Genomic DNA, 53,409 nt, shown 5'->3' on the forward strand with positions numbered 1-53,409 from the left:
AGCGAGGCGGAAATGCGCGGTCTGACCGGCGGCGATCTGGTCGGGTTTCTGGACCGGGAATGTTGCCTGCCGGTTCGCGGCGCTGCCCGTGACGGGGATGTCGGGGTGATCGCGATTGCCGGACACCGCGTCGCCGCGATCCGGCATGGCGGGAAATGGGCTTTTCGCAAGCCGCACGGCGTCGGGATCGTCCGCGCTAGAGCTTTGAGAATCTGGGGATAGAGGATGCCACAAGTCGGGGCGTGGCTCGCCGCTGTTTGGACAGCGGGCGGGGCGGGAGCGTTTGTGCTCAAAACGGCGGCGAGCATCGCTTTGAACGCCGCCATCGCCAAGGTTACGGCCCCCAAAGGGCCGAAGCCGCGCGATATCCAGACCGAAGCCCGCGAAAGCGCGGCACAGCGCGTCCGGCATCTGGGGCGGGTGCGTGCCTCCGGCACGGTGATGTTTTGGGATTGGACACGGGTCGGTGGCCAGCGCCGTCTCTTCAAGCTGCTTGCGGTCGGGCAGGGCGGCATCACGGGGGTCGAGAAAGTCTGGCTCAACGACACGCTGGTCAGCCGATCGGGCGAAGCGGTCACGACCAGCCCCTACAATGGCAGGGTCTCGGTCCGCTGGCGCAGCGGCTTTGGCGATGAGCTCTCCGGCGGTGCCTTTGCAACGCTGCAGGCAGGCTTCGGTGTCTGGACGGCGCAGCATCGTCTCGACGGTGTCGGTACCATTCTCGGCGAATTCGACGCGGTCAAAGGCGAGGATGTGGCCGAGGTCTATAGCGGCGGCGATCCCGATATCACGGCCCTGATCCGTGGCGATCGTTGCTATCGACCCGCTGACGGCACTTATGCCTGGTCCGATAACCTCGCGATCCAGTTGCGCGATGTCTTCACGCATCCGCTTTACGGCCCGCTCGCGCTTGACGATATCGACAATACCTCCTTCATCCAGGCGCAGCTTGATTGCGACGACGAATTGCCCAAGCGCGGTGGCGGGACGGTCAAACGCTATAGCGGCGGCGGCAGCTATTCGTTGTCCGAGCCCGTGGTCGATGTCGCGCGCCGGATCTCGGATGCCTCGGCCGGTCAGATCTACATTACGACCGAAGGCAAGATCGGGTTTCGGGTCGGTAAATGGCGCGCGCCGAACCACACCATCCGCGAGGAGCATATCGTGGCGCTCGATATCGGTCCGGGTTCCGGCGAGTTCGAGCGCGTCACGACCCTGATCCCGAAATACGTCGCGCCCGAGATCGACTGGCAGGAAACCACCGCCGATGCCTGGGAGGATGCTGCCGCGATCGCGCTCTATGGCGAGAGTGCCGAAAAGGAACTGGACGTGCCGTGGGTGCAGCACCACGGGCAAGGGCGCCGCTTGGCCAAGATCAAGCTGGCCAAGCTCAACCCGTCCTGGCGCGCTACTATCAAGCTCCGCTTCTGGGGCCTGCTCCTGCTCGAGGAGGAAACGGTCAGGCTGCATCTGCCGGAACTCGGCCTGAGCAACGCCCCCGCATGGGTCGACAGCTTCGCCTTCGACGCCGATGGTGATGAGGGCGTGGTGACGGTGAACCTCATCGCCGCCGACCCGGCCAGCTTCAACTGGACTGCCGCCGAGGAGGGGGATCCTCCAAGCACACCGCCGGCCATCAGCCATGAAGCCCCCCTTCTGGCCGCGCCGGTGATCTCTTCGCTCGTTGTCACGACCAATGACGGCCCGCCCTATATGGTGCTCGCGGTCGACGACACCACCGGTCCCTACTATCTCGGGGGCCAGTATTGGCGCGAGGGCAGCACGCAGCGCTTTGATCTGGAGGTGCAGCAGACCCCCAGTGACGGGAAGATCGTTGCGCGCTCGCTGCCGAATGCCGATCGTGGCCAGTACAATGTGCAGGTTGCCTGGTACACGACGCGCCTCACGGGGCCGGCAACGATCGGCTTGGGCAAGCGCGCATCGGAATATGCGACGGTGACCGGCATCGAGGTCTTTGCCAATACCACCCCGCCCGATGCGCCGGCCGTCATCAGCCAAAGCGGCACGGCCGGCGGCAGCTTCACCATTATCTTCGCCCCGGATCTCGGAGCGAACTATCACCGTACCGCCCTCTGGCGTGGCGTGCCCGGCTCCACCTTTGCCGACGCGACCTTACTGCGCTGGAACTACGACACCTCCTCCGAGGTGGCGATCACCGGCAGCGTGCCGGCAGACGGTGCGCGCTACTGGCTCCAGTCGGAGAACGGCAGCGGCAAGACATCGGCCGCGGTGCTGGTTGGACAATACATCCCTTAATTATCGAGGTCAGACATGGTCAATCCGACCAATCCCCCGGGTACGATTTACCCGACCGGCAGCCCCGTGGCCAAAGCCGATATCCGCCAGTGGATGAGCGAGATGATCGCGCAGGTAAATGCCGAGTTCGCTTTCTCCGGCAAGCAGTTCTCATCTCGCGCGCAGGCCGCCTCTGCCGGCCAGGCGGCACTGCCGACGGCGCTGGGGATGATCGTCACCATGGAAGGCGGGGTGATCACCTACCGCGTTCCCAACAACAACGTCGATGATCCGCTGTTTCCGGGCACGACTGCCCCCTATTGGGGCGTCTCGCACCGCGTCAACGTGGCTGATGTCCCTGTCACCGTGACCAATGTCCGCGGCGATGCCAATGCCATTCTGGCCGATCTCCCCTTCGGTCCGATCGCGAATGGCGCCACCGTGATCCTGACGCCGACCGCAACCAATACCGGCCCCGCCACCGCGACGATTGGCGGGGTAGTCTATGCCATCCATTCCGGAACCTCGTTTCTCGCCGGCGGCGAGCTGATCGCGGGAGCGCCGGTGATGCTGCGCCGAATCTCTGGTAGTGCCTTGCGGTTGATCGGGGCCAGCACCGGACAAGCCAATGCGCTGGCCGCCCGCGTTGCGGCCGTCGAACCGGTCCTGCGCACAGTTATTAATACCGACGGCACGCCCGCGCGGACCCTGACGCTTTACACGACGCCGGGCTTCGACATCACCCTGAACCCCAATGGCGAAGGCGGCATCATTTCCGGCGTTCCGCCCTCGGGTGGCAACGGTGCGCCGGTCAATACCCGCGTCACTACGCGTCGTCGCGGCGATACGGTGGTGATGACCTGGTACGATGCGACGGGGCGGATCTATGAACGGGTCTACGCCGGCGGCGCTTGGGGGGCGTGGGTCGAGCTGACACGCTGGAACAACGCCCAGTATCAGACCATCAACCTCTCTGGGCAGGGTCTCGCGGCCCGCGATCTTAATCTCTGCATCACGCCCGGCATCACCTGGACCGGCGACGGCTCGTCTCTGGTCTATAACTGCCCGCTAGAGATCGACGATCAGGGCGGGGCCGTCGACGGCACGGCGCTGTTCAATGGCACTCTACAAGCGGTCCCGATGGGGGCGAAGATCGCTCAGTACTATTGGGATGCGCGCAAAGGGCAGGATAGCCCCTTCATCCGCTGGTATGATGTCGCGGGCGGCACATTCACGCGCTGGCGCTACCTGCTCCGGCCGGCGGTCGTAGGACCGACGTTGGTCGATTTCGGCGACAGCATTCAGGCCGGCGTCGGCCCCGGAGCGGCCAACAGCGTGCCGGCGCAAGCGGCGGCATTGGTCGGCGGCACCCTTACCAATCTGGGCGTATCCGGCCGCATGATGTGTGGCACGACGGCGGGTGATTTCATCCCGCAGATCGATGCACCGGCAAATGCCGCCGCCATCGCGGCCGCCAAGATCATCACCATCGCATACGGCACCAACGACTGGAACAGCTCCGTCCCGATCGGGGCTGAGACCGATACCGCCAACGGCACCTTCTACGGAGCTATGGCGGAGGGCCTGTCCAAGATCCGCGCGCTCAATCCGACTGCCAAGATCGCTTTCGCCGTGCCGATCTATCGCGGCAAGGCATATTCCAATCCGAAGGACTGGACCGAGGCGGGTGCGCATAGCGGCTCCGGATTGCTGGTCGAGGACTACCGGCGCGCTATTCGTCGGTTCTCCGCGATCCATGGGCTTCCGGTTCTGGAGATGTCGCATAACTTCGCGATCAATGCCGTCAGCGCCCCAACCTATCTGCCCGATTGTTTGCATCCCGATATCGCTGGGGCAGCGCTGATGGCGGAATGGCGGGTTGCTCAATGGATCGCGTGGAAATGGGCGGTGCGTGTGTGATGCGGCTCCATCTGGGTCGGTGAAGAAGCCGCGGGAGGCGTCCTCAGCCGGACAAGCCTCCCGCGTAAGTTTGGATCGGGGGACGAGTGTGATCCAGCCGCACCAAGCAGAGACAGCGGCAGGCGGACCCTATCGCTGCAACAGAGTTAAGCAATCGCGACTTTATGCGCAGGAGGCGCAATGACAGATCCATCCTCTTTCCGCTCGCCCGAGTTCTGGGTAGCGGTCGCGATCGCGCTGATCGTGAAGATCAAAACCACCGCGCAGCTCGGGCCGGTCAAGGTGATCACCACGATCGTCGTCGCCGTTGGTGCGGCTTGGGTTGCGACCGATTACACGGCCGAGGTTCTGGGTGTGCCCGAGCCGGTCGCGGCCGCAATCGTCACGCTGACGGCAGAGGGCGCGATGCGCTGGCTGCTGATGGCAGTCGATAACCCGAAGAATGCGATCGATCTCTGGAAGCACTGGCGGCGCTGAAATCTCTGCCAGAGGTGACCGGCCCTGCCAGGCTAGGTCTGATAGCGTCAGCAGGGCCAGTCTGCTCGTCAAAACTGCCAGCATCGCAAGCAAAGTAAGCATATCACATCACGCCCCGCCGTCCAGCGGGGCTTTTTCATATCCGGAGACATCATGGACGGAATCATCCTGCACTGGACGGCGGGTGCCGACGGTGTGACGCCGCATGAGGCGGACAGCTACAACTTCCTGATCGGCCGCGACGGGACCATCACCCNCTGAACGCCAATGGTAACCGCATTGGCGTCGCCCTCGATGCCATGGGCGATGCCAACGAGCGCCCGTTCCGCGCCGGCCGTTTCCCGATCACCGAGCTGCAGCTCGATGTGCTGGTGACCTTTGTTGCCGATCTCTGCCTGAAATACCGCATCCCCGTGACGCGCCGCACGGTGCTGAGCCATGCCGAGGTCGAGCCGACGCTCGGGATCAAGCAGAACGGGAAATGGGACATCAGCTGGTTGCCCGGCATGGACGCCCCCGGCGATCCGGTTGCAGTGGGCGACCAGCTCCGCGCGCGGATCCTCGCGGCCATGGGGCAGCCCGCGATCGGGGCGGCCGCTTTCACGCCGGTGCTGCGGCGCGGGTCCAAGGGCGAAGCGGTCCGCCACCTGCAAGAACTGCTGACGGGGCAGGGGCATGTCCTCGGCAAGGTCGACGGTGATTTCGGCGAGCGCACCGATGCCGCGGTGCGGATCCTTCAAAAGCTCGAGCAGCTGAAGCCTGACGGAATCGTCGGGAAGCAGACTTGGGCAGCACTCAACAAGGGACAGTGATCATGGACATCATCAAAGCGGCGCTGATTCCGCATCTTCTGGAAATCATCGGGATCCTGCTCGCCTCGCTGATTGGCTGGGCCGCCAATACCGCGCGGCGCAAATGGGGCATCGACATCGAAGCCCGCCACCGTGAGGCGCTGCACTCGGCACTGCTCAACGGCGCGCGGCTGGCGCTCGAGCGCGGGCTCGGCGGGCAGGCGGCGGTGGCCGAGATCCTCAAGCATGTGCAGATCAGCGTGCCCGATGCGGTGATCGGGCTGGATGCGCGGGCGGAGGTGCTGGGCAATCTGGCGCAGGCGAAGCTGCGGGAGGTATGTGAAAGCGCTTAATAAGGAAAGATTCAGGCGCGGTTCAAGCAAGTTGTCTGATCTCTCCTAACGCTCCGCCACCTCTCAGGCGGTGATTAGTTCACCGCTAGATGCATAGTAATGGCTATTGCGGTGGCGAGGGATTATCTTCGCCGTCCATATTTGGGGCGGGAGCGGAGGAGAGCTGTTGACGGACGCAGTCCTCGATCATTCTGGCTACAGGATTCAGGTCGAGTTGACCAAGTTGCGCGCTAGCATCGGCATGTTTGAGGGACGAGTTGTAGTTCGGGTGATTTTTCATCAACGTGGTCATGTTTTCCGTTCCTGGGAGCCACCCACCAGTCTTCACGCATATTGTGAAGTAGGCAGCTGCCCGCGCAGTTCGGCCATTGCCGTTGATGAACGGATGGATGGCGCAAAGTCTCCATAGCACATAGGCCGCAAGAACAATGGGATCTGTCCCGCCCCACAGAGCGTTCGTGTGGTTGATGAAGTGATCCATCAACGCTGTCACGCGATAATGTTCCGGAGCAACATAGTTCTGCGACGGGTCGGGATACGCAACATGCACGGGACAAGGTCGGTACTCACCGGCATTGGTGTGTAAGCACGCAATCGCATGATAGTTCAGAGATTTCATGATTGCCTGCGACAGAAATCCCTGTTGGGTCTGGATCGCTGCGCTTACTACAGATTGCAGAAAGCTAAACTGACGATCTCCGTTGGAGATCGCCAGAGCTTGGTATGCAGGGTGAGCCTCGGAATTGCTCAGGTCATACAGGATCATATCGTATCAGTTAAGCCGGTTCCCCATGGAGCTTCTTCAGCTCGTTCTCGACCATCTGCGGAGTGATCTTGGTTTTTTCGTCGCTCACTGCAGAGACGATAAAGGAAACCTTCTGTGCATGAAGTTCGGCCGCTGTCACACCTCGGCGAGTTGCCTCGCTGAGACGACGCAGCAGGCCCACGTCTGTGTTATGGGTCGTATTCAGGAACATTTGATCTACACCTCTGCTTCAAAAGTTGGAGCTGGCTTGCCCAGCTTCCTTATTCTCTAAGGGCCAACAAGCATGCTGAAGGCTGATTTGGCTAGCTGTAAAAGGACAGGTTTCGTAGGGTTTGTGCAAATAAAGTTTTGCAAGTTGTCTGTTTTGTCAGCTTTGAGCATGGCTTCTTCAGCTTTAGGTATAACTCTTGTTGTGGGTGAGGGTTCCCACCGCGCGGCGCTGAGGTCGTTGCTCGTCTGCCATCTTGGGCGGTGTCGCCGCTGGAGCGAATCGCCTCGACGCGCTAGCGTCGGTGCATGTGCAACCTCTACCAGACCGCGAAATCGGCCGATCTCGTCGCGCAGCTCTTTCGCGAGCCGCTGCGTGATCTGACCGGCAATGAGCCTTGGCCGGAGGATGTTTATCCCGACCGCACCGCGCCGATCATCCGGCATGACGACGACGGGTTGGCGGTTGCGCGCGCCCGATGGGGCATGCCGACGCCGCCGATGTACCTCAAGACGGCCCGCGATCCGGGCGTGACCAATATCCGCAACACCAGTAGCCCGCATTGGCGGCGCTGGCTCGGGCCGGACCATCGTTGTCTCGTGCCGGTGGTCCGCTTCTCCGAACCTGGGGCCGATCACAAGCCCGTCTGGTTCGAGCCGGTTGATGACCGGCCGATGTTCTTCGTAGGCATCCAGACGCAGGGCTGGACCTCGGTGCGCAAGGTCAAGGACGGCGAGACGACCGACGACCTGTTCGGCTTCCTGACCTGCCCGCCGAATGCCGAGGTCGGCGCCGTTCACCCAAAGGCGATGCCGGTGATCCTGACCGAGCCGGACGAATGGGCGGCATGGCTCAATTTGCCATGGGTTCAGGCGAGGACATTGCAGCGGCCTCTGCGGGACGGGACGCTTCTGATCGTCTCGCAGGGTCGCGAAGATACGATAGCGGACACTGAGGCCAGCGGTTAGCGTTGCTATGTCAGCAAAATTCCTCACGCCTATGGCGCGCGGTCCGTGTAATATTGTTGAATAAGAAACAAAACAAAACGACGGGTGCATAGTGCTGAATTTGGGGAAAGATATCATTGATCGGGTAGTTCAGCTCGTAGAAACGCTTGATCATGAACTTCAGGCCGAAATTCTTAAGGATACATTGAATGCTCTAGTTGATGATGAGATTGTGACATTTGGAGAAAAGGTACGCATTCTATCCTTGGACATATCGCGGCAAATAGAAAGGGGTCACTCTGACATCCGCGCTTTAGTGCAAAATGAATGGAGTTCTTCACTCGACCTTCTCACGCTTCAATGGGCTATTTCTCAAGAACTAATCGAAGAGCACGCTGCGCCAGATAATGCGGATCAGCGCGACTTGTTTTTCACTTTGCGTGGACTAGTTGCCAAAGGACTGCTGATTTCAAGCGAGATTAAATGTCTCCTGGCGGGAGGATATCCGGACGGTGCTCTGGCAAGATGGAGGGCGCTCTACGAAGTGACTTTAGTTGCAGCCTTCGTCCGAAAGCATGGGCCGGGGGTGGCCGAGCGCTACAGGTTTAACCAAAGCTTTGTTCTGAAGCGCGAAGCGGATAATTACAATAAGTATCATGACAAGCTTGGCTTTGAACCGATAGGCCGAGAGGAAATGAAAGAGATTGAAGCGGACTACACGCTAGCTAAGGACAGGGTTGGCAGAGTCTTCAACGGCGACCTAGGATGGGCAGCGGAGGCTTTGGGGTTTGAAAATAAAGTAAAAGTCGGCCTCCAACACCTCGAGCAAGACCTGAAGATGGAACATTGGAGGCCGCTTTACAAATGGTCGTGCCAGCATAATCACGCAGGTTATCGCGGTTTTGGAAACATGCTTGCAGATATTGGAAGGCAAGGTGCTGGTTATAGCGTTGGACCAAGCCACTATGGTTTTAGTGATCCGCTTCAATTTTGCTCCATTACGCTCCTCCAACTAACCGGTACATACATAGGTTACCCGAGTTCGACTGACGGGGAGCTTGTTTCAATGCGGCTACTGTCCGAGATTTCGACCAGACTGAGGGATATTCTTGTGGATAAGTAATTAGCGTCGGCGAGATTGCGACTGGGGCTAGCAGCAGCTTTGTCCTCATCGCCGCCGCTGGAAAACTCGATGTGTTCTCTATAAGTTCCTTACCATGGCGGGCATAACGATTCGAGATTTGATAGCGGAAGGGGTGGCGTTGCAGATCCGCTGCACCGGCTGCGGCAAGACCTATGTCTATCAGGGCGATTTCCGGCTTCGGACGGTCGCGACGCCAAACATGCGCATCCGCGACCTGCAGTTTGCCTTGCGGTGTAAGGTCTGTCGCGCGCGAGGCGAGGTCGTGATGACCATCCCCTAAACTGTCATCGATGATTTTGCGCGCACGCCCAATCCGGTGATCCCGCTTTCGAAGGCTGGCCCGCGGTTGTGGCGCTGGTGGGCCGATCAGCTGCGGCCGCGAAGATCTTCCGTCGCTACCGGATCGAATGCGAGTGCGGCCATGTGGGATGCGCGCCGGTCGGTAGGCCGCTCATGCCGCGCGATCAGTTCTTGGCGCGCTGTCTTTGCGCTTGGTGCGGTAGGAAGGGCGCAAAGAGCTTGATCGTTGAGGTGGACGACACGACGCCCGGTTGGATCAAGGACTAGGGGCGTTCCCGGTCCGCCACCTGCCCATATGCGAAGTCGATATGCTCCTCGACCTTGTCCCAAGCGTCTTGAATCGCGGACGTGCCCTCGGTTGCTGTGGCATGGTCTGGAAACGTCAGTAGAAGCTTGACTCCTCTGGTTGCGTGGATAGCCTTGAGTGCGGTCGCATACAGGCATTCGGTTCTAAGTGCACAGTTCCTTGATTTTGATGGGTAGCCTCGGGCCGAAATTTCCTCACTAAAATGGAGAGTGCCTATGCCTACGAATGTGACGCTAGATGCTTGGCTGTTCGACCCTGCCTTTCAGTATAACTCCGATATTAAACCAGCCGACTGGACGGGGGTATCGCATGGAGGCCCAAACAATGATGAGAAATATGCAGAATCTGGATCGCCAATAGATCTTAGTTCAACGATCGTCAGTTTGACAATATCAGACGAAAATGAAGACGATTTTGTTACCGGAGGCGGCGCTTCTGATTATTTCTCGATCAATGGTGTGCGATACAATATCGATTACGTTTACAACGGTGACGAGATCATTTCTAGCGAAGGCCGCTTTGTTGTCGTAACTTTCTATGGGTCAACGCCCGACACGAATGAACAGGTTGCAGTTTCCTTGCCTCTAATCGATGGGCAACTAAGGCAAGCTTTTGCTACCTCTATTACAGGCACGGACTGGATTGTCTCACCGAATGACCTGGCACTCCCAATCTCCGAAATTCCTTGCTTCACGCGGGGAACGCTCATCACAACAGAATTCGGTGATGTAACAATCGAGAATCTGACTGCTGGCACTAACGTTTATACCCGTGACAACGGCCTCCAACCAATTCGGTGGATTGGATCAAGGAAGATCGACGCTCGGGTCCTTTCACAGCATGAAAGTCTTCGACCCATCCGGATTTCGGCGAGGGCACTCGGCCGTGGAACGCCAGAGGTTGATTTGCTGGTTTCTCCGCAGCATCGTATTCTTGTGCGCTCAAAAATTGCACAAAAGATGTTCGGCACGGATGAGGTTCTGGTCGCGGCCAAGCAGCTTCTGCAGATCGACGGCATCGACGTTGTCGAAGATCTGCGAGAAGTCGAATACTTTCATATTCTCTTCGATCAACATGAGGTCGTGCGCTCGAACGGTGCGGAATCGGAGTCGCTATATACGGGTAAGCAGGCGCTCAAATCTCTCGGCGCAGCTGTTCGCGAGGAAATTTTTGCTATCTTCCCTGAGTTGAAGGACACCGACGAAATGATGGCCGGGGCAAGAATGCTGCTTTCAGGGCGTCAAGCTCGTAGGCTTGCTGTCCGGCACGCTCAGAACCGACGCGACCTCGTGCTGTAAGGAAATAGCGATTTATGATCGGGTCAGGAAAGGGCCCGATCTCTCCGCCGCCTGCCCATAGGCGAAGTCGATATGCTCCTCGACCCGATCCCATGCGTCTTGGATCGCGGGCGTGCCCTCGGCCGCTATGGCGCGGCGAAGGGCGTTGATCTCGGCGTACATCTTCGGCACGCGCCGGTTGCCGTAGCGGGCGGGCGCGGTCGGAATTCCGACCTCGGTCATGTGCGAGGCTCTCTGACCGTCGGCACATCTATCCAAACCTGAGATCCGGCAGCGGTATAGAACAATTGCTGCAGAACCGGCGTGAGCGACCTGATTTCGGGGAGTTCCTTGTCGGGCACCCAGCGTTCGAGGATCCGCAGCGTGCATGTCGGTGCCAGCGCCTCGCTCACCGCCCTCCCTCCCCAGCAAGGGCGCGCAGGGCGGGATGGATTTCGACCCAATGCGTGACGTGAGGCTTTTCGGCGTCGTCAAACATAGTCCACTCGCCATTGACCACGCATGCGGTGACCGGTCCGAAATATCCGGGATAGAGCAATGCCCACGTTCCGTCCTCGGGCACATCTGACATGAGGCGTGCCTCCTCGACGCTCACCATGCCCGCGCTGGACGGGGTGGCGTAGAGGGGAGTTTCCTTGAACTCTTTCGGGTCACGATGAACCCCAGTTCCTCGCCTTTCGAGGATCAGAGCTGATGATCTGGCGTATGGCGACAAGTCATCGTAACGCCACGCCACCGGCTTCGGCTCTGGGTCGGGCTGGATCGCGGCGAGGATGCGGGCCCCGTAATCGGACTGCGCTGCGGCTTTGGCTGCTTCACTGTCCGCAGCATCAAACCATTCACCCATATACCGAGATTGCCACCGCGCCCCAGAACCATCTGGCAGCAGCATAATGGTGTATGTTGTGTTGAAACCTAATGCTGTCGCATGACGCAGACCGTTAGCCTTCCATTCCAGCGCCTTTATCGTGCCGCTTACCCGTGCGGCGGGGGTCGGGGTGGTGGTCATGGGCGCGCCCCCGCAATATGAGCAATCGGCGATGTGTTCCCGCGTCTCGCTGTGGGTTAGGATATACTCGGCCTCGTGGCCGATGGTCGCAGTGATGGCTCCTTCAAAGGAGTGACTTGTCGGGTATGGGGTGGTGATGCGCACCGTATCAGATGCGAGGGGGTGTGCGCATTTCTGGCAGATCGGAACTGGCTTCGGCATCACACGCCCTCCTTGCGCTGGTCGAGGCGGGCGAGGATGGCGGCACGAGCTTTCGACGGATGCCTAACGTCGTCGTCAAAGCACCAAGCACACGCCTTTGTTTCTTCGTCCCGCACCCTCCGCCGGTCGGCCTCAAGAGCGGCGGTCGCGTCAGGGGCGAGGGCGCGTATTTCCTCTGCGATCAACAGGCTATCCGTCTGGCCATCGAAGGACTTGAGATAGCACTCTGCCCATTTCATTGCTGCGTCGTGCTTGTCTTGGGCCACCTTCGCTGCTGTCTCATACGCCAGCCCCAGCGCAGCTTTCGTCTCGGCAAGTTCTTTGGTCAGGCGGGCGATCTCTGCCTTGGCGTCCCGATCTATGGCGCGGGCGTATTCCTTGCCCTTCTTGGTCAGGTCAGCGTTGTAGCCCTTGCCCTTGGTAATCAGGCCGTGTTCGCGCAGGATGCACTGCTGTGTGTGTCCGCCGCTGTAGCCAATCGCGTATTTACGCACGCCATCATTGACGACTTCGCGCGGCGTCATGTCGCCGAAATTGGCATTGGCGTGGACTGCGATGATTTCCGCATCGCTGATGATTTCGGAGGCGCTGCGCATCACATTTCCCCCTTGAGTTTCGCGTGGGCGGCGAGGGACGCTCCAAGTCGTGTGATAGCTGGAGATACATGCCCATACCAATCGCGGGCATCATCTTCGACCAGAGAATAACCATCGACTCCGGCAAGACGGTCTACAAGAAACTGTGCGTCTGTCCGCAGTTCATCCCGCTCCCGCTCTGCCTTCTCGGCGCGGGCGGTGGCGTCTTCGAGGTTCGCGGTTGCGCCATCCAGCAGATCAGTGAGGCGTCGGACCTCGGCGTGATTGGTCAGCCGCTTGTTCTCGGCTTGCAGCGCGGTCAGGGCGGTGGCGGCTTCCTCGCGCGTCATAGCGAGGTGTTCGTCACGCAGCCGCCCCACCAACCCCTCGACCTCGGCAGGCGCAGAGGTTCCTCCGCCCCGTGCCAGCCAGTCGCCCATATCGGCATAATCGGTGGTGTCCCAGATTGCGCCGATGCCGCCACACTCTCGGCATCCGCCGCCCAGATCGCACCGGAGGGCTGCTGAATACGGGTAGTTCCCGAAGGGTTGCCCGTCGCAGGTCTCGTAGCAGCCAGTGCAGGTGCGCCAGATGCCGGCCTGACCCTCCATAGCCTCGGCCACGGCGTGCGCGTCGATGACCTCGGCAGGCGCAGAGGGGGCGGCGAGATCGGCGCGGATGTATTCCGGCCAGCCGTCTGTGCGATGGTGCTCAGGGTGCGCGAAACCAACGGCCCCATTGAAGCTCGGCAAGTCCAGCCAGATGCGCTCCGGCGCTGCCTGATCGGTCGGGACGTGTTGACGGTCGCCCGAGGGGGGCGTGGTGGCTAGAGTGGCCTTCATTGCGCTCTCCATCTCTGTTTACGCGGCGTGACGGAGAATGAAGATAGGATCTGGGGCGCGGTGGGTTCGGCTGAAACCCTCCTCCGCTACCATTCCCCCCTCGATCGATCGCAATCGCATCAGGGTGGAAAGGTGACCCCAAGGTCGCCGCAATTCCAATCCGTCAGAACGCAGATGCACGCAGGCCGTAACGGCTGCGGTCCCTCCGATTGGCGCTTTGTCGCGCGATCTCGCGGAGCTCGCGATCATGCGCGCGTTTGCGGCATTGCCTTGCTACCTCCCGCCCGACATTTCCTCGTGCCGGAACGAAAAAGCCCGCCGGAACTGGTCCGGCGGGGTCTATCGATCCCAAATGGGCTTGATGCGGGGTTATACCCGTGCGCCGCGAACCCAGGTCTCGCGCAGCACCGGCGTCTCGTCGAGCATGCGGAAGCGGATCAGATCGGCGCGCAGGCCCGTCTCGATCCGGCCGCGGTCCTTCAGGCCGGTCGCGCGGGCCGGATTGGCCGAGACCGTGGCGATGGCGCGGGGCAGGTCGTTCCAGATCCGCGCAAGGATCATCGCGCCCGGCAGCAGGCCCGCCGGCACATAATCCGACGAGAGCACATCGAGGAAGCCGTTCCGCGCCAGATCCGCCGCCGAGACGTTGCCCGAATGGGAGCCGCCGCGAATGAGGTTCGGCGCGCCCATCATCACCATGATGCCGTGATCGTGGCAGGCGGCGGCAGCCTCGAGCGTGGTCGGGAATTCCGCCAGCTCGATGCCGTAGCCCGCCGAGGTCACGACATGCTCGCTCAACGTGTCGTCATGGCTGGCCAGAACCGCGCCGAGCGCCTTGGCCTTGGCCACCGCATGGGCCTCGTGCTTGTCGCCGAATTCCGCGCGAAGCGCCTTGAGATTGGCGACATGGGCCTCGAAACCGGCATCGTCGAGGCCGTGCTTGCCCTTCACATATTGCGCGAGTTTCGAGACATCGCGGAACTGGCGCTGGCCCGGCGTGTGATCCATCAGGCTGATGATGCCGACACGGTCGTCGGGGCCGAATTCGTCGATCTCCTCGATCAGGGTCTCCGAGCAGACCTCGGCGCGCAGATGCAGGAAATGGCTGATCCGCAGCGCGTTCTTGGCGCGGATGTCCATCAGCTCGGTGGCGAGGGCGCGGGCGTATTTGGCGTAATCGGTCTGGCCTTCGGACAGGATCGAGCCGACCCGCATCGCATCGAAGACCGTCGTGATGCCGCAGCCCGCAAGCTCCGCGTCATGGGCGAGGATCGCGCTTGCATGGGGCCAGTTCACGCCGGGACGCGGCTGGAGATGGCCCTCGAGATTGTCGGTATGCAGCTCGACCATGCCGGGGGCGAGATAGTCGCCCTGAAAGTCGATTGCACCTTCGGGAACCGCATCTCCGGTGAAGATCTCGGCGATCTGGCCGTTTTCGATGATGATGCCGCCGGTCTCGACGGTCGTGGGCAGGATCAGGCGGGCATTGGCGAGGATGGTGCGTGTCATTGTCTTGCCTTGCGGATGGCGGTCAAAAACTGGTCGAGGGCGGGCTCGAGCCCGTCCGAATTGTCGATTGTGGTTACCGGCAGGGGCAGGCCCTCGGCCCATTGTCCGGCGCGGATGATGCGGGCGGCGATATCCTCGGCCGTCTCGCGGCCACGCGCGCCGAGGCGTGCGGCCAGTATCTCGGGGCGGGCGTGGATGTAAAGCGGCAGGAAGCGCGGAAAAAGCGCGGCCGCCTGCAAAAGCGCGCCACGCGAGAGGTTCATCATCACGATCCCGCCGGCAGCCACCGCATCGCAGGCCGAACGCGGAATGGCATAGCGCAACCCGTGCGCCTGCCAGTCCAGCGCGAATTCGCCCGCCGCGCGGCGGCGCTTGAACTCCGCCTCGGTGACGGGCTCGAAATCCTCGCCCCCCGCATCGGCGGCGCGGGTGATGACGCGGCGCACGGGCTGCAATTGCGGCTCGCGGGCAAGGGCCGCGCTCATCAGCGTGTCCTTGCCCGCGCCCGAAGGCCCGACAACCGCAATGGCAAGCCCGCCGCTCATGCCGCGCGCCTCGGGGTGAAGCCCGAGACATCGACCACGCGGTCGCACACGCGGTCGCGCGCGGGCTCGTCGTGGAAGATCCCGAGGATCGCCGCTCCGCGCGCCTTGGCCTCTTCGATCAGGCTCAGGACGGTTTCGCGATTGGCGGCATCAAGGCTCGCGGTCGGCTCGTCGAGCAGCAGGACCGGATAGGGATGGGCAAAGCCGCGCGCGATATTGACGCGCTGCTGCTCGCCGCCCGAGAAGGTCGTGGGCGAAAGCGACCAGAGCCTCTCGGGGATGTTGAGCCGCGCGAGCAGGGTGGCGGCGCGGGCCCGCGCCTCGTCCTCGTCGATCCCGAGGTTCAGGAGCGGCTCGGCCACGACCTCGATCGTCGGCACGCGCGGCACGACGCGCAAGAACTGGCTGACATAGCCGAGCGTCTCGCGGCGCAAGGCGATGATCTCGCGCGGCTCGGCCTGTGCCAGATCAAGATCGCCGACGACAACCGCGCCCTGATCGGTGCGGTAATTGCCCCAGACCATGCGCATCAGCGTCGATTTGCCCGAGCCCGAGGCCCCCATCAGCCCGACGCATTCGCCGGAGCCGACCGAAAGATCGGCACCGCTGAGAACCGGCAGAACGACACCGCCTTGATTGTGCAGGACGAATTCCTTGCCTGCTTTGGAAATACGGATCATGTCACACCTGCAGGACTGAAGAGACAAGGAGCTGAGTATAGGCATGGCGCGGATCGTCAAGGACCTGATCGGTCAGACCCGCCTCGACGACATTGCCGCCTTTCATCACCATGAGACGGTCGGCCAAAAGCCGGACGACGGCAAGGTCATGGGTAACGATCACAGCCGAAAGCCCCATGCGCCGCACCAGACCGCGCAACAGATCGAGAAGCCGCGCCTGAACGCTGACATCCAGCCCGCCGGTCGGCTCGTCCATGAAGACAAGCTTCGGGCCGGTAACCAGATTGCGCGCGATCTGGAGCCGCTGCTGCATCCCCCCCGAAAACTGGCGCGGACGGTCGTCGATACGGGCGGGGTCGATCTCGACACGGCCGAGCCAATCCTCGGCCGTCTCGCGGATCGCGCCGTAATGGCGTGCCCCCACCGCCATGAGGCGCTCGCCGACATTGCCGCCCGCGCTTACCCCCATGCGCAAACCGTCGCGCGGGTTCTGGTGGACAAAGGCCCAATCGGTCCGTCCCAGATGGCGCCGCTCGGATTCCGCCATCGCCACCGTGTCGCGCCCGCCGTACATCACGCGACCCTGATCGGGCGCGAGATGGCCGGCAAGGCAGGACAGCAAGGTCGATTTGCCCGAGCCGCTCTCTCCGACGATCCCCATGACCTCGCCGGGCCAGAGATCGAAGCTCACATTGCGGCACCCGACGCGGCCGCCATAAAGCTTGGTGACGTTCTCGACCCGCAAAAGCGGTGCGGCAGCTGCATCTTTCATGCCTGAAATATCCCCGCCGGAGGCTCCGGTCATTGCCATGTTCATTGCCGTTCCTCCGCTTGTGCCACATGGCCGTGCTCGACCCGCGTGGCGCAGTAATCCGTGTCCGAACACATGAACATGCGCCCGCCCTGATCATCGGTGATGACCTCGTCGAGATAGCTCTCTTCCGAGCCGCAAAGGGCGCAGGCGTGATCGGCCTTGCTGGCCTCGAAAGGGTAGTCGTCGAAATCGAGGCTCTCGACCTTGGTAAAGGGCGGCAAAGCATAGATGCGCTGCTCGCGCCCCGCGCCGAACAGCTGGACGGCAGGGTTCATCGACAGTTTCGGGTTGTCGAATTTCGGAATGGGCGAAGGGTCCATGACATAGCGGTCCGCGACTTTCACCGGATAGGCGTAAGCCGTGGCGATCGCGCCGTGACGGGCGATATCCTCGTAAAGGCGCACATGCATCAGCCCGTAATCTTCCAGCGCATGCATCCGCCGCGTCTCGGTCTCGCGCGGCTCGAGAAAGCGCAGAGGCTCGGGGATCGGGACCTGATAGACGAGGATCTGGTCTTCGGTCAGCGGCTGTTCGGGGATGCGGTGGCGGGTCTGGATGACGGTTGCCTCGCCCGTGCGCTCGGTCGTGGCGACGCCGGCCGTGCGGGCGAAAAAGCCGCGGATCGAGACGGCGTTCGTCGTGTCGTCCGCCCCTTGGTCGATCACCTTCAGAACATCCTCGGGCATCAGGCAGGCGGCGGTCACCTGCACGCCGCCCGTGCCCCAGCCGTAGGGCATCGGCATTTCGCGGCTGGCGAAAGGCACCTGATAGCCCGGCACGGCAATCCCTTTCAGGATCGCACGGCGGATCATCCGTTTCGTATCTTCGTCCAGATAGGCGAAATTGTAGGCATCATCACGCATCGAGGGCCTCTTGCGCTTCGCGCCGCAGGCGACGGATCAGCTCCAGCTCGGACTGGAAATCGACGTAATGCGGCAGTTTGATATGTTCGAGGAAACCCGTCGCCTGCACGTTGTCACAATGCGACAGCACGAATTCCTCGTCTTGAGCGGGGGCGCCGGCGAAATCCTCGCCGAGTTCCTCCCAGCGCAAAGCCCGGTCGACCAGCGCGATCGAGATCGCCTTGCGCTCGGTCTGGCCGAGGCTGAGCCCGTAGCCGCGCGTGAATTGCGGCGGTTCCTTTTTCGAGCCGCCGAACTGGTTCACCGTCTCGCATTCCGTGACCTCGATCACGCCGAAGTCGATGGCGAAACCCAGCTCGGGAATATCGAGCGAGACCTCGACGGTGCCGATGCGCAATTCGCCGACGAAAGCGTGGTTGCGCGCATAGCCGCGCTGGGTCGAATAGGCGAGGCCGAGCAGGAAGCCCTCGTCGGCGCGGGCCAGTGCCTGAAGCCGCAAGGCGCGGTTCGCGGGCAATTCCAGCGGCGCGCGGGTCAGGTCGGGCGGCGTGGTTTCCTCGCGCGGTTCGTCCTGGATGATGCCGTCCTTGTTGAGGAAATCGAGCACATGGGGCACAGCGGCGGGCGCGGCCTCTTCGCGGGCGGCGGGGGGCACATCGCCATTGGCCATCGCCGCGAAGTCAAGCAGGCGGTGGATGTAGTCAAAGGTCGGGCCAAGGATCTGGCCGCCCGGCACATCCTTGAACGTGGCCGAAATCCGGCGGCTGACCGCCATCGCGGCCGTATCGACGGGGCGCGAATTGCCGAAACGCGGCAGCGTGGTGCGATAGGCGCGGATCAGGAAAATCGCCTCGATCAGATCGCCGCGCGATTGGGCAATGGCCAAGGCGGCCAGTTCGGGGTCGTAAAGCGAGCCCTCGGCCATGACGCGGGCGGTTCCCAGCGCAAGCTGGCCCGCGATCTGGTTGGTGCTCAGGCGCGGCTCGTCGCGCGCGCCACGGGTTTCATCGGCAAGCCAGCGATGGGCGGCGGCAATCGCCTTTTCGCCGCCTTTGACTGCGACATACATCAGCGCACCTCGATCCGGGTCGAGCGGGGCAATCCGGTGACCGCCGCGCCTTGGGTGAAGAAGAAATCAAGCCCGAGCGGAAACTGCCGCGCATTTTCGGCAAAAAGCTGCGGCTCGGGCAGGGTGAAGGGCAAGGGTTCAGCAAGGCCGGGGCCGTCCAGCGTCACCGGATGGCCGGAGGTCGCGCCGTCGATGATCACCGTCGTCGCGCGGTCGGGATATTCCGCCGTGCCGGTCGGGAAAGCGGGCAGAAGCGGCGCGAGCGCGGCCCAATCGCCAAGAGCGAAGACCGCCTCGGCCGGATCGGCGGTGACCGTGATGCCGGTGTGGAAGGTCAGCCAGTCGCGCAGCGCGGCGCTGTCGTAGGCGCCTGCCAGCAGAACCGGCGTCGTGCGGTCGAAAAGAACCAGCGCCAGCGTGCCGCCTGCGGGCGAGAGCGGAGCGGGCGGGGCCGTGCCTTCAAGCGCGCGCGGCTGGCCGGGACGCGAGAGGGCCTGCAGCACCTCGCGGAAGGCGCGGGCGGATTGCTCGGCGGGGTTGGTGAAACCGCCGCTCAGGGCGGATGCGTGCAGGCTCATGCGTCTTCTCCGCGAACCAGAGTGAAGAAATCGACGCGGGTGGCGGCGGCTTTCTCGGCCAGCGCCTGACGGGCCTCGAGCTCGTCGCGGGCGAGCGCGTCGAGCACGTCGCGTTGAAGCGCGGAGCCCTCGGGGCCTTGCAGGAGCGCGTCGATGGCAGCGGCGCGGGTGGCATGGGCCTTGTCGCGGCCCTGCACATAGGCATGCCCCGTGCGTCCGTCACCCAGACGCAGGGTGCAGCGCGTTACCGTGACTTCGCCCAGATTGAAGGGCGCGCCGGTGCCGCCTGCGCGGCCCTGCACCATGACGGTGCCGATTTCGGGGGCGCGGGTCATGCTGTGATCGGGGATCTGCGGAAAAAGGGCGGCGAGGCGTGCGGGTCGGGCACGGGCCAAAAGCCCCATCCAGCCCTGCCGGTCCCGGCTTTCGCGAGGGTTTTCTGCGGGAGTGTCTGTCGTGAAGGTAGACATCTTGCGAGTCTGTCCAATCTGCTATACAACTAGACAAGCAATAGCCCGTACCCGCCGATCTCTCAACAAAAGAGTTGTGAATTTTCAATGACAGCGACCCGATCCGCGCTTTGGCAGTCCATTCGCAATGCCTTGCACAGCGATATTACCGAGGGTTCGTTACAGCCCGGTGACCAATTGCCGACCGAGGCGGAATTATCGGCGCGTTTCGGCGTGAACCGCCATACCGTGCGTCGCGCTTTGGCCGATCTGGCCGAGAGCGGGATGGTGCGCTCGCGGCGCGGGGCGGGGGTGTTCGTCGCGATGCGGCCGGTGGAGTACCCATTGGGCGCACGGGTGCGCTTTCACCAGAACCTCGCGCTCGCCGGGCGCTTGCCGGGGCGCCAGCTCGATTTCGTGCGCGCCCAGCCGGCGACCAAGATCGAGGCCGAGGCGCTCCAGCTTCCGGTGGGCGCGTCGATCTATGTCGCCGAGGGGGTCTCGACCGCCGATGACCAGCCGATCGCGCTGTTCCGCTCGGTCTTTCCCGCCGAGCGTTTCGAGGGATTTGATGCCGTCCTGCGGCGGCTTTCTTCGGTGACGCAGGCTTTGCGCGAGATGGGCGTGCCCGACTACATCCGCCTCGAGACCCGCATCGATGCCGAGGCGGCTTTGCCGCTTCAGGCAGTGCGCCTCCATATCCGCGAGGGCGCACCCCTGATCGTGACGCGTGCGATCAATGCCGATCCCGCCGGAAAGCCGGTCGAGTACGGAATCACGAGTTTCGTCGCGGAAAGGGTGTCGCTGGTCATGCGGCCGGAGGGCGGGGGCGCGCGCTAACGCTGCTGTGCCGCAATCAGGCTCCCGACCCAATCAGGCACGATCCGGCTGGCCGGACCTTCATGCCTCTCGTCAAAATCGCGGCTGACGGCGGAGGTGGCGAGGTTCAGCTCGATCGTGCGTGCGCCGCAGCGGCCGGCATGTTGGGCGAGGCCCGCTGCCGGATAGACCTGACCCGAGGTGCCGATGGCCGCGAAAACATCGGCCTTGGCAACCGCCTCCCAGATCTCCTCCATCCGGTAGGGCATTTCGTTGAACCAGACGATATCGGGGCGCGTCGCTTGCTTGGTGCAGGCGGGGCAGGGATCTCCGGTGGTCATGACCATCGGCGCGGGCCAGCGATGCCCGCAAGCTGCGCAAAGCGCGCCGGTCAGCGCGCCATGCATATGGATAAGCCTATCCGAACCACCACGCTCGTGAAGATCATCGACGTTTTGCGTGATCAGCGTCAGATCGACATGGCGCGCCAGTTCGGCAAGGGCGCGATGGGCGTCATTGGGCAGAGCTGCTGCCGCATCCTTGCGGCGCTGGTTGTAGAAACGGTGGACAAGATCGGGATCGCGGGCAAAGCCCTCGGGCGTTGCCACTTCTTCGATCCGGTGATCCTCCCACAACCCGTCGCTGGCGCGAAATGTGCGCAGCCCGCTTTCGGCCGAAATTCCGGCCCCTGTCAGAACGGCAACCCGCATGGGCTCAGTTCGAGCAGTAGACTTCGGCAGTGGAGGCGAAGTTCTTGTAGCGCGCCCAGAAAGCGTTCTCGGCATCGCTTTTGGCCATGCGCGCGTCCTGCGCCTGCTGCGCATCGACAAAGAAGCGCGCGGCGCGTCGTTGGTCGGAGCGCGACAAGGTCATGTCGGCAACCTGCTGGATGCAACCGCAAAGCGGCGCGTTGCGCGCTCCACGGTCGGATTTGACGCAGGCGGAATCGATCGGTCCAGCCACGGCCAAAGGCGTGGTCAGGACCACCGCAATCGCGGCAATCGTCAGGCGGTTGATCATCTCTGTCTCCTCGGACTGGCCCCGGCGGGCGGGGCTTTGCGCCCTCTGTGCTCCGCCACAGTAACCCGGGAAAGATAACAGAAGCCTTAACGCCGCTCAATCTGCGCGCGCTTGTCGCAGCGCGTGGCACAAGTCGTTGAACCTAGACGAGTCAACCCCAAGATTTATGGCTCAGGCAGGAACCGGCGAATATCCGGCGGAGCGAATCACCTCTTCGGCTTTCGCCTGATCAAGGCCTTCGATCGCAACCTCGTGGCGCGAAAGATCGATTGTGGCGGTGCCGCCGGCCTCGCTGACCGCCTCAGAGATGGCTGCGCGGCAATGACCGCAGGTCATGTCGTTCACGATGAACTTCATTGGTCGTCCTTTCCTATCCGGTCCCTTGACGGGGCTTGCGCATATCGTCACAGCAAGCATGACAAAGTGCAATTCCTTCTCCCTCCGGATTTCGGGCGATACCATGGTCAGCGAGAATTTCCGCGGCGCGATTTTGATGGTCATTTCGATGATCCTCTTCGCGATCGAGGACATGTTCATCAAACTGCTTTCTGAAGGGCTTCCCTATGCGGAGGTTCTGACGATCATCGGGGTCTTGGGCTTCCTGTCCTTTGCCGCGATGCTCAAGCTCAAGGGCGGCAGGCTCTGGACGCGCGATCTCGTGCGGCAGATCGTGGTTTTGCGCAATGTGGGCGAAATGGTCGGCTCGATCGGCATCGTCGTCGCATTGGCCCTGACCGAGCTGTCGACCACCTCGGCGATCATGCAGGCGCTGCCTCTGGCCATCGTCGCAGGTGCCGCGCTGATGGGGGAACCCGTCGGCTGGCGGCGCTGGAGCGCGATCATCGTCGGTTTCATCGGGGTTTTGCTGGTGGTCCGGCCGGGGATGGAGGGGTTCCAACCCGTCTCGCTCTTCGCGCTTCTGGCGGTTCTGGGGCTGGCGATCCGTGATCTCGCGACGCGCCATGTGCCCAAAGCCATCCATTCCGACCAGCTGGCGGCCTCGGCCTTTGCCGCGATCACCTTTGCCGCGCTCGCGCTCGGCGCGGTGCTGGGGCAGAAATTCGTCATGCCCTCGGCGATGCAATGGCTGCAATTCGCCGGCTGTATGGCGGTGGGTGTCGGCGGCTACGCGCTTTTGGTCGCGGCGACGCGGGTCGGCGAGGCCTCGGCCCTTGCGCCCTACCGCTATGCCCGTCTGGTTTTCGCGCTGATTCTCGCGATCATCATCTTCGGCGAGCGTCCCGACTGGCTGACCCTGACCGGCGCGCTGGTGATCGTCGGATCGGGGGCCTATGCGATGTGGCGCGAAACCCAGCTGCGCCACCGGAAATTGCAGGATGCGGGCTTTCGGAGCGCCCGCGATTAGCGTCCTTGACCGGCGGTCGGGATCCGCCCGTTTCCATCCCGTTGAAAACCTCTTTCCGCAACGCCTCGCGCCCTGTATAGGCTGGCCATGACCGACCTTGATCTCATCCGCAATTTCTCGATCGTGGCTCACATCGACCACGGCAAATCCACCCTAGCCGACCGTCTGATCCAGATGACGGGGACGGTCGCCGAACGCGACATGAAGTCCCAGATGCTGGACAGCATGGATATCGAGCGCGAACGCGGCATCACCATCAAAGCCAACACCGTGCGGATCGAGTATCCCGCCAAGGACGGCAAGAAATATATCCTGAACCTGATCGACACCCCCGGCCACGTCGACTTCGCCTATGAAGTTTCGCGGTCGATGCGCGCGGTCGAGGGCTCGCTTCTGGTCGTCGATGCGACGCAGGGCGTCGAGGCGCAGACCTTGGCCAACGTCTATCAGGCGATCGATGCCGGTCACGACATCGTGCCGGTTCTGAACAAGATCGACCTTCCGGCGGCCGAACCCGAGCGCGTGAAGGAGCAGATCGAGGATGTCATCGGCATCGATGCCTCGGATGCGGTCGAGATTTCGGCCAAGACGGGCCTCGGTATCCCCGATGTTCTCGAAGCGATCGTGACCCGTCTGCCCGCACCCAAAGGCGACCGCGACGCGCCGCTCAAGGCGATGCTGGTCGACAGCTGGTATGACGCCTATCTCGGCGTTGTCGTCATGATCCGCGTCATGGACGGCGTCGTCAAAAAGGGCGAGCGCATCAAAATGATGCAGACGGGCGCCGTCTACGGCATCGACAAGCTGGCGGTCCTGCGTCCGCAGATGCAGGATATCGCGGAGCTCGGGCCGGGCGAGATCGGCGTTTTCACCGCTTCGATCAAACAGGTTCGCGACACCCGTGTCGGCGATACCATCACCCATGAACGCAAGGGTGCGACCGAGCCGCTTCCGGGCTTCAAACCCGCGCAGCCGGTTGTTTTCTGTGGTCTTTTTCCCGTCGATGCCGCCGATTTCGACGATCTGCGCGACGCGATCGAGAAATTGGCCCTGAACGACGCGAGCTTCTCCTACGAGATGGAGACCTCGGCCGCGCTTGGTTTCGGTTTCCGCTGCGGCTTCCTCGGCCTGCTGCATCTCGAGGTGATCCGCGACCGTCTGGAGCGTGAATACGACCTCGATCTGATCACCACCGCGCCGTCGGTCGTGTTCAAACTGCATATGAAGGACGGCGAGGTGCGCGATCTGCACAACCCCGCCGACATGCCCGACCTGACCTATGTCGACCATATCGAAGAGCCGCGCATCAAGGCCACGATCATGGTGCCGGACGAATATCTGGGCGATGTCTTGAAACTGTGCCAGGACCGTCGCGGCATCCAGCTGGATCTGACCTATGCCGGTTCGCGTGCCATGGCGGTCTATGACCTGCCGCTGGCCGAGGTGGTTTTCGACTTCTACGACCGCCTGAAATCGGTGACCAAGGGCTATGCAAGCTTCGACTACCAGATCTCGGAATACCGTGAGGACCATCTGGTCAAGATGTCGATCCTTGTGAACGACGAGCCGGTCGATGCGCTGTCGATCATGGTCCACCGCGACCGCGCCGAGGCGCGTGGCCGCGTCATGGTCGAAAAGCTCAAGGATCTGATCCCGCGCCACATGTTCAAGATCCCGATTCAGGCCGCGATCGGCGGCCGCGTCATCGCCCGCGAAACCCTTGCCGCGATGCGCAAGGACGTGACCGCGAAATGCTACGGCGGCGACGCCACGCGGAAAAAGAAGCTGCTGGAAAAGCAGAAGGCCGGCAAGAAGAAGATGCGCCAGTTCGGGAAAGTCGAAATCCCGCAGACGGCCTTCATTCAGGCCCTCAAGATGGACAACTGATCAGGGGCGCTTCGGCGCCCTTTTTCATTCCGGCTTCATTTCTGTGGCGCGGGCCTGTCTCGTGCCGGTCGCCGCGTCAAAGCGGATAGGGGGCCGGCGCATAGGGCGCGGCATTGTAGGACCCGCCGTCATAGGGTTGCGGATCGATCATGATCTGTGCGGGTGCGCCGCCGCCGGTAGGGTCGATCCCGTAGGCATCGTTATAAGGCTTCGTGACGAACTGCCCCGCCGTTTCGATATCGCGCCCCGCGCCTTTCATCGTCTCGCAGGCAGAGACCGCCATCAAGGCGAGAAGAGGAAGCAAAGAGATCAAGCGCGGCATGGGCGGTCCTTTCATGGCGATTCGTCCCCGATTTTACCCTCTTGATCCTTAACGTCAGGTTCACGGTGCCGAGATAAGCGCCGATATCGGCCGATCGGCGAAAGCTTGCGCGGGTTTGGTGAAAAAGCGGCGGGATTAACCCTTGTTTAAACAATCCCTGCCAATTTGGGCCCATGCCGATCATTCTCGCCCTGCTTCTCTTGCTTTCCGCCTGCGCCTCGCCCGCGCCGGATTTCTTTGGCGCCGCGCGCCATGATACGGTGATCGACGGGATCCGGTTCTCGGTCTTTCACAAAGGCAACGAGGCGGAGGTGGTCCGGCTCGGCTATCTCGGCCGCAATGCGCACGCGGCGGTGCCGGCCCTGATGGTGCGCGCGGCGGAAGAAACGACGGGCTGCGCTGCCGCTCCCGATAGCCTGCGCAGCCGGATTCCGGGTGATACGGGCGAAGCGCGGATCGCGCTTCGCTGTTGATGCGCCTTGGGCGGCTTCGGGGTCGAATGCAAGCTGCGCAGGAAAGTCCTCAGGATAGGAAGGCGTAAAGGCGCTCCGAGACTTCTTCGGGTCGTTCGGCGTGAAGCCAATGGCCGGTCCCTTCGAGAAACTCGACCAGAGCCTGCGGAAAATAGCGATGGATCGCGGCAACAGCATCGGCGCCGCAATAATCGGATTGCCGTCCCGCCAAGGCCAGGACCGGACCCGTGAAACGGCCGGGTTCTAGCCCATCCGGCCAGCCGACCACCGCGTCCATATTCGCGCGGAGCGCTTCGAGGTTCATCTTCCAATGTGCGGGTTCGGTCTTGAGGTCCAGCGATTGCAGCAAAAACGCTCGAACGCCGGGGGTTTTGATACGCGCCGACAGACGCCTGTCCGCCTCGGAGCGGAGCTTCAGCCCGTTCAGGTCCAGTGATTCCATTGCATCGATCAGCCCGAGCTGGTCGTGCGGATAGGCGATCGGTGCGATATCGAGAACGACGAGCCGGCGCACCAGCTCGGGGCGGCGTAAAGCAGCGACCATCGCGGTTTTACCGCCCATCGAATGGCCGACGACATCCATCGGCGCGCGCTGCGCGGCAATGACCTCGGCCAGATCATCGGCGAGCGACAGATAGCCGTGGTCGTCACTGTGAAAGCTGTCGCCATGGTTGCGCATATCGACCGAGACGACCAGCCGGTCCTGTGCCAATCGGCGCGCGACCCCGCCAAGGTTTTTGCCCGAGCCGAATAGCCCGTGGGCGAGCAGGACCGGAGGGTGCTCCGAAGCCTCGCCCATCGTCGAAAAATGCAGCATGTCGCTTTCCTTTTTCTTTCAATCTAGCGGCACTGGCGCGGCGCGGCCAGTACCGCTATTTTGTCTGCGTTAAGGGAAGGCAAGCATGGCGATCGAAACTATCCGCAGCATGGCCGACGAGGTCGCAGGGCTGATGGCCTCGCGTTTCGGCGGGGCAAAGCGCGGTCAGAGCACTGATCTGACGACGATGCTGCGCAGGCGGGGCGGGGCTTTGCCGCGCAATATACGGCGAAAAGCGCATTATCTGGCCGAGGCCGACCGCATGGTCGATATGCCCAAGCTGGGCAAACAGATCGATCTCGACAGGGCGGATCGCTCCTACCGCAAGCTGGTCGCCTATCTCAAGCCGGTGGGCAAGGGCGCACGCTGGCAGAATCGCGCGATCAACCTCGGCGCGTCGCTGGCGCTGGCTTTGCTGGTGATCGGGGGGATTGCCCTGTGGATGCATCTGCGTCGGGGCGCTTTGTAAGGCCGGCAGGGCGACATTTCGCAAGGGCTGGTCCGGCGTGCGGGCCGGACGAAACCCCGGGGCAGGACGGACCTGCCACGGGGTATATTCGCTGGCTTACATGCCTTTATAAAGCGGGAAGCGCTGGCACAGAGCTTCGACTTCGGCACGGACCTTGGCTTCGACCGAAGCATTGCCCGCATCGCCGTTGGCGGCAAGGCCGTCGACAACTTCGACGATCCAGCGTGCGATCTGGCGGAATTCTTCTTCCTTGAAGCCGCGCGTGGTGCCTGCGGGCGAACCCAGACGGATGCCCGAGGTCACAAAGGGCTTTTCGGGGTCAAACGGCACGCCGTTCTTGTTGCAGGTGATATGCGCACGCCCCAGAGCCTCTTCGGTCGCCTTGCCGGTCACGCCTTTGGGGCGCAGGTCGGCGAGGCAGAGGTGGTTGTCGGTGCCGCCCGAAACGATGTCGATCCCGCCCTTCATCAGCTCGTCCGCCATGGATTGGGCGTTTTTGACGACCTGAGCCGCGTAATCCTTGAAGTCGGGACGCAGAGCTTCGCCGAAAGCGACGGCTTTCGCGGCGATGACATGCATCAGGGGACCGCCCTGCAGGCCGGGGAAGACCGCCGAGTTGATCTTTTTCGCGATCGTCTCGTCATTGGTCAGGACCATGCCGCCGCGCGGGCCGCGCAGCGATTTGTGGGTGGTGGTGGTCACGACATGGGCGTGCGGCAGCGGCGAGGGATGCTGGCCGCCTGCAACCAGACCCGCGATATGGGCCATGTCGACCATGAGGTAAGCGCCGACCTCGTCCGCGATCTTGCGGAATTCGGCCCAGTCCCAGACGCGCGAATAGGCGGTTCCGCCTGCGAGGATCAGTTTCGGCTTGGTGGCCAGAGCTTTCTCGCGGACTTCGGCCATATCCAGAAGCTGGTCCTGCTGGCGCACGCCGTAGGAAACGACGTTGAACCATTTGCCCGACATGTTGACCGGCGAGCCGTGGGTGAGGTGGCCGCCCGAGTTCAGGTCGAGGCCCATGAACGTGTCGCCCGGCTGCAGCAGCGCGAGGAAGACGGCCTGGTTCATCTGGCTGCCGGAGTTCGGCTGGACGTTGGCGAATTGGCAGCCGAACAGCTCTTTGGCGCGCTCGATGGCCAGCGTTTCGACGATATCGACATATTGGCAGCCGCCGTAGTAGCGCTTGCCCGGATAACCCTCGGCATATTTGTTGGTCAGGACCGAGCCTTGTGCTTCAAGCACGGCGCGGCTGACGATGTTTTCCGATGCGATCAGTTCGATCTCGTCGCGCTGGCGGCCGAGTTCCTGGCCGATTGCGGTGAAGATTGCATTGTCGCGGGTCTCAAGTGCCTCGGTGAAAAATCCGGTATCGGTCATCGCGCCCCTCATATCCTCTCGTGATGCGGTTGCGGTTTCGCTCGTCGAGGTTCTATCGGCTTTCGGCCATGTTTGCTAGGACGGTTGCGACGGCTAAGCTGTAGATCCTAGGCGCGGGCGCGCAAAGGCGGCAAAGCTGCGGGAAGACGAGGGGCCTGAATGAAGCTGCATTTCATCTCGAGCGGGACGGAAAGTGCCGAGGCGGCGCTGTATCTGCTGACCAAACGCTATGGTCAGGCCGCGCAGGAGACGGCGGATGTCGTGGTCGCTTTGGGCGGAGACGGCCTGATGCTGAGCGTGATGCACCAAAACGACGGCCTGCCGGTCTATGGCATGAACCGAGGTACGGTCGGCTTTTTGATGAACGAATACGAGGTCGATGATCTGCCCAAACGCATCGCGGATGCTGAGGAAACGGTGATCAATCCGCTCGCGATGACCGCAGAGACCGTCAAGGGAGAGATCTACCGCGGCCTTGCCATCAACGAGGTCGGGCTGTTGCGCGCGGGATCGCAAGCGGCACGTCTCGCCATCACCATCGACGGGCGCGAGCGTCTGGCAGAGCTGGTCTGCGACGGCGCGATCCTGTCGACGCCGGCCGGATCGACGGCCTACAACTATTCGGCCAATGGTCCGATCCTGCCGATCGGTTCGGATGTTCTCGCGCTCACCCCGATCGCGGCCTTTCGTCCGCGTCGTTGGCGCGGCGCGATTCTGCCCAAAACCGCCAAGGTGCGTTTCGACGTCCTCGACCCGCAAAAGCGCCCCGTGATGGCCGATGCGGATTCGCGCGGCGTGAGCTCGGTTCTCTGGGTCGAGGTTTCTTCCGACGACAGCGTCCAGCACCGTTTGCTCTTTGACCCGGGCCACGGGCTCGAGGAACGTCTCATTCGCGAACAATTTGTTTGAGGCCGGACGCGCGGCAGGCTAAAGGGCAGCATGGAAAACCGTGCCTCGCTCCCGCCCGAAATCGCCCGCCGCCGGACCTTCGCGATCATCGCGCATCCGGACGCCGGTAAAACCACCCTGACCGAGAAGTTTCTGCTTTTCGGCGGCGCCATCCAGATGGCTGGACAGGTCCGCGCAAAAGGCGAGGCGCGCCGGACGCGTTCGGACTTCATGAAAATGGAGCAGGATCGCGGGATTTCGGTCTCGGCCTCGGCGATGAGCTTCGAATACGGGCAGTTCCGCTTCAATCTGGTCGACACCCCCGGCCACAGCGACTTTTCCGAAGATACCTACCGCACGCTCACGGCGGTCGATGCCGCGATCATGGTGATCGACGGGGCGAAGGGCGTCGAATCCCAGACCCGCAAACTGTTCGAGGTTTGCCGGATGCGCGATCTGCCGATCCTGACCTTCTGTAACAAGATGGACCGCGAGGCGCGCGAGACTTTCGAGATCATCGACGAGATCCAGGAAAACCTTGCGATCGACGTGGCCCCCGCAAGCTGGCCGATCGGCTCGGGGCGCGATTTCATCGGCTGCTACGACATGCTGAACGACCGGCTCGAGCTGATGGACCGCGCCGACCGCAACAAGGTCGCGGAATCGATCAAGATCGAGGGGCTGGACGATCCGCAGCTGGCCGAACATGTTCCTGCCGATATGCTGGAAAAGCTGCGCGAAGAGGTCGAGATGGCGCGCGAGCTCTTGCCCGCCTTCGACCGCGCGCGCTTCCTTGAAGGCTCGATGACCCCGATCTGGTTCGGCTCGGCGATCAACAGCTTCGGCGTGCGCGAGCTGATGAACGGGATCGGCGCTTTCGGTCCCGAGCCGCAGCCGCAAAAGGCCGCCGAGCGTCCGGTCGAGCCCGAAGAGAACCGCGTCACCGGTTTCGTCTTCAAGGTTCAGGCCAACATGGACCCCAAACACCGCGACCGCGTCGCTTTCGTGCGCGTCGCCTCGGGTCATTTCGAGCGCGGCATGAAGCTTTTGCATGTGCGCAGCAAGAAGCCGATGGCGGTATCGAACCCCGTGCTTTTCCTTGCCGCCGACCGCGAGCTTGCCGACGAGGCATGGGCGGGCGACATCATCGGCATTCCCAACCACGGCCAGCTCCGCATCGGCGATGCCTTGACCGAGGGCGAGACCCTGCGTTTCACCGGCATCCCGAGCTTTGCGCCGGAACTGCTGCAAAACGTGCGCTCGACCGATCCGATGAAGGCCAAGCATCTCGAAAAGGCGCTGATGCAATTCGCCGAAGAGGGTGCCGCGAAAGTCTTCAAGCCGTTGATCGGCTCCGGCTATATCGTCGGCGTCGTGGGCGCGCTGCAGTTCGACGTGCTCGCCAGCCGGATCGAGATCGAATACGGCATTCCGGTGCGTTTCGAGCCTTCGCAATTCACCTCGGCACGCTGGCTTTCCGGCCCGAAGGACAAGGTCGAGGCCTTTGCCAACATCAACAAGCAGCACATCTCGACCGATCATGACGGCGATCTGGTCTATCTGACGCGCCTGCAATGGGACATCGACCGCGTGCAGCGCGACTATCCCGACCTGCACCTGACGGCGACCAAGGAAATGATGGTCTGAGCGGGCCATTGGCCAAATAAAAAAGGACCGGCCTCGCGCCGGTCCTTTTGTTTTCCGCGAACGGGCAGGGGATCAGACGACGGTCGCGTCCATCGTGACCTCGGCATTGAGCACGCGCGAGACGGGGCAATTGGCCTTGGCCTCCTGCGCGATTTCCAGAATGTCCGCCGGATCGGCATCGGCCGAGATCTGGGTGGTCAGATGCGCCTTGGTGATCGAAAAGCCCGCATCGTCGCGGTCGAGCGAGATTGCCGAGGTGCTGTTGATCTTGACGCCGGTAATCCCCGCGCCCGCCAGCATATTGGCCAGCGCCATCGAGAAACAGGCCGCATGGGCCGCGCCGATCAGCTCTTCGGGATTGGAGCCTGCCTTGCCCTCGAAACGGGTGGCAAAGCCGTAGGCCACATCCTTGAGGGCGCCGGACTGGCTGGAAATCGTGCCCGAGCCGGATTTCAGATCGCCTTCCCAATGGGCGGTGCCGGTTTTCGTGATCATGATGGTCTCCTTGATGGGCGCGCGGATCAAAATCGCGGCGGGCGGCTTGGGGGCCATGCGCCGTGCAAGATCCCGCAGAGGGGCTTCGCGGGGACAACGCGGGGCGGTCCGATAGGTTCACTTGCCAATCGCGCGAACACGGCATAACGCGGCATATCGCCTCGCGCGAAGGGGACCACCATGCCGTTACACGAACTCGCCGCGCTGGCCGCGGCTTTTTGCTGGGCCATTACCGGCATGTTGTCGAAGGATTCCGCCGATGCTCTGGGGCCTTTCGGCTTCAACCGTCTGCGCGAGGGCATGGTGACGGCGATGCTGGCCGTGATCGTTGTGGCAACCGGCCGCTGGCATGGCGTCGGCTATGACGATTTCTCGCGCCTCGCGCTGTCGGGGATCATCGGCATCTTCATCGGCGATACGATGCTTTACGTCGCGCTGGTGCGGATGGGGCCGCGCCGCTCGGGGGCGCTGTTTTCGCTCAATGCACCGATTGCCGCGCTGCTGGGCTGGGTGGTTCTGGGCGAGGATCTGAGCATCCGCGCGCTGGCGGGCGTTTTCCTGACCACCTGCGGCGTTGCGATGGCGGTGCTCGGGCGGACGGGCCGCGCCGGCGGCCACCGGTTCGAGGCGGTGCACGGCCCGATCTGGGCTGCGGTGGGCTTCGGCCTGGTCGCGGCGACAGGGCAGGCGGCAGGCTCGCTGATCGCGCGGCCGGTGATGGCGACGGGGTTCGACCCCTATGTCGCCTCGCTGATCCGCGTGGGCGTTGCCGTGACCTGCATCACCGCGCTCATGGCCTTGCCGATCCCCGCGATCCAGCAACGCGGACGCATCACGGCGCGCCTTTTGGGGATGACCGCGCTTTCGGGCTTTATCGCCATGGTCGTCGGCATGACGCTTTTGATGTTCGCCTTGCAGGGCGGCTATGTCGGGATCGTCTCGACGCTTTCGGCGCTCTCGCCCATCCTGATCCTGCCCGCGATCTGGGCCGTGACCGGCGAGCGCCCTTCGGCGGTGAGCTGGCTCGGCGCGCTTTTTGCGGTGCTGGGGATGGGGCTGATCTTTCTTTAGGGCGGCGTGAAAAAAGCCGCCCCACCGCATACGGGGCGGCTTAACCCAACAGCCGCTCGGCTTCCTGAATGGCGAAGCGGTCGGTCATGCCCGCGACATAATCGAGCACGATCCGAGCCAGTTCGGTCTCGTCCTGCGCCGCATCCGCAAAGACATGCCAATCGTCGGGCAGCTTGCCCGGATCGGCGAGATAGAGCGGGAACAGCCCGTTGAGCATTTCCGTCACGCGCTTGCGTTCGACCACCACCGAAGGTGCGCGATACATATGCGTGAAGAGAAAGCTCTTGAGCGCCTTGAGGTTCTGGTAGAGCGGCTTTGAAAAGCGGATGATCGGACCGTCCATCGCGCGGATGTCGTGGACATTTTGCGGCTGAAGCGCCAGCAGCCGGTTCTGCGCCACCGCGATCACATCCTCGACCATGACGCCGAAGACGCGCCGCAGGGCCTCGTGACGGCGCCGCATCGGCTCGAGACCGGGGTGGCGGGCATCGACCTGCGCGAAAGCCTCGCCGATGATCGGAAGCTCGGCCAGCTCGTCCTCGGTGAAAAGTCCCGCGCGCAACCCGTCGTGAAGGTCGTGGTGGTTATAGGCGACATCATCGGCCACGGCCGCGACCTGCGCCTCGGCGCTGGCATTGGTGTGCAGCTCCAGATCCCATTCGGCATTCACATCGGCCAAAGCATAGGGCAGGGGGCCGGTGATCGGGCCATTGTGCTTGGCGATGCCCTCAAGACTTTCCCAAGTCAGGTTCAGCCCGTCGAAATCGGCGTAATGGCGTTCGAGCTTGGTCACGATGCGGAGCGCCTGCGCATTGTGGTCGAAACCGCCGTAAGGCTCCATCAGGATGGCCAGTGCATCCTCGCCGGTATGGCCGAAGGGCGGGTGGCCGAGGTCATGGGCCAAAGCCACCGTCTCGGCCAGATCCTGATTGAGACCCAATGCCCCCGCGATGGTGCGCGCGACCTGCGCCACCTCGATCGTATGGGTCAGGCGGGTGCGGTAGTAATCGCCCTCGTGCTCGACGAAGACCTGCGTTTTGTGCTTGAGGCGGCGGAAGGCGCTCGAATGGATGATGCGGTCGCGGTCGCGCTGCCAGGGGCTGCGGAAGGTCGACATGGTTTCGGGCCAGCGACGGCCGCGGCTTTGGTCCGGTTGGCATGCGAATGGTGCAGACATGGCTTTCCTTGCGGCGGTACAAAGCAAAGCCTATATTCGAGTCTTCAAGACGGAAATGGGAACGCCTCATGAACGTGGCACTGAACCTGCCCCCAAAGGTCACCGAACGGGCATTCGCCCGTCTCGCCGAGATCAATGACGCCGGAGAGATCCGCCCCCTGCGCGTAGCCGTGCTGGGCGGGGGATGCTCGGGTTTTCAATATGATATCCGCCTCGACAACAAGGCGGAGGATGATCTGGTGCTCGAGCAGCTGGGTCAGGCCGTGGTGATCGATCCCGTCTCGCTGCCGTTTCTGGCAGGCGCCGTGATCGATTTCGCCGACGAGCTGATCGGTGCGCGATTCACGATCGAGAACCCGAATGCGACCTCTTCTTGTGGCTGCGGCACATCGTTCTCCATCTGATGTGGATTGAAATCGGCGTCATCCTTGTTCTGACAGTCGTGAACGGTCTGCTCGCTATGGCCGAGTTGGCGGTTGTGTCCTCGCGGCCCGTGCGTCTTGCGACCATGGCCGAAAAAGGCAGCCGCGGGGCGCGGATCGCACAGGAGTTGCGTGAAGAGCCCGGCCGCTTTCTGTCGGCGGTGCAGGTCGGCATTACGCTGGTCGGCATCCTGAACGGCGCCGTCTCCGGCGCGACGCTGGGCTTGCGCGCGACCAATGCGCTGGTTGCCTCGGGCATGCCGCTGAGCGTGGCGGGGCCTTTGGGCGTCGGTGCCGTCGTCGCCATCATCACCTATCTGTCGCTGGTCGCGGGCGAGCTTGTGCCCAAACAGATCGCCATGGCCCGCCCCGAAGAGATCGCGGCGCGCGTGGCCCCCGCCATGAGCGTGATCGCCAAAGTCGCGACACCGCTCGTCTGGCTGCTCAACGGCTCGACCAAGCTGATGCTGCGCCTGATCGGCGTCAAAGCCAGCAGCGACGGCGACATCACCGACGAAGACGTGCGCATGACCATCGCCGAGGCGACGCGGGCCGGCGTGATTTTGCCCGACGAACGTGGCATGATCGCGGGCGTGATGCGCGTGGCCGACCGCACCGCGCGCGCCATGATGACGCCGCGCCGCGATGTCGAAACCATCGACCTGCAAGACAGCCCCGAGGTCATTCTGGAACATGCCCGCAATGCGCGCTCGTCGCGCGTGCCGGTCTGTGACGGGAGCGAGGACAATATCGTCGGCGTGGTCGCGATCAAGGATCTGATCGGCGACGAACATCCCGATCTGCGCAAGCTGATCCGCGACGCGCCGATGGTGCTTGATACCGCCAAGGCGATGTCGGTCGTGGAAATCATGCGCAAAACGCCCGAGCGCATGGTCTTCGTCTATGACGAGTTCGGCCACTTCCAGGGCGTCATCACCACGATGGACCTGCTCGAGGCGATTGCCGGCGATTTCGAGGATGGTGCGGGCGACGATCCCGATATCGTCCGGCGCGCCGACGGCAGCTGGCTGGTCGCGGGCTCGGAAAGCGCCGACGAGTTTGCGGGCGAGACCGGTTTCCCGCTGCCCCTGCCCGAGGGCGATTACTCGACAGTTGCAGGTCTGGTGCTGAACCTTCTGGGCCAGATCCCCCGCACGGGAGAGACCTTCACCTATCAGGGCTGGACCTTCGAGGTCGCCGATATGGATGCGATGCGGATCGACAAGCTGATCGTGACCGCGCCAAGTGAAAACGCGACAGAGGTTTGAAAGCGGGGGCGTTCAGCCCCCGTTTTCCGTTTCGGCCGGCTCTTCGCCCTCGGGCAGATCCTCGTTGAAGCGCAAGGTATTCATGAACGGATCGATCACCGTCATGCTGCGCCCCCAAGGCATGGTCTCGATCCCCGGCCGGAAATAGCGATAGCGGTGCGCGCTGATCTCGCGGTGGAAATCGTCGATCCCCTTCATGCGCACGAAAACCGTCGAGCCGGGCGTCGAATCGCCGTGATGCTCGCTCAGGTGCAGCACCAGCCCCGCGCGGCTGATCTGCGCATAAAGCGGCGCATCGGGGTGGAAGCGATGCTCCCAATCCCAGCTCATCCCCAGAAAACCGCAGTAGAAATCCCGCGCTTTCCCGATGTCGAAGATGCGCATGATCGGCGCGGTCTCGGTGAAGTTCATTTGCCTCTCCCAGCCGTTCCGGCATATGGTCGCCACTATGAAGATTGCAAGTTTCAACATCAACGGCGTTCGCGCCCGTATTTCGCAACTGACCGATTGGCTGGCCAGCGCCGCGCCCGATGTGGTCGTGCTGCAGGAAATCAAAACGCAGGACGAAAGCTTCCCGCGCGAGGTGCTCGAAGACCTCGGCTGGCGGGTCGAGACTTTCGGCCAAAAGGGCTTCAACGGGGTTGCAATCCTGTCGAAACTCCCGCTCGAGGACATATCGCGCGGCCTGCCCGGTGACGACAGCGACGAGCAGTCGCGCTGGATCGAGGCCACGGTGATCGGGACCCGCGCCGTGCGGATCGCGGGGCTTTACCTGCCCAACGGCAACCCCGCGCCGGGGCCGAAATACGATTACAAACTGGCCTGGATGGAGCGTCTGCACCGCCATGCCGCACGCTTCCTCGAAAGCGAGATGCCGGTGGTGATGCTTGGCGATTACAACGTGATCCCGCAGCCCGCCGATGTGGCTTTCCCCGAAAAGTGGACGACCGACGCGCTCTTTCTGCCCGAAAGCCGCGCGAGCCTGCGCCGCATCGAATATCAGGGCTGGACCGATGCCCTGCGCATCCGCGATCCCGATGCCGAAAAAGGCCCATTCACCTTCTGGGACTATCAGGCCGGCGCGTGGGAGAAGAACAACGGCATCCGCATCGACCATCTTCTGCTCAGCCCCGAGGCGGCCGATCTGATGGTGGATGCCGGCGTCGACCGCGACCAGCGCGCCGCCGAAAAGCCGAGCGATCATGTCCCCGTCTGGGTCGAACTCGCTGCCTGAGGCCTGCGCCCTGCGGTGACGCAATCGCGATCTTTCATGTCCCAATATCCCCGGGGGAGGAGAGGCATTCGTCCCTAGAGGACGAAATGCCTCGCCGGGGGCGGGAAGCCCCCGACCTTCGATCCGCCTGACCCGCGCATGGCGCAGCGGCCCAGGCGCGTGCTCAGTCGTTGTCTTCGTTGTCGTAATCGTCGTCGCCGAACAAAGCGTCGTCATCGCTTTCGTCTTCGCCCTCGGGGACGAACTTCGACGAAAAGGCCATCGAACGGTCGTTATGGCTCGGGTCCATGACGACATCCGAGGGAATCTCCCCCGAGAGCCATTCGCGGATCTCGTCGCGGGCCTCGCGTGGGTCTTGTTCGGTGACTTCGGCGATATAGGCGATGAAGGCGCGCTGGTCGCCGTCGATTTCCTCAAGCTCGTTCTCGTCGACATCGGGCCACTTTTCCGAAATCGCGTCGAAGAAGGCGGACCAATTGTCCTGAACCTGCTGCCATTTCATCAGTAGCCTCCTCCCGAGACACCCCCTTGGACCAGACGCGAAGCGCCGGTGATATCCTCTCCGACACCAGCAACCGTATTGCAGCCGGACAGTGTGAGCGTCGCCAAAATTGCGGCGGTGAACAGACGTTTCATTCCTTCTCCTCTTGCCACCAGAGTTCCGGCAGGAACCCCGGCCAATCGCCGTAAAGCGGTATGCGTTCAGGATAATGCAGGTCCGATAGATGGGCCAAGCGCGAAATCCTAGAGTAACTGACAGGCACAACGTAACGACCGGCGGTTAAGATCCGGTCAAGCGCACGCACCGCGGCACGGTAGTTTTCAGGCGAATCCGTGGTCAGCATCTCGGTAATCATGGCTTCGGCGGCGGGCGAATCCATCCCCATCCAGTTCTTCGTCCCCGGCTGCGTCACGCCATCGTGACCCCAGTAAAGCCGCTGCTCGTTGCCCGGAGAGAGCGAAAGCGCCCGTTCGTACCATGTCATGTCGAATTGGTAGTTGTTCGTGCGCTCGATGAACTGGGCCGAATCGAGCAGGGTGATCCGCGCCTCCATCCCGAGATTGCGCAGGGATTGGGTGTAGATATCGACGATCTGGCGGGTCTCGGAGCTGGTGCGCATCGCCGAGCCCGACTGGTTGAGAAGGATCTCGAAGCGGAACGGCTGGTCCTCGCCGTTGCGCAAAATGCCGTCTTCGTGGACCGTCCATCCGGCCTCCGCCAACAGCGCCACCGCGCGCCGGATGCCCGCACGGTCGAGAACGCGGGGGCCGCCTTCGGGCAGGCTGTAGCCCTCGATCGTGCCATAGGGCAGCTCGGCCGCGAAGGGGGCAAGAAGTTCGGCCTCGCGGCCCGAGGCGGGGCCGTGGTCCATGGCGAGATCCGAATTCGCGAAATAGCTGGTGACGCGCGGATCGGTGCCGCCGGTCAGGGTCTGGTTGATGAATTCGAAGTTGAAGGCTTCGATCATGGCCTGCCGCACGCGCCAATCTCCGAACAGCGGATTGCGGGTGTTCATCACCAGCCCCATGATCCCCGAAGGCCGGTGATGCGGGATCTCGCTTTTGGTCACACTGCCGTCGCTCACGGCGGGAAAGGTGAAATCGCGGTCCCATTTCGCGGCCACCAGCTCGCGCCAGACGTCGATCTCGCCGGCCTTGAAGGCCTCGAACATGGCCGAGGCATCGCCGAAATAATCGTAGCGGATCTCGTCGAGGTTGTTGAGGCCGCGCATGACCGGCAGGTCCTTGCCCCAGTAATCGGGATTGCGGCGGAAGGTGATGCGGCGGCCCGGATCGACGCTGTCGACGACATAGGGGCCGGTGCCGATGGGCACATCGAGGCTGGATTGGCTGAAATCCTTGCCCTCCCATTGCGCCTTTTTCAGGATCGGGCGCATGCCCATCAGCAAGGGCAGTTCGCGGTCGATCTCGGTAAAGGAAAAGCGGACCGAGCGCGGGCCGGTCTGGGCCATTTCGGCGACTTTCGACCAGACGCCGCGATAGCGCGGGTGGCCCTGCGTTCCGAGGGTCTCGTAGGACCACATCACATCTTCGACAGTCACGGGGCTGCCGTCGGAAAAACGGGCCTCGGGGCGCAAGGTGAACTCGACCCAGGACCCGTCCGGCGCCGTCTCGGCGCTTTCCGCAAGCAGTCCGTAGAGGGTGAAGGGCTCGTCGATCGAGCGGTACATCAGGCTCTCGGTGACGTGAACGCCAACCGACCAGACGGGGTTTCCCATCAAAACCCAAGGTTTCAGCGAGTTGAAATTCCCTGCCTCGCCGAACCGAATCGAGCCGCCCTTGGGCGCATCGGCCCGCGCATAGGGCAGGGATTCGAAATCGGCGGAAAGGGCCGGTTCTCCATAGATTGCAAGGGCATGGGACGGTTCGGCAAGGCTTGCCAGCGGCATCCCTGCAACACCAAGAAAAACCGCCACAATTCGCAGAATCGCGGATTCGTTAGAAATTTTGAAGAATCGCATACGAGTCCCGCCCGGTTTTTCTTATTTGTCTTGCCTCGGGATGCAGATTACCGCGCGCTTAACCGAGTGGCAAACTTCCTCCTTGGACTCAGAGGGGAAAAAGCATATAGATAAGGCACTGCTCGATAGGTTTCTTGCCTGTATGAAACCTGCCTCATGACTTAGCGCCCGCCTTGTGCGGGCGTTTTTTTTATGCGGAACTTGTCCCCGCAGCATAGGGTTCATGCTGCATATGCAAACGAAATTGGGGATCGTCATGTTCGAGAAGTTCCTGGCCGGAAAGACGGCTGTCGTGACCGGGTCGAATTCGGGGATTGGCTTGGGTGTCGCGCACGAGCTTGCCCGTGCCGGTGCGGATCTTGTCATCAACAGCTTCACCGATGCGCCCGAGGATCACGCTCTGGCCGAGGCTCTGGCCAAAGAGCATGGCGTCAAGGTTCGCTATATCCAGGCCGATATGTCGAAAGGCGCGGAATGCCGTGCCCTGATCGAAAAGGCGGGGGTTTGCGATATTCTGGTGAATAACGCGGGCATCCAATATGTCGCGCCGATCGACGAGTTTCCGGTCGAGAAATGGGATGCGATCATCGCGATCAACCTGTCCTCGGCCTTCCACACCACAGCCGTCGCGCTGCCGATGATGCGCAAGGCCGGCTGGGGCCGCATCGTCAACATCGCCTCGGCCCATGGTTTGCGTGCCTCGGAGTTCAAATCGGCCTATGTCGCGGCGAAGCACGGCGTGGTCGGGCTGACCAAGACGACCGCGCTCGAGACCGCGCGCGAGCCGATCACCGCCAATGCGATCTGTCCGGGCTATGTTCTGACGCCGATCGTCGAGAAGCAGATCCCCGACCAGATGAAGGCCCACAACATGAGCCGCGAGGATGTGATCGCGAAGGTGATGTTGCAGCGCCAACCCTCGGGCGAGTTCGCGACGACGGCGCAGATGGGGGGGACGGCGGTGTTTTTGTGCTCGCCGGCCGCCGACCAGATCACCGGCACGACGATTTCCGTTGATGGCGGCTGGACCGCGATGTGATCGCCGGAAAACGGGTATTTATGTGATGAAGAAAGCGGGCAGGGGGGAACTCTGCCCGCTTTCTTCTGTGCGTGACGGGCCGTGGATCAGCCCCAGACCGCTTCGAATTCGCGCCACTCGCCTTTGCTGAGGCCCGAGTTCTCGAAGGTCACCGTTTCGCCTGCGAGGCGGCGTTTGATGATCTCGATCCCTTTGCCCGAAAGCTGCGTGCCGCCGAGGCGGTAATCCTCGAAGGCGCCATAGGCGAAGGGCACCCAATCCTTGACGATCTGGCCCATGGTTTCGGCATAGACGCGGATTTCGTATTGGGCATGGGGGTCGGCGCGCAGGCGCAGGAAGTGGAAGAGGTTGTGCAGATCCACCTTCCAATACCATTGCGTATAGATATTGGCGGGCAGGTTCATGCGGGCCAGTTCGCGCGCGAGGCCCTGCTGGCCGTCCTGGCTGAGCATGGATTCGTAGCTGTCGTAGCTGCGCATCGCGTCTTCGCGCAAAAGGTCGAGGACGCGGGCGGCCTCTTCGCCTTGCAGCGTCTGGCCGCGGCCCTGATTGTTCACCGTCGATTGCGCGGCGAGCTGTTCGGGGGCGGGGATGTAGAATTCGCGGTCGAGGATCGAGTAGCGCGCCGAATATTCGTTCACATTGGCGGTGCGGTGGCGGATCCATTGGCGGGCGACGAAGACCGGCAATTTGACGTGGAATTTGACTTCGCACATCTCGAACGGGGTCGAGTGCCAGTGGCGCATGAGATAGCGGATCAGGCCTTCGTCATTGCTGACCGATTTGGTGCCGCGGCCGTAGCTGACGCGGGCGGCCTGCGTGATCGCGCTGTCGTCGCCCATATAGTCGATGACGCGGACAAGGCCGTGATCAAGGACCGGATGGGCGGTATAGAGATGCTTTTCCATCCCCGGGGAAACCGCGCGCAGGGTCGGCTGCGGATGGGCACGCTGCTCGTCGATTTCGGCTTGCTGTTCGGGGGTCAGGGGCATCGCAGAATCCTCGTCTTTGTAGGTTCTGTTTCTGGCACCCAGGCGCTCTTCTTGCAACGTGCAACTGCCGTGACGTGAGGTGGGGGGAATTGTGTAATTTATGGCCGCGTGCCAGTCTTCGGTCAAAGTCCTCGGGAGGAAAGTGATGAATATTCGCTATTTGCACACGATGGTGCGCGTTGCCGATCTGGAAAAGACCATGGCGTTCTTCGGCCTTCTCGGGCTGGTGGAAACGCGCAGGATCGACAACGACAAGGGCCGCTTCACGTTGGTCTTCATGGCGCCACCCGGTCAGCCGGATACGCCGGTCGAGCTGACCTATAACTGGGACGGGGACGAGGGCCTGCCTTCGGACAGCCGCCATTTCGGCCATCTCGCCTACCGTGTCGAGAATATCTATGACCTGTGCCAGAAGCTGATGGACGCGGGTGTGGTGATCAACCGCCCGCCGCGCGACGGCCATATGGCCTTTGTGAGGAGCCCCGACAATGTTTCGATCGAGCTGCTGCAGGAGGGGGACCATCTGCCGCCGCAGGAGCCTTGGTCGAGCATGGCCAATACCGGCCATTGGTGAGCCCGTATGCAAGGGACAGGCAGCCGGATTATGCGGCTGCCTGTCGGGAATGCGGAACCGGATGTCTCCGCGGTGATCGGCCCTGATGCGGGGGATGCGGTTCCGTTGCACCGGAAAATTCCGGCGCGTTCAAAGCTTTGTGGTCAGTAGATGTAGCGGATTTGTTCGGACCAGAAGCGTTCGATCCGGCGCCATTGCAGGTTGACCTGTTCGATCGCCGGATCGTCGAGAATGCCCGATGCTTCCAGCCCGTCGGCATGGGTCGCGAAAAGGGAGGCGACGGTATCGCGGACCAATTGTCCCGAATCGGTCAGGCGCACGCGGACCGAGCGGCGGTCCGCCTCGCTGCGTTCGTGGCTAACGAAGCCCATCTGCACCAGCTTCTTGAGATTATAGGACACGTTCGAGCCCTGATAGATCCCGCGCGAACGCAATTCGCCCGCCGACACTTCGGAAGAGCCGAGATTATACAGGATCAGCGCCTGCACCGGCGTCAGGTCGTCGCGGCCCAGACGCTCGAATTCGTCTTTGACCAGATCCAGCAAAAGCCGGTGCAGACGTTCGAGAATCTGCAGGCTTTCAAGATAGGAGCCGGTCCGGTCGCGCGCCAAGGTCGGGCGCATGGCAGAAGCAATATTCGGGGGCATGAACAAATCCGTGAGTGACCAATCGCCGATCACTTTGCCCGAACTTCCCCAATCTTCGGTTAATGGCGCGCCGGAATTCGCGGATCAGCGCCGCAGGCGATCAAGCGAGAAAGCCGCAATTCGGTTCAAAAGAGCCTCGAATTCCTGAGGACCCGGGGTTTCGCCACGCGAACGTGCTGTAATCCAAGGATAAAGGTCCTGATCATTTTCATTCAAAAGCTGCTCATATTCATCCAGCTCGGCCGGCGAGAGCGTCTTCAATTCGCTGTCCGAGAAGGGGCCGAGGATCAGGTCCATCTCTTTGGTGCCCCGCCGCCAGCTGCGCATCGACAGCCGTTTCAATCTTGCTTCTTCTTCGGTCACGCTTTTGCCCCGGTTGCTTGCCCGCCCCGAGAGGCCTAAGAAAAGGCCGCATCAGTTGCAGGATTGTCCGATGAGCTTTTTGTCCCAGACGCTCGCCCGCGTCAAACCCTCGCCGACCATTGCCATCACCAACCGCGCGCGCGAACTCGCCGCGGAAGGTCGTGACATCATCAGCCTTTCGGCCGGAGAGCCGGATTTCGACACCCCCGCGCATATCCGCGAGGCTGCCAAGGCTGCGATCGACGCAGGTCACACCCGCTATACCGCCGTTGACGGCATTCCCGAGTTGAAAAAGGCGATCTGCGCCAAGTTCAAGCGCGAGAACGGCCTCGACTACACCCCCGCCCAGATCACTGTCGGCACCGGCGGCAAGCAGATCCTTTACAATGCGCTGATGGCGACGCTGAACCCCGGCGACGAGGTCATCATTCCCGCGCCTTACTGGGTCAGCTATCCCGACATGGTCCTGCTCGCGGGCGGCACGCCGGTCGCGATCGAGGCCGAGATGCAGCACGGCTACCGCATCTCGCCCGAGCAGCTGGAGGCGGCGATCACCGACAAGACCAAATGGGTGATCCTGAACTCGCCCTCGAATCCGACAGGTGCGGGCTATGGCGCCGATCACCTGCGCGCTCTGGCCGATGTCCTGCTGCGCCACCCCGATGTCTGGGTGCTGGCCGACGACATCTACGAGCATCTGGTCTTTGACGACTTCAAATTCTCGACCATTGCCGAGATCGAGCCGAAGCTCAAAGACCGCACGCTGACCATGAACGGCGTGTCGAAAGCCTATGCGATGACCGGCTGGCGCATCGGCTATGGTGCGGCGCCCGAGATCCTCATCAAGGCGATGAGCAAGCTGCAGTCGCAATCGACCTCGAACCCCAGCTCGATCAGCCAATATGCGGCTTTGGCCGCTTTGGAAGGGCCGCAGGATTACATCGCCGAAAGCCGCGCGGTCTTCGAGCGTCGCCGCGATCTGGTGGTGGCCGCGCTGAACGAAGCGCCCGGCATCGTTTGCCCCAAGCCCGAGGGGGCGTTCTACGTCTATCCCTCGATCCGCGATCTGATCGGCAAAACCTCGGCCGGTGGTGCGGTGATTGCCGATGACGAGGCTTTCGCCACCGCGTTGTTGAACGAGACCGGTGTTGCCGTGGTCTTTGGTGCGGCTTTCGGCCTCTCGCCGCATTTCCGCATCTCTTATGCGACCTCGGACGAGGTGCTCGCGGATGCCTGCGCGCGGATCAAAAGCTTCTGCGAAGGGCTGAAATAAGCCGCGAGCCCGAGCCGGAATGCTCTTTCGGGCCGCCCCCTCCGGGGCGGCCTTTTTCATGGGCGCGGATCGCGGGTTCTTGTCGCGGGCCAAGAGCCGCGTTCCGCGAAAGGCCCGATTTCGAGGCGGAAATTCCGCCATGCTCGCCCTGTGGTTGATCAATCTTCCTTTGCGTTCCGCGAGGTGAAATGCGCGCTGGACAAAAGCCCCATTGCTCGGGCAAGTCACATTCCAGTCAGATCAGGCAGGAGGAGAGCCCGATGGATGTGATGATCGACGACGCCTTGGCGCGCGCCGGGGCGGGACGGTTCCAGAGGCGCCTGCTGGGGATTTTCGGCCTCGTCTGGACGGCGGATGCGATGCAGGTCATCGCGATCGGCTTTACTGCGGCCTCGATTGCGAAGAGCTTTGATCTGACCGTGCCGCAGGCGCTCCAGACCGGCACCCTGTTCTTTCTGGGCATGTTTGTCGGCGCCTCGCTGTTCGGGCGCGTCGCCGACCGTATCGGCCGACGCAAGGTGTTGTTGCTGACGGTCGCCTGCGAGGCGATCTTCGGCGTGCTGTCGGTGTTCGCGCCGAGCTTTACCGTGCTTTTGGTTTTGCGCTTCCTGACCGGCGTCGGGGTGGGCGGCACTTTGCCCGTCGATTACGCGATGATGGCGGAGTTTCTTCCGCCCAAGAACCGCGGGCGCTGGCTGGTCTGGCTGGAGGGGTTCTGGGCGATCGGCACGATCATCGTCGCGGTGACGGCCTGGCTCGCCTCGCTTTATATCGAGGCCGACCAATGGCGCTGGATTATGGCGGTTGCGACCGTTCCGGCGGTAATCGGGGTCGGGCTGCGGCTCTGGGTGCCGGAATCGCCGATGTATCTCATCAAATCGGGCCGCGATGCCGAGGCGCGCGCCGTGATTGCGCGCGTGCTCGCGGTCAATGGTGCCGAGCCCTTCTCCGATGCGGTCCGCATCGTGCCGACGCCGACCGAATCCGATCCGAACGGGCTCTTTGGTCCCGCTTTGCGCCGCCGCACCCTGTCGATTCTGGCGGTGTGGTTTCTGGTGTCGCTGTCCTATTACGGCGTCTTTGTCTGGCTGCCGCCGCAGCTAGCGGGCGGTGGTTTCGGCTTTGTGCGTGGCTACGGCTTCCTTGTGCTGATGGCTCTGGCCCAGATCCCCGGCTATGCTTTGGCCGCCCATGGGGTCGAGACCTGGGGCCGCCGTCCGACGCTGCAGCTCTTTCTCGTGCTTTCGGCGCTCGGCTGCCTGCTGTTCACCATCGCGAGCGGGCCGGTCATGATCGCGGCCTCGCTGCTTCTGATGAGCTTTGCGCTTCTGGGGACATGGGGCGCGCTTTACGCCTATACGCCCGAGCTATACCCGACCGGCCTGCGCGGCTCCGGCATGGGGACGGCGGGCGCGGTGGCGCGCGTTGGCGGGCTGCTTGCCCCCTCGCTTCTCGGCTCGATCATCGCACAGGGCTTTGGCGTGGCGATCGGCCTTTTCGCGGGGCTCTTGCTGCTCGCGGCGGTGCTGACCCTTCTGATCGGCGTCGAGACGCGCAACCGCTCGATCGGTTAGGACCTAGCGCATCAACAGGCGCATCAGATTGCGGAAACGGTGACGATAGGGCGGGGCGAGCAGTCCCGCCCCGTTCATTTTGGCCTGCTCGAAGACCGGCATCAGATGCGAGAGGCGCTCGAACCCCGCCTTGCCGTGATAGGCCCCCATACCGCTTGCGCCGATCCCGCCAAAGGGCAGGCCGGGTTGGGCGATGTGGAACAAGGTGTCGTTGACGCTGACGCCTCCCGCCGTGACGTGCGCGAGCAAAAGCGCGCGGGTCTCGGGGTCGCGGGTGAAGGGGTAGAAGGCCAGAGGGCGCGGGCGTGCCGTGATATGGGCGACGGCCTCGCGCAGGTGGTCATAGGGGACCAGCGGCAGGATCGGGCCGAAGATCTCCTCCTCGGCGAGCGGTCCTTGCGCATCGAGCACGATCAGCGGCGGCATCAGGCGGCGCGCGGCATCGGGCGCGGCATCGCTGAGCGCATGGGCCGAGGCCCCCTTGGCGAGCGCGGCCTGCAGCGCCCGGTCGAGGCGGGCGAATTGCGCGGGATTGATGATATGGCTGTAATCGGGATTGCCCGCGAGGGCGGGATAATGGCGCGCGACCCATGCCTTCGCGGCAACGATGAAATCGTCCTGTCGCGCACGCGGCACGAGGACGTAATCGGGTGCGATACAGGTCTGGCCCGCGTTCAGCAGCTTGCCGCGCATGATGGCCGCAACCGCCTGATCGAGATCGGCGTCGGGCGCGACCAGCGCGGGCGATTTGCCGCCAAGTTCGAGCGTGAGGGGCGTCAGGTTTGCTGCCGCTGCCGCCATGACATGATGCCCGATCGCGGTCGAGCCGGTGAAGACCAGATGATCGAAGGGCAGCGCCGTGAAAGGCGCGGCCACTTCGGGCCCGCCGGTGACGACCGCGAGTGTCTGCGCGTCGAAATGCGCGGTTGCGGCGGTGGCGAAGGCTTCGGCAAAGGCAGGCGCATGTTCGGAGAGCTTCACCATGGCGCGATTGCCCGCGACAAAGGCAGAGACCAGCGGGCCGATGGCGAGGAACAGCGGGTAATTCCACGGCGCGACAATCCCCACAAGCCCGACCGGACGGGGATGGATCGCGGCGCGTGCTGGTAAAAAGGGCAGGCTGACACCCGCTTTCCTGCGCCGCATCCAGCCTTTGCCGTGGCGCAGGGCGTGGCGGATTTCCTGAAGCGAGGGGAAAATCTCGGCCATATCGGTCTCGGCCTGCGGGCGTTGGCCGAAATCGCGCGCAATGGCCGCGCCGAAGACTGTGCGGTTCCGCCTGATCATGGTCTTGAGCGCCAAAAGCCGCGCGCGGCGTCGGGGCCAATCCGGCAAAGGATCGGCGCGGCTCGCCTGAAACAGCGCATCAAAGGCGGCACGAAGGGCTGTGTCGGATGACGCGGCACCTGTCGCGGCTTGCCCCTGGGCGGTCGCGGGCGGGCTGTCTTCGTGCATGTTCGGGGCGGGATCTGGCATCGGGACCTCCGGTTTGGGGACAGGCTAGGCGTGCGGAATTTCGGACGCAAGCGCCGCGCCCTCTTGCAGTCGGGCAGGCTTCTTGGCAGGGGTGGGCCATGACAAGCGTGACCCAAGCATATGAGGCCCGCGTTGCCGCCGGCGCTCTGGAATCCGATCCCGCGCAACGCGCGGTCCTGCCGGCTTTGGATGCGCTGGTGGCGCGTCTCGGGGACGGCACGCCCGCGCCCGTGAAATCGGGCTGGCTGTCGCTTTTGTCGCGCAGCCCCAAGCCCGATCCGGTCGCGGCCAAGGGGCTTTACCTTTGGGGCGGGGTCGGTCGCGGCAAGTCGATGCTGATGGACCTGATCATGGACGCTGCGCCTTTCGAGGCCAAGCGCCGCGTCCATTTCCACGAATTCATGCAGGAAATACAGGCCGGTTTGCAGCGGATGCGCGCCAAGGGCGTGGCCGATGCTGTCGCTCCGGTCGCGCATGAGGTCGCCGACAAGGTGCGGCTTTTGTGCTTCGACGAGATGCAGATCACCGATATTGCCGATGCGATGATCGTGGGGCGGTTGTTTCAGGTGCTGCTTGCGCGCGGCGTTGTGATCGTCACCACCTCGAACCGCGTGCCCGAGGATCTCTACAAGAACGGCCTCAACCGCCAGCTTTTCCTGCCCTTCATCGCGCTGATCCGCGAGAAGATGGACGTGGTCGAGCTGGTCTCGGCGCAGGACCACCGTCAGGGCCGGCTCGAGGGCGGGAAGATCTGGTTTTCGCCCGCCGGCAAAGAGGCGCGGGCCGAGCTGGACGCGATCTGGGCGGATCTCGCGGGCGGCGCGGAGGCCTCGCCCCTGGTGCTCGAGGTCATGGGCCGCAAGCTGGAGCTGCCGCAGCATGTCGGGCGCATGGCGCGGGCGGGGTTTTGGGACCTCTGCGGCAAGCCCTTGGGTCCAGCCGATTATCTGGCTTTGGCCGAAGCGGTGGACGTTCTGTTCATCGACGGGGTTCCGCTGCTGAGCGCCTCGAATTTCAACGAGGCCAAGCGCTTCGTGACGCTGATCGACGCGCTTTACGAGGCCAAGGTCAAGCTGTTCGCCAGCGCCGCCGACGAGCCCGACCGCCTTTACGCGGAGGGCGAAGGGGCCTTTGAATTCGAGCGCACCGCCAGCCGTCTGCACGAGATGCGCGACGAGCATTGGGGCAAGCCCGCCTGATCCGCCCGCTTTAGGTATCGTCGCCGCCGGTCGCGCAAAAGCGAGCCGATGTGAGCGATTTGGCGGAACAAGCGTGCGGGGTTTCGGGTTTCGCTGTCGGGTCCGTCGCGATCGGGCCGGACAGAAGGAAGCTCTCCATGAATTTTCAATCAAAGGTCAGACCGGATATGGAAATCGTGGGCGCAGATGGCGTCCATGTCGGCATCGTCGATCATATCGACGAAAACCGCATCAAGCTGAAGCGGCATGATCCCGAGCATGGGGTCGAACTGACGCATCACCGCTATATCCATGTCAACAACATCGCCTCGACCGAGGGCAACAAGCTGTGGCTTTCGGCCAATGCGGCATTGGTGGAGATCCTCGAAGAGGAAGACCGCGACGGCAAGCCGATCAAATACTGAGACTGCTCGTCGAAGACGAGGCAGGGCCGGCACGCCTTGGGCGGCGCCGGCTTTGTTGCTTTCGGGGAGAGGGCTGCGCGGCGTGGAATGGCGCGGTCACGGCAGCGGCGCGGTTTTGGGGGTATTTCCGTGATGAAGAAAGGGCCGCGCTTTGAGCTGCGGCCCTGTTTTCTTGTGCGAGTGGGCGGGCTCTATGCGTTTTGCTTGAGGACCTGTCCGGCGAGATAAAGCGAGCCGCAGATGAGCAGGCGCGCACCCGGATGGGCCTTGGCAAGGCTGCGGACGGCTTCGAGCGTGTCGGGGGCCGTGGTTGCGGCAAAGCCTGCCTCGGTGGCGGCTGCGGCTGTTTCCTCGGCGCTGAGCGTTGCCGCCTCGCCGGGAATGGCGACCGCCGTCAGGCTGAGGGCCACGGCGGTCAGGGGCTGCATATAGCCCACGACATCCTTGGTGTTGAGCATGCCGCACACCAGATGGGTCGGGCGTTTGGGCAAAGCCGCCAGCGTGGCCGCAATCGCGATGCCGCCTGCGGGATTGTGGCCGCCGTCAAGCCAGAGCTCGCAATCGCCCGCCGCTTCGACCAGGGGGCCGGATTTGAGGCGCTGCATCCGTGCCGGCCATTCGACCTCGGTCACGGCGGCGCGGGCCTCGACGCGGCCGAAGCCCAATTCGCGCAGGGCGGCAATCGCGGTTCCGGCATTGTCGATCTGGTGGGGGCCGGGCAAAGCGGGCAGGGGCAGATCCATCAGCCCGTTGTCGTCCTGATAGACCAGAGCGTCGCCTTCGCGCAGCGAGACCCAATCCTGACCCGCGATGCGCAGGGGCGCGTGGAGCCTTTCGGCGCGGGCCTCGATCACCTCGCGGGCGGCGGGCAGTTGGCGGCCGACGATGCAGGGCACGCGGCGCTTGAGGATGCCGGCTTTCTCGCCCGCGATCGCCTCGAGCGTGTCGCCGAGATATTGGGTGTGGTCGATCGAGATCGGGGTGATCACCGTCAGGCGCGGATCCTCGATCACATTGGTCGCGTCGAGCCTGCCGCCAAGCCCGACCTCGAGCAGGGTGTAATCGGCATCGATGCGCGAGAAGGCGAGGAAGGCCGCCGCGGTGGTGATCTCGAAGAAGGTGATCGGCTCGCCTGCATTCGCGGCCTCGCATTCGGCCAGCATTTCGGCCAGCATCGGCTCGGAGATCAGCTCGCCCGCGACGCGGATGCGCTCGTGGAAATGCGCGAGATGGGGCGAGGTATAGGCATGGACCTTGAGCCCCGCCGATTCCAGACCCGCGCGGATCATGGCCTGGGTCGAGCCCTTGCCGTTGGTGCCCGCGACATGGATCACCGGCGGGATCTTTTTCTCGGGATTGCCGAGCGCGTCGAGGATGCGGTGCATCCGGTCGAGCGACAGGTCGATGACCTTGGGGTGAAGCGACATCAGCCGCGCAAGAATGGCATCGGAGCCGGACATGGCAACACCCTGGCTAAAGACGGTCTGGATTATGGGGCAGGAAAGGCCGGTTTCAACCGGCCTTGGCATCTGCTTCGGCTTCGGCATGGGCTGCCGCGATCGTGCCGGGCGCAGGCAGATCGGCCGCGATCGGTGCGGGCTGGCGCATCATCATGCGCAGGATCGAGATCAGCTCTCCGCGCAGTTCCTTGCGGTGCGTCACGCGGTCGAGCATCCCGTGCTCGAGCAGATATTCCGCGCGCTGGAAGCCTTCGGGCAGTTTCTCGCGGATGGTTTGCTCGATCACGCGCGGACCGGCAAAGCAGATCAGCGCATTGGGTTCGGCGATCTGGACATCGCCCAGCATGGCATAGGATGCGGTGACGCCGCCGGTCGTCGGATGGGTCAGCACGACGATATAGGGCAGGCGCGCTTCCTTGAGCATCTGGACCGCGACCGTGGTGCGCGGCATCTGCATCAGCGACAGGATGCCTTCCTGCATGCGCGCGCCGCCTGCGGCCGAGAACAGCACCAGAGGGCGCTTGAGTTTGACGGCGCGTTCGGCGGCAGCCACGATGGCATTGCCGACATACATGCCCATCGAGCCCGCCATGAAGGCGAAGTCCTGCGCGGCGGCGACGACCGGCGTGCGGCCGATTTCGCCCTCGGCGACCAGCATCGCCTCTTTTTCGCCGGTGGATTTCTGTGCCGCCTTCATGCGGTCGGGATATTTTTTCTGGTCGCGGAAATGCAGCGGGTCGGCGACCGGCTCGGGCACTTTCACGTCGACGAAGACGCCGCCGTCAAAAAGCGCCGCAAAACGGTCGCGCGGCGAAATGGCGAGATGGTGCTGGCACGTCGTGCAGACATTGAGATTGTCGGCCAGTTCGCGGTGGAACAGCATCGTGCCGCATTCGGGGCACTTCGTCCAAAGGTTCTCGGGCACTTCGCGACGCGAGAAAAGCGAATTGATGCGCGGACGGACGTAGTTGGTGATCCAGTTCATCGGAAGCCTTTTTCTCTGCACTCGGGCAATGAGATAGGCCGAGAAGCGGGGAATTGCAATTCCGCTGTGCCGGAGTCTTAATGCCCATATGTGGACAGAAACAATCGCCATCCTTCACTATGCCCTCGCGCTGGCGGTTTCGATCCGCGTGCTTTTGCGCCCGCGGCTCGAACCGACGGTGCGGCTGTCGTGGATCCTCGTGATCGAGCTGGTGCCGCTGGTCGGCATCATCGCCTATATCCTCTTCGGCGAAGTGCGGATGCGCGGTGCCGAGGTCCAGAAGATGGCCGACGTGCGCGACCACCTGACCGGCGGCTGGGAGAGCAGCCCCTATCACATCGACACGCCCGAGGGTGATAACGGACCGGTTCTGGCGACCAACAAGGCGATCGGTGGTTTGCAGGCCGTTGCGGGCAATCGCGTCACGCTTTTGTCCGAGGACGATGATGCGATCGACGATCTTGTCGCGGCGATCGATGCCGCGCGCCATCATGTCCATATCCTGTTCTACATCTGGCTCGACGACGTGTCGGGGCGCAAGGTCGCGGATGCGGTCATCCGCGCGGCCCGTCGCGGCGTTCATGTACGCTCGATCATCGATGCGATCGGCTCGCGGGCTTTCTCGCGCTCGTCCTCGTGGCAGCAGATGAAGCAGGCCGGCGTCGAATGCGTCGAGGCCTTTCCGCTCGGCCTGCCGATCATCGGCGCGCTTTTCCAGCGCATGGACCTGCGCAACCACCGCAAAATCGTGGTGATCGACAATTCCGTTGGCTTCACCGGCAGCCGCAACTGTTCGGACAAGGCCTTTGCGGTCAAACCGAAATTCGCGCCATGGGTCGATGTCTTCCTGCGCATCGAGGGGCCGGTCGTGCGCCAGATGCAGGTGATCTTCCTGCAGGACTGGATCAGCTATACCGGCGAGGATCTGGGCGACATGCTGGTATTCGTGCCGCCCGCAGAAGAGCCGGGCGTGGTGGCGCAGGTCGTGGCGACGGGTCCGGACCTGCGGCAGGGCACGATGGCCGACAGCATGGTCGCGATGCTTCATGCCGCGCGCGAAAGCGTGGTGATCACGACGCCCTATTATGTGCCCGACGGCACGCTTGATGCCGCGATCCGCGCGGCGGCGCGGCGCGGTGTCCATGTCTGGATGATCGTCCCCGAGCGCAACGATTCTCTGGTTGTGGGCGCCACCAGCGAGGGCTTTTACTACGGTCTGGTTCAGGCGGGCGTGCGGCTTTTCCTGTTCAAGCCGGGCCTTCTGCACGCCAAGATCATGACGGTCGACGGCGAAGTGGCGATGTTCGGCAGCGCCAATATGGACCGCCGCAGCTTCGAGCTGAATTACGAGATGAACATCTTCACGCTCAGCACCGAGGTGACGATGGATCTTTTCGAGCGCCAGATGAGCTATGTCGAGCGCTCGGTCGAGATCACCCGCGAGGATATCAAGGCATGGTCGGTGTGGCGGCGCCTGCGCAACAATCTCTTGGCGCTGGCTGCGCCTTTGCTCTGAGCTGTGGCAGGAGGAAAGCATGACTGCGAAGATGACGGGTTCCGCCTCTGATTTCGCGCCGGAGAATGGCGTTTTCTCGGTACCGGCCCTGGCTGCTGGCCGGATCGTCGATGGTGCGCCTCTTTTGGCGCAGGAGACGCTGGCGGGGGGGCTTGCCGCGCTCGAAGGCTGGAGCCTGATCGAAGAGGGCCGCGCGATCGGACGGCGGCTGGACACCAAGAGCTTTCTGCGCGCGCAGGCTTTGGCCATGGTCGCGGGCGGGATCGCCGATCTGGCCAATCACCACCCCGATATCAGCTATGGCTGGGGCTATTGCAGCCTGCGTTTCACCACCCATTCGGCGGGCGGCGTGACGATGAACGACCTGATCTGCGCGGCGCGGGTGAATGCGGCCATCGGCTAGGCCAATCGGCTTGCCTGCGGGAAGCTTCCTGCTCTTTTTTGTTTGATTCCGGTAATTTGCGCGTTTCTTTGCGGCGACAGGCAGCAAGGAATTTCTCTGTTGGGCGCAAGTATGACTGGCAGCCGCCCCACCAGTCGGCATAAGGATGCGCTATTACAACCGAATTTCATGCCCGATCCCCGCGCCGCTGCGCAACGCGGCTGCAAAGCCCGGAAATTTCTGGTCCGGTGGGGGGGAGCGGGCGACGACCGAAGATGAAGATGAGGACAGAGCATGGCGATCCGGCCCCGCAAATGGCTTGACCGAAAACTGCGCGAGGCGGCCTACCGCCGCTGGTCCCATGTGGCCGAGATTGCCGCCGGTCT

Annotated in this window: 61 protein-coding genes and 1 pseudogene (1 of these 62 only partly in view); 30 read left to right on the top strand and 32 right to left on the bottom strand. The window is 62.9% G+C overall.

What is annotated here, in order from left to right:
- The 6 genes and pseudogenes from ACFFUC_RS10925 to ACFFUC_RS10950 all read left to right on the top strand — a co-directional run.
- Nucleotides 1-222: pseudogene (locus ACFFUC_RS10925) on the top strand (DUF6950 family protein); the annotation flags it as partial.
- 63 nt (nt 223-285) lie between these two features.
- Nucleotides 286-2,277, top strand: a complete 1,992-nt coding sequence (locus ACFFUC_RS10930) for a phage tail protein (RefSeq protein WP_377686171.1) — start codon at nt 286-288, stop codon at nt 2,275-2,277.
- A gap of 15 nt (nt 2,278-2,292) precedes the next feature.
- Nucleotides 2,293-4,176, top strand: coding sequence for an SGNH/GDSL hydrolase family protein (locus ACFFUC_RS10935; protein WP_377686172.1), 1,884 nt, complete (start codon nt 2,293-2,295; stop codon nt 4,174-4,176).
- A 180-nt stretch (nt 4,177-4,356) separates the two neighbouring features.
- The gene (locus tag ACFFUC_RS10940; RefSeq protein WP_377686174.1) at nt 4,357-4,653 is read left to right on the top strand and encodes a hypothetical protein; all 297 of its coding nucleotides are present in this window, start codon (nt 4,357-4,359) and stop codon (nt 4,651-4,653) included.
- Between the two features lie 299 nt (nt 4,654-4,952).
- Complete coding sequence (locus tag ACFFUC_RS10945; protein ID WP_377686176.1) at nt 4,953-5,465, top strand: peptidoglycan recognition protein family protein; 513 nt, start codon at nt 4,953-4,955, stop codon at nt 5,463-5,465.
- A 2-nt stretch (nt 5,466-5,467) separates the two neighbouring features.
- A complete protein-coding gene (locus ACFFUC_RS10950) occupies nt 5,468-5,797 on the top strand; it encodes a hypothetical protein (protein WP_377686178.1) in 330 nt (109 codons plus the stop codon).
- Nucleotides 5,798-5,900: 103 nt separating this feature from the next.
- On the opposite strand, the gene ACFFUC_RS10955 is transcribed toward ACFFUC_RS10950, so the two are convergent.
- The gene (locus ACFFUC_RS10955) at nt 5,901-6,563 is read right to left on the bottom strand and encodes a Fic family protein (RefSeq protein ID WP_377686180.1); all 663 of its coding nucleotides are present in this window, start codon (nt 6,561-6,563) and stop codon (nt 5,901-5,903) included.
- A gap of 10 nt (nt 6,564-6,573) precedes the next feature.
- On the bottom strand, nt 6,574-6,774 hold the full coding sequence (locus tag ACFFUC_RS10960) for a hypothetical protein (protein WP_377686182.1): 201 nt from the start codon (nt 6,772-6,774) through the stop codon (nt 6,574-6,576).
- Nucleotides 6,775-7,079: 305 nt separating this feature from the next.
- Here ACFFUC_RS10960 and ACFFUC_RS10965 point away from each other — a divergent pair, with 305 nt between their 5' ends.
- The 4 genes from ACFFUC_RS10965 to ACFFUC_RS10980 all read left to right on the top strand — a co-directional run bounded on the left by ACFFUC_RS10965 (nt 7,080) and on the right by ACFFUC_RS10980 (nt 10,767).
- Complete coding sequence (locus ACFFUC_RS10965; protein ID WP_377686183.1) at nt 7,080-7,739, top strand: SOS response-associated peptidase family protein; 660 nt, start codon at nt 7,080-7,082, stop codon at nt 7,737-7,739.
- A 91-nt stretch (nt 7,740-7,830) separates the two neighbouring features.
- Nucleotides 7,831-8,841, top strand: a complete 1,011-nt coding sequence (locus ACFFUC_RS10970) for a DUF5677 domain-containing protein (protein WP_377686185.1) — start codon at nt 7,831-7,833, stop codon at nt 8,839-8,841.
- Between the two features lie 139 nt (nt 8,842-8,980).
- Nucleotides 8,981-9,142, top strand: a complete 162-nt coding sequence (locus ACFFUC_RS10975; RefSeq protein ID WP_377686187.1) for a hypothetical protein — start codon at nt 8,981-8,983, stop codon at nt 9,140-9,142.
- 542 nt (nt 9,143-9,684) lie between these two features.
- The gene (locus tag ACFFUC_RS10980; RefSeq protein ID WP_377686189.1) at nt 9,685-10,767 is read left to right on the top strand and encodes a Hint domain-containing protein; all 1,083 of its coding nucleotides are present in this window, start codon (nt 9,685-9,687) and stop codon (nt 10,765-10,767) included.
- A gap of 12 nt (nt 10,768-10,779) precedes the next feature.
- Here the strand turns inward: ACFFUC_RS10980 and ACFFUC_RS10985 are convergent, their stop codons facing one another.
- From ACFFUC_RS10985 to phnG, 12 genes are all read right to left on the bottom strand, one after another.
- Complete coding sequence (locus ACFFUC_RS10985; protein ID WP_377686191.1) at nt 10,780-10,989, bottom strand: hypothetical protein; 210 nt, start codon at nt 10,987-10,989, stop codon at nt 10,780-10,782.
- 166 nt (nt 10,990-11,155) lie between these two features.
- A complete protein-coding gene (locus ACFFUC_RS10990) occupies nt 11,156-11,977 on the bottom strand; it encodes a single stranded DNA-binding domain-containing protein (protein WP_377686192.1) in 822 nt (273 codons plus the stop codon).
- On the bottom strand, nt 11,977-12,573 hold the full coding sequence (locus ACFFUC_RS10995; RefSeq protein WP_377686193.1) for a hypothetical protein: 597 nt from the start codon (nt 12,571-12,573) through the stop codon (nt 11,977-11,979). The genes ACFFUC_RS10990 and ACFFUC_RS10995 overlap by 1 nt, the downstream gene beginning before the upstream one ends.
- Nucleotides 12,573-13,394, bottom strand: a complete 822-nt coding sequence (locus ACFFUC_RS11000) for a hypothetical protein (protein WP_377686194.1) — start codon at nt 13,392-13,394, stop codon at nt 12,573-12,575. The genes ACFFUC_RS10995 and ACFFUC_RS11000 overlap by 1 nt, the downstream gene beginning before the upstream one ends.
- Nucleotides 13,395-13,763: 369 nt before the next feature.
- Nucleotides 13,764-14,903, bottom strand: a complete 1,140-nt coding sequence (locus ACFFUC_RS11005) for an alpha-D-ribose 1-methylphosphonate 5-triphosphate diphosphatase (protein WP_377686196.1) — start codon at nt 14,901-14,903, stop codon at nt 13,764-13,766.
- On the bottom strand, nt 14,900-15,448 hold the full coding sequence (gene phnN, locus ACFFUC_RS11010) for a phosphonate metabolism protein/1,5-bisphosphokinase (PRPP-forming) PhnN (RefSeq protein ID WP_377686197.1): 549 nt from the start codon (nt 15,446-15,448) through the stop codon (nt 14,900-14,902). The genes ACFFUC_RS11005 and phnN overlap by 4 nt, the downstream gene beginning before the upstream one ends.
- Complete coding sequence (phnL, locus tag ACFFUC_RS11015; protein WP_377686199.1) at nt 15,445-16,128, bottom strand: phosphonate C-P lyase system protein PhnL; 684 nt, start codon at nt 16,126-16,128, stop codon at nt 15,445-15,447. The genes phnN and phnL overlap by 4 nt, the downstream gene beginning before the upstream one ends.
- Before the next feature lies 1 nt (nt 16,129).
- Entirely contained in the window at nt 16,130-16,900 is a 771-nt protein-coding gene (gene phnK, locus ACFFUC_RS11020) for a phosphonate C-P lyase system protein PhnK (protein WP_377686304.1), read from the bottom strand.
- A 41-nt stretch (nt 16,901-16,941) separates the two neighbouring features.
- Complete coding sequence (locus ACFFUC_RS11025) at nt 16,942-17,805, bottom strand: alpha-D-ribose 1-methylphosphonate 5-phosphate C-P-lyase PhnJ (RefSeq protein WP_377686201.1); 864 nt, start codon at nt 17,803-17,805, stop codon at nt 16,942-16,944.
- Nucleotides 17,798-18,874: a carbon-phosphorus lyase complex subunit gene (locus tag ACFFUC_RS11030; protein ID WP_377686202.1), complete on the bottom strand. Its 1,077-nt coding sequence runs from the start codon at nt 18,872-18,874 to the stop codon at nt 17,798-17,800. The genes ACFFUC_RS11025 and ACFFUC_RS11030 overlap by 8 nt, the downstream gene beginning before the upstream one ends.
- Nucleotides 18,874-19,452, bottom strand: a complete 579-nt coding sequence (gene phnH / locus ACFFUC_RS11035; RefSeq protein ID WP_377686204.1) for a phosphonate C-P lyase system protein PhnH — start codon at nt 19,450-19,452, stop codon at nt 18,874-18,876. Before phnH ends, ACFFUC_RS11030 begins: the two co-directional genes overlap by 1 nt.
- Complete coding sequence (gene phnG, locus ACFFUC_RS11040; RefSeq protein WP_377686206.1) at nt 19,449-19,922, bottom strand: phosphonate C-P lyase system protein PhnG; 474 nt, start codon at nt 19,920-19,922, stop codon at nt 19,449-19,451. Before phnG ends, phnH begins: the two co-directional genes overlap by 4 nt.
- Before the next feature lie 87 nt (nt 19,923-20,009).
- Between phnG and phnF the strand changes: the two genes are divergently transcribed.
- A complete protein-coding gene (gene phnF, locus ACFFUC_RS11045) occupies nt 20,010-20,741 on the top strand; it encodes a phosphonate metabolism transcriptional regulator PhnF (RefSeq protein WP_377686207.1) in 732 nt (243 codons plus the stop codon).
- On the opposite strand, the gene ACFFUC_RS11050 is transcribed toward phnF, so the two are convergent.
- The 3 genes from ACFFUC_RS11050 to ACFFUC_RS11060 all read right to left on the bottom strand — a co-directional run bounded on the left by ACFFUC_RS11050 (nt 20,738) and on the right by ACFFUC_RS11060 (nt 22,241).
- On the bottom strand, nt 20,738-21,430 hold the full coding sequence (locus ACFFUC_RS11050; protein ID WP_377686209.1) for an NAD-dependent deacylase: 693 nt from the start codon (nt 21,428-21,430) through the stop codon (nt 20,738-20,740). The genes phnF and ACFFUC_RS11050 overlap by 4 nt on opposite strands.
- Nucleotides 21,431-21,434: 4 nt before the next feature.
- Nucleotides 21,435-21,740 carry a hypothetical protein gene (locus ACFFUC_RS11055; RefSeq protein WP_377686211.1) on the bottom strand — a complete coding sequence of 102 codons (306 nt, stop codon included), beginning with the start codon at nt 21,738-21,740 and terminating at the stop codon, nt 21,435-21,437.
- 171 nt (nt 21,741-21,911) lie between these two features.
- The gene (locus ACFFUC_RS11060) at nt 21,912-22,241 is read right to left on the bottom strand and encodes a heavy-metal-associated domain-containing protein (protein WP_377686213.1); all 330 of its coding nucleotides are present in this window, start codon (nt 22,239-22,241) and stop codon (nt 21,912-21,914) included.
- Between ACFFUC_RS11060 and ACFFUC_RS11065 the strand changes: the two genes are divergently transcribed.
- Together ACFFUC_RS11065 and lepA are read left to right on the top strand one after the other, a co-directional pair.
- On the top strand, nt 22,234-23,106 hold the full coding sequence (locus ACFFUC_RS11065; protein ID WP_377686215.1) for a DMT family transporter: 873 nt from the start codon (nt 22,234-22,236) through the stop codon (nt 23,104-23,106). The two genes, ACFFUC_RS11060 and ACFFUC_RS11065, sit on opposite strands and share 8 nt — an antisense overlap.
- An 87-nt stretch (nt 23,107-23,193) precedes the next feature.
- Nucleotides 23,194-24,993, top strand: a complete 1,800-nt coding sequence (lepA, locus tag ACFFUC_RS11070; RefSeq protein WP_377686217.1) for a translation elongation factor 4 — start codon at nt 23,194-23,196, stop codon at nt 24,991-24,993.
- A 76-nt stretch (nt 24,994-25,069) separates the two neighbouring features.
- On the opposite strand, the gene ACFFUC_RS11075 is transcribed toward lepA, so the two are convergent.
- A complete protein-coding gene (locus ACFFUC_RS11075) occupies nt 25,070-25,315 on the bottom strand; it encodes an entericidin A/B family lipoprotein (protein ID WP_377686219.1) in 246 nt (81 codons plus the stop codon).
- 173 nt (nt 25,316-25,488) lie between these two features.
- On the opposite strand from ACFFUC_RS11075, the gene ACFFUC_RS11080 reads away from it, so the two are divergent.
- Nucleotides 25,489-25,788 (top strand): hypothetical protein, encoded by a 300-nt coding sequence (locus tag ACFFUC_RS11080; protein ID WP_377686221.1) that lies wholly within the window; start codon nt 25,489-25,491, stop codon nt 25,786-25,788.
- 49 nt (nt 25,789-25,837) lie between these two features.
- Here the strand turns inward: ACFFUC_RS11080 and ACFFUC_RS11085 are convergent, their stop codons facing one another.
- Nucleotides 25,838-26,605: an alpha/beta fold hydrolase gene (locus tag ACFFUC_RS11085; RefSeq protein WP_377686223.1), complete on the bottom strand. Its 768-nt coding sequence runs from the start codon at nt 26,603-26,605 to the stop codon at nt 25,838-25,840.
- Between the two features lie 85 nt (nt 26,606-26,690).
- Between ACFFUC_RS11085 and ACFFUC_RS11090 the strand changes: the two genes are divergently transcribed.
- The gene (locus ACFFUC_RS11090) at nt 26,691-27,074 is read left to right on the top strand and encodes a hypothetical protein (RefSeq protein ID WP_377686225.1); all 384 of its coding nucleotides are present in this window, start codon (nt 26,691-26,693) and stop codon (nt 27,072-27,074) included.
- Between the two features lie 96 nt (nt 27,075-27,170).
- Here ACFFUC_RS11090 and glyA read toward each other — a convergent pair whose 3' ends face one another.
- Complete coding sequence (gene glyA, locus ACFFUC_RS11095) at nt 27,171-28,454, bottom strand: serine hydroxymethyltransferase (protein ID WP_377686226.1); 1,284 nt, start codon at nt 28,452-28,454, stop codon at nt 27,171-27,173.
- A gap of 159 nt (nt 28,455-28,613) precedes the next feature.
- Between glyA and ACFFUC_RS11100 the strand changes: the two genes are divergently transcribed.
- Nucleotides 28,614-29,363 (top strand): NAD kinase, encoded by a 750-nt coding sequence (locus tag ACFFUC_RS11100; RefSeq protein WP_377686228.1) that lies wholly within the window; start codon nt 28,614-28,616, stop codon nt 29,361-29,363.
- Nucleotides 29,364-29,393: 30 nt separating this feature from the next.
- The gene (locus ACFFUC_RS11105; RefSeq protein ID WP_377686230.1) at nt 29,394-30,989 is read left to right on the top strand and encodes a peptide chain release factor 3; all 1,596 of its coding nucleotides are present in this window, start codon (nt 29,394-29,396) and stop codon (nt 30,987-30,989) included.
- A gap of 72 nt (nt 30,990-31,061) precedes the next feature.
- Here ACFFUC_RS11105 and ACFFUC_RS11110 read toward each other — a convergent pair whose 3' ends face one another.
- Nucleotides 31,062-31,484, bottom strand: coding sequence for an OsmC family protein (locus ACFFUC_RS11110; protein ID WP_377686231.1), 423 nt, complete (start codon nt 31,482-31,484; stop codon nt 31,062-31,064).
- 180 nt (nt 31,485-31,664) lie between these two features.
- On the opposite strand from ACFFUC_RS11110, the gene ACFFUC_RS11115 reads away from it, so the two are divergent.
- On the top strand, nt 31,665-32,555 hold the full coding sequence (locus ACFFUC_RS11115; RefSeq protein WP_377686233.1) for a DMT family transporter: 891 nt from the start codon (nt 31,665-31,667) through the stop codon (nt 32,553-32,555).
- Nucleotides 32,556-32,595: 40 nt separating this feature from the next.
- Here the strand turns inward: ACFFUC_RS11115 and ACFFUC_RS11120 are convergent, their stop codons facing one another.
- On the bottom strand, nt 32,596-33,732 hold the full coding sequence (locus ACFFUC_RS11120; RefSeq protein ID WP_377686234.1) for a deoxyguanosinetriphosphate triphosphohydrolase: 1,137 nt from the start codon (nt 33,730-33,732) through the stop codon (nt 32,596-32,598).
- A gap of 68 nt (nt 33,733-33,800) precedes the next feature.
- Between ACFFUC_RS11120 and ACFFUC_RS11125 the strand changes: the two genes are divergently transcribed.
- Entirely contained in the window at nt 33,801-34,136 is a 336-nt protein-coding gene (locus tag ACFFUC_RS11125) for a HesB/IscA family protein (protein WP_377686236.1), read from the top strand.
- The gene (locus ACFFUC_RS11130) at nt 34,136-35,422 is read left to right on the top strand and encodes a hemolysin family protein (RefSeq protein ID WP_377686238.1); all 1,287 of its coding nucleotides are present in this window, start codon (nt 34,136-34,138) and stop codon (nt 35,420-35,422) included. Before ACFFUC_RS11125 ends, ACFFUC_RS11130 begins: the two co-directional genes overlap by 1 nt.
- 12 nt (nt 35,423-35,434) lie before the next feature.
- On the opposite strand, the gene ACFFUC_RS11135 is transcribed toward ACFFUC_RS11130, so the two are convergent.
- Nucleotides 35,435-35,833, bottom strand: a complete 399-nt coding sequence (locus ACFFUC_RS11135) for a glyoxalase superfamily protein (RefSeq protein WP_377686240.1) — start codon at nt 35,831-35,833, stop codon at nt 35,435-35,437.
- Between the two features lie 37 nt (nt 35,834-35,870).
- Between ACFFUC_RS11135 and xth the strand changes: the two genes are divergently transcribed.
- The gene (gene xth, locus ACFFUC_RS11140; protein ID WP_377686242.1) at nt 35,871-36,656 is read left to right on the top strand and encodes an exodeoxyribonuclease III; all 786 of its coding nucleotides are present in this window, start codon (nt 35,871-35,873) and stop codon (nt 36,654-36,656) included.
- 163 nt (nt 36,657-36,819) lie between these two features.
- Here the strand turns inward: xth and ACFFUC_RS11145 are convergent, their stop codons facing one another.
- Genes ACFFUC_RS11145 through ACFFUC_RS11155 form a run of 3 tightly spaced genes read right to left on the bottom strand, consistent with a single transcriptional unit; the run spans nt 36,820 to nt 39,139 of the window.
- Complete coding sequence (locus ACFFUC_RS11145) at nt 36,820-37,158, bottom strand: hypothetical protein (protein WP_377686244.1); 339 nt, start codon at nt 37,156-37,158, stop codon at nt 36,820-36,822.
- Nucleotides 37,158-37,292, bottom strand: coding sequence for a lipoprotein (locus ACFFUC_RS11150; protein ID WP_377686246.1), 135 nt, complete (start codon nt 37,290-37,292; stop codon nt 37,158-37,160). The genes ACFFUC_RS11145 and ACFFUC_RS11150 overlap by 1 nt, the downstream gene beginning before the upstream one ends.
- Nucleotides 37,289-39,139, bottom strand: a complete 1,851-nt coding sequence (locus ACFFUC_RS11155; protein ID WP_377686248.1) for an extracellular solute-binding protein — start codon at nt 39,137-39,139, stop codon at nt 37,289-37,291. The genes ACFFUC_RS11150 and ACFFUC_RS11155 overlap by 4 nt, the downstream gene beginning before the upstream one ends.
- Before the next feature lie 256 nt (nt 39,140-39,395).
- Between ACFFUC_RS11155 and ACFFUC_RS11160 the strand changes: the two genes are divergently transcribed.
- The gene (locus ACFFUC_RS11160) at nt 39,396-40,178 is read left to right on the top strand and encodes a 3-hydroxybutyrate dehydrogenase (protein WP_377686305.1); all 783 of its coding nucleotides are present in this window, start codon (nt 39,396-39,398) and stop codon (nt 40,176-40,178) included.
- Nucleotides 40,179-40,264: 86 nt separating this feature from the next.
- Here ACFFUC_RS11160 and thyX read toward each other — a convergent pair whose 3' ends face one another.
- The gene (gene thyX, locus ACFFUC_RS11165) at nt 40,265-41,170 is read right to left on the bottom strand and encodes an FAD-dependent thymidylate synthase (protein ID WP_377686251.1); all 906 of its coding nucleotides are present in this window, start codon (nt 41,168-41,170) and stop codon (nt 40,265-40,267) included.
- Nucleotides 41,171-41,315: 145 nt separating this feature from the next.
- On the opposite strand from thyX, the gene ACFFUC_RS11170 reads away from it, so the two are divergent.
- Nucleotides 41,316-41,744: a VOC family protein gene (locus tag ACFFUC_RS11170; protein ID WP_377686253.1), complete on the top strand. Its 429-nt coding sequence runs from the start codon at nt 41,316-41,318 to the stop codon at nt 41,742-41,744.
- Between the two features lie 143 nt (nt 41,745-41,887).
- Here the strand turns inward: ACFFUC_RS11170 and ACFFUC_RS11175 are convergent, their stop codons facing one another.
- Nucleotides 41,888-42,391: a MarR family winged helix-turn-helix transcriptional regulator gene (locus ACFFUC_RS11175; protein ID WP_377686255.1), complete on the bottom strand. Its 504-nt coding sequence runs from the start codon at nt 42,389-42,391 to the stop codon at nt 41,888-41,890.
- Nucleotides 42,392-42,475: 84 nt separating this feature from the next.
- Nucleotides 42,476-42,718, bottom strand: a complete 243-nt coding sequence (locus ACFFUC_RS11180; RefSeq protein WP_377686307.1) for a succinate dehydrogenase assembly factor 2 — start codon at nt 42,716-42,718, stop codon at nt 42,476-42,478.
- Nucleotides 42,719-42,824: 106 nt separating this feature from the next.
- Here ACFFUC_RS11180 and ACFFUC_RS11185 point away from each other — a divergent pair, with 106 nt between their 5' ends.
- Both ACFFUC_RS11185 and ACFFUC_RS11190 read left to right on the top strand, forming a co-directional pair.
- The gene (locus ACFFUC_RS11185; protein ID WP_377686257.1) at nt 42,825-44,027 is read left to right on the top strand and encodes a pyridoxal phosphate-dependent aminotransferase; all 1,203 of its coding nucleotides are present in this window, start codon (nt 42,825-42,827) and stop codon (nt 44,025-44,027) included.
- Between the two features lie 260 nt (nt 44,028-44,287).
- Nucleotides 44,288-45,601, top strand: coding sequence for an MFS transporter (locus ACFFUC_RS11190; RefSeq protein ID WP_377686259.1), 1,314 nt, complete (start codon nt 44,288-44,290; stop codon nt 45,599-45,601).
- Nucleotides 45,602-45,604: 3 nt separating this feature from the next.
- Here ACFFUC_RS11190 and ACFFUC_RS11195 read toward each other — a convergent pair whose 3' ends face one another.
- Complete coding sequence (locus ACFFUC_RS11195) at nt 45,605-47,077, bottom strand: coniferyl aldehyde dehydrogenase (RefSeq protein WP_377686261.1); 1,473 nt, start codon at nt 47,075-47,077, stop codon at nt 45,605-45,607.
- Between the two features lie 98 nt (nt 47,078-47,175).
- Between ACFFUC_RS11195 and zapE the strand changes: the two genes are divergently transcribed.
- Together zapE and ACFFUC_RS11205 are read left to right on the top strand one after the other, a co-directional pair.
- Nucleotides 47,176-48,276 (top strand): cell division protein ZapE, encoded by a 1,101-nt coding sequence (gene zapE, locus ACFFUC_RS11200; protein WP_377686263.1) that lies wholly within the window; start codon nt 47,176-47,178, stop codon nt 48,274-48,276.
- Nucleotides 48,277-48,413: 137 nt separating this feature from the next.
- The gene (locus ACFFUC_RS11205) at nt 48,414-48,680 is read left to right on the top strand and encodes a DUF2171 domain-containing protein (protein WP_377686265.1); all 267 of its coding nucleotides are present in this window, start codon (nt 48,414-48,416) and stop codon (nt 48,678-48,680) included.
- 191 nt (nt 48,681-48,871) lie between these two features.
- Here the strand turns inward: ACFFUC_RS11205 and ACFFUC_RS11210 are convergent, their stop codons facing one another.
- Both ACFFUC_RS11210 and accD read right to left on the bottom strand, forming a co-directional pair.
- Entirely contained in the window at nt 48,872-50,140 is a 1,269-nt protein-coding gene (locus ACFFUC_RS11210) for a bifunctional folylpolyglutamate synthase/dihydrofolate synthase (protein ID WP_377686266.1), read from the bottom strand.
- Between the two features lie 52 nt (nt 50,141-50,192).
- Entirely contained in the window at nt 50,193-51,125 is a 933-nt protein-coding gene (gene accD / locus ACFFUC_RS11215) for an acetyl-CoA carboxylase, carboxyltransferase subunit beta (protein WP_377686267.1), read from the bottom strand.
- Nucleotides 51,126-51,213: 88 nt separating this feature from the next.
- Here accD and cls point away from each other — a divergent pair, with 88 nt between their 5' ends.
- From cls to ACFFUC_RS11230, 3 genes are all read left to right on the top strand, one after another.
- A complete protein-coding gene (cls, locus tag ACFFUC_RS11220; protein ID WP_377686269.1) occupies nt 51,214-52,641 on the top strand; it encodes a cardiolipin synthase in 1,428 nt (475 codons plus the stop codon).
- A 19-nt stretch (nt 52,642-52,660) separates the two neighbouring features.
- Nucleotides 52,661-53,044 (top strand): 4a-hydroxytetrahydrobiopterin dehydratase, encoded by a 384-nt coding sequence (locus ACFFUC_RS11225; protein WP_377686271.1) that lies wholly within the window; start codon nt 52,661-52,663, stop codon nt 53,042-53,044.
- A gap of 273 nt (nt 53,045-53,317) precedes the next feature.
- Nucleotides 53,318-53,409: the start of a DUF6478 family protein gene (locus tag ACFFUC_RS11230; protein WP_377686273.1), read on the top strand. The gene runs 694 nt beyond the window's last position; the window shows 92 of its 786 coding nt (coding positions 1-92); its start codon is at nt 53,318-53,320; its stop codon lies off the right edge, out of view.

It is taken from the genome of Paracoccus cavernae (genome assembly GCF_042430175.1).
GTDB classification, from domain to species: Bacteria; Pseudomonadota; Alphaproteobacteria; order Rhodobacterales; family Rhodobacteraceae; genus Paracoccus; species Paracoccus cavernae.

Coding starts and splice junctions, on each gene's coding strand:
- lepA (WP_377686217.1), top strand. CDS start 23,194: ATGACCGACCTTGATCTCATCCGCAATTTCTCGATCGTGGCTCACATC.
- ACFFUC_RS11025 (WP_377686201.1), bottom strand. CDS start 17,805: ATGCGTGATGATGCCTACAATTTCGCCTATCTGGACGAAGATACGAAA.
- ACFFUC_RS11205 (WP_377686265.1), top strand. CDS start 48,414: ATGAATTTTCAATCAAAGGTCAGACCGGATATGGAAATCGTGGGCGCA.
- ACFFUC_RS11030 (WP_377686202.1), bottom strand. CDS start 18,874: ATGTATGTCGCAGTCAAAGGCGGCGAAAAGGCGATTGCCGCCGCCCAT.
- ACFFUC_RS11110 (WP_377686231.1), bottom strand. CDS start 31,484: ATGATCACGAAAACCGGCACCGCCCATTGGGAAGGCGATCTGAAATCC.
- ACFFUC_RS11060 (WP_377686213.1), bottom strand. CDS start 22,241: ATGACCATCAAAATCGCGCCGCGGAAATTCTCGCTGACCATGGTATCG.
- ACFFUC_RS11175 (WP_377686255.1), bottom strand. CDS start 42,391: ATGCCCCCGAATATTGCTTCTGCCATGCGCCCGACCTTGGCGCGCGAC.
- ACFFUC_RS10950 (WP_377686178.1), top strand. CDS start 5,468: ATGGACATCATCAAAGCGGCGCTGATTCCGCATCTTCTGGAAATCATC.
- ACFFUC_RS10960 (WP_377686182.1), bottom strand. CDS start 6,774: ATGTTCCTGAATACGACCCATAACACAGACGTGGGCCTGCTGCGTCGT.
- ACFFUC_RS11185 (WP_377686257.1), top strand. CDS start 42,825: ATGAGCTTTTTGTCCCAGACGCTCGCCCGCGTCAAACCCTCGCCGACC.
- ACFFUC_RS10940 (WP_377686174.1), top strand. CDS start 4,357: ATGACAGATCCATCCTCTTTCCGCTCGCCCGAGTTCTGGGTAGCGGTC.
- ACFFUC_RS11160 (WP_377686305.1), top strand. CDS start 39,396: ATGTTCGAGAAGTTCCTGGCCGGAAAGACGGCTGTCGTGACCGGGTCG.
- ACFFUC_RS11105 (WP_377686230.1), top strand. CDS start 29,394: ATGGAAAACCGTGCCTCGCTCCCGCCCGAAATCGCCCGCCGCCGGACC.
- zapE (WP_377686263.1), top strand. CDS start 47,176: ATGACAAGCGTGACCCAAGCATATGAGGCCCGCGTTGCCGCCGGCGCT.
- ACFFUC_RS11055 (WP_377686211.1), bottom strand. CDS start 21,740: ATGATCAACCGCCTGACGATTGCCGCGATTGCGGTGGTCCTGACCACG.
- ACFFUC_RS11080 (WP_377686221.1), top strand. CDS start 25,489: ATGCCGATCATTCTCGCCCTGCTTCTCTTGCTTTCCGCCTGCGCCTCG.
- phnG (WP_377686206.1), bottom strand. CDS start 19,922: ATGTCTACCTTCACGACAGACACTCCCGCAGAAAACCCTCGCGAAAGC.
- xth (WP_377686242.1), top strand. CDS start 35,871: ATGAAGATTGCAAGTTTCAACATCAACGGCGTTCGCGCCCGTATTTCG.
- ACFFUC_RS10965 (WP_377686183.1), top strand. CDS start 7,080: ATGTGCAACCTCTACCAGACCGCGAAATCGGCCGATCTCGTCGCGCAG.
- ACFFUC_RS11195 (WP_377686261.1), bottom strand. CDS start 47,077: ATGCCAGATCCCGCCCCGAACATGCACGAAGACAGCCCGCCCGCGACC.
- ACFFUC_RS11210 (WP_377686266.1), bottom strand. CDS start 50,140: ATGTCCGGCTCCGATGCCATTCTTGCGCGGCTGATGTCGCTTCACCCC.
- ACFFUC_RS11115 (WP_377686233.1), top strand. CDS start 31,665: ATGCCGTTACACGAACTCGCCGCGCTGGCCGCGGCTTTTTGCTGGGCC.
- ACFFUC_RS11225 (WP_377686271.1), top strand. CDS start 52,661: ATGACTGCGAAGATGACGGGTTCCGCCTCTGATTTCGCGCCGGAGAAT.
- cls (WP_377686269.1), top strand. CDS start 51,214: ATGTGGACAGAAACAATCGCCATCCTTCACTATGCCCTCGCGCTGGCG.
- ACFFUC_RS11050 (WP_377686209.1), bottom strand. CDS start 21,430: ATGCGGGTTGCCGTTCTGACAGGGGCCGGAATTTCGGCCGAAAGCGGG.
- ACFFUC_RS10980 (WP_377686189.1), top strand. CDS start 9,685: ATGCCTACGAATGTGACGCTAGATGCTTGGCTGTTCGACCCTGCCTTT.
- ACFFUC_RS10995 (WP_377686193.1), bottom strand. CDS start 12,573: ATGCGCAGCGCCTCCGAAATCATCAGCGATGCGGAAATCATCGCAGTC.
- ACFFUC_RS11125 (WP_377686236.1), top strand. CDS start 33,801: ATGAACGTGGCACTGAACCTGCCCCCAAAGGTCACCGAACGGGCATTC.
- ACFFUC_RS10985 (WP_377686191.1), bottom strand. CDS start 10,989: ATGACCGAGGTCGGAATTCCGACCGCGCCCGCCCGCTACGGCAACCGG.
- ACFFUC_RS10935 (WP_377686172.1), top strand. CDS start 2,293: ATGGTCAATCCGACCAATCCCCCGGGTACGATTTACCCGACCGGCAGC.
- phnL (WP_377686199.1), bottom strand. CDS start 16,128: ATGATCCGTATTTCCAAAGCAGGCAAGGAATTCGTCCTGCACAATCAA.
- ACFFUC_RS11100 (WP_377686228.1), top strand. CDS start 28,614: ATGAAGCTGCATTTCATCTCGAGCGGGACGGAAAGTGCCGAGGCGGCG.
- phnH (WP_377686204.1), bottom strand. CDS start 19,452: ATGAGCCTGCACGCATCCGCCCTGAGCGGCGGTTTCACCAACCCCGCC.
- ACFFUC_RS11155 (WP_377686248.1), bottom strand. CDS start 39,139: ATGCGATTCTTCAAAATTTCTAACGAATCCGCGATTCTGCGAATTGTG.
- ACFFUC_RS11150 (WP_377686246.1), bottom strand. CDS start 37,292: ATGAAACGTCTGTTCACCGCCGCAATTTTGGCGACGCTCACACTGTCC.
- ACFFUC_RS11190 (WP_377686259.1), top strand. CDS start 44,288: ATGGATGTGATGATCGACGACGCCTTGGCGCGCGCCGGGGCGGGACGG.
- ACFFUC_RS11075 (WP_377686219.1), bottom strand. CDS start 25,315: ATGCCGCGCTTGATCTCTTTGCTTCCTCTTCTCGCCTTGATGGCGGTC.
- ACFFUC_RS11065 (WP_377686215.1), top strand. CDS start 22,234: ATGGTCATTTCGATGATCCTCTTCGCGATCGAGGACATGTTCATCAAA.
- phnK (WP_377686304.1), bottom strand. CDS start 16,900: ATGAAAGATGCAGCTGCCGCACCGCTTTTGCGGGTCGAGAACGTCACC.
- ACFFUC_RS11130 (WP_377686238.1), top strand. CDS start 34,136: ATGTGGATTGAAATCGGCGTCATCCTTGTTCTGACAGTCGTGAACGGT.
- ACFFUC_RS11145 (WP_377686244.1), bottom strand. CDS start 37,158: ATGAAATGGCAGCAGGTTCAGGACAATTGGTCCGCCTTCTTCGACGCG.
- phnF (WP_377686207.1), top strand. CDS start 20,010: ATGACAGCGACCCGATCCGCGCTTTGGCAGTCCATTCGCAATGCCTTG.
- ACFFUC_RS11170 (WP_377686253.1), top strand. CDS start 41,316: ATGAATATTCGCTATTTGCACACGATGGTGCGCGTTGCCGATCTGGAA.
- thyX (WP_377686251.1), bottom strand. CDS start 41,170: ATGCCCCTGACCCCCGAACAGCAAGCCGAAATCGACGAGCAGCGTGCC.
- ACFFUC_RS10990 (WP_377686192.1), bottom strand. CDS start 11,977: ATGCCGAAGCCAGTTCCGATCTGCCAGAAATGCGCACACCCCCTCGCA.
- ACFFUC_RS11120 (WP_377686234.1), bottom strand. CDS start 33,732: ATGTCTGCACCATTCGCATGCCAACCGGACCAAAGCCGCGGCCGTCGC.
- ACFFUC_RS10955 (WP_377686180.1), bottom strand. CDS start 6,563: ATGATCCTGTATGACCTGAGCAATTCCGAGGCTCACCCTGCATACCAA.
- ACFFUC_RS11005 (WP_377686196.1), bottom strand. CDS start 14,903: ATGACACGCACCATCCTCGCCAATGCCCGCCTGATCCTGCCCACGACC.
- phnN (WP_377686197.1), bottom strand. CDS start 15,448: ATGAGCGGCGGGCTTGCCATTGCGGTTGTCGGGCCTTCGGGCGCGGGC.
- glyA (WP_377686226.1), bottom strand. CDS start 28,454: ATGACCGATACCGGATTTTTCACCGAGGCACTTGAGACCCGCGACAAT.
- ACFFUC_RS11090 (WP_377686225.1), top strand. CDS start 26,691: ATGGCGATCGAAACTATCCGCAGCATGGCCGACGAGGTCGCAGGGCTG.
- ACFFUC_RS11000 (WP_377686194.1), bottom strand. CDS start 13,394: ATGAAGGCCACTCTAGCCACCACGCCCCCCTCGGGCGACCGTCAACAC.
- ACFFUC_RS11135 (WP_377686240.1), bottom strand. CDS start 35,833: ATGAACTTCACCGAGACCGCGCCGATCATGCGCATCTTCGACATCGGG.
- ACFFUC_RS11085 (WP_377686223.1), bottom strand. CDS start 26,605: ATGCTGCATTTTTCGACGATGGGCGAGGCTTCGGAGCACCCTCCGGTC.
- ACFFUC_RS11180 (WP_377686307.1), bottom strand. CDS start 42,718: ATGCGCAGCTGGCGGCGGGGCACCAAAGAGATGGACCTGATCCTCGGC.
- ACFFUC_RS10945 (WP_377686176.1), top strand. CDS start 4,953: ATGGGCGATGCCAACGAGCGCCCGTTCCGCGCCGGCCGTTTCCCGATC.
- accD (WP_377686267.1), bottom strand. CDS start 51,125: ATGAACTGGATCACCAACTACGTCCGTCCGCGCATCAATTCGCTTTTC.